A 57,671-nucleotide genomic window follows, 5' to 3' on the forward strand; every position below is an offset into this window, starting at 1 on the left:
TTGCTGCTGACCAATGATGGCGAGCTGACACAGCGCCTGATGCACCCGGACTTTCACCATGAAAAAGGCTATCTCATCACTCTGAATAAAGCGCCAAAGCCCGGGGACATTGCGGCCATTGCGGCGGGTTTGGATTACGGTGAGGGCCCTACCCGCCCCTGCCGGATTGCAGTCGCCACCGATAACAGCCATTCGACGGAAGACAGCAGTACGCACAGGGTAAGAATGTGGCTGACCCAGGGTAAGAAGCGCCAAATCCGCCGGCTGTGGCGGGCACGGGGCTACCTTGTGGTGGATTTGTTGAGGGAGTCGATTCAAAGCCTGACGCTGGGCGAGCTTGGTGAAGGCCAGATACGAGCGCTCAACGAGACAGAGCGCCTCACACTCCTGGCAGCGCTGGGCCAGAAATGAAGGCAGTACTGAACCGCGAATGATGGCAACGCAGGGCCAAAGCTGATTAAGGATATTGCAGCATAAAAAACGGGGCCAAATGGCCCCGTTTTTATTCAGTCACAGACTGTTATTCAACGATTTCCATCTCGGCCAGCAGGTTGTCTGCATTGTCGAGATACTTCATCACCCACAGCATGTAACGGCTGTCGACGTGGATGGAGCGGTTGATGTTGTCGTCGTAGTTCCAGTCACCGATGATGCTCTCGTAAACGCCATCAAACAGCAGACCAACCAGTTCGGCGCGGCCGTTCAGCGTTGGAGAACCTGAGTTGCCGCCAGTGGTATCCACGGTGGACAGGAAGTTAACCGGCACTGAGTCGATGTCTTTCACATAGAAATCACCGTACTGCTTGGCTTCAATCAGCTCCAGCTGCTTCTTGGGGGCATCGAATGGGTCAACGCCAGTGTCTTTCTGGGTGATACCCTCAAGACGGGTGAATGGCACGGCATAGAGGCCATCTTTTGGCGAGTAGCCCTTCACGTTACCGTAGGTCACACGCAGGCTGGAGTTGGCATCGGCGTAAACCGGCTTACCCAGCTCGTTGTTGTAGGCAATGATGGCTTCCATGTAGGCAGGACGCACCTTCATCAGCTCACCGGCCAGTTCCTTCTGAGCCTTTTCACGGGCCATGGTGGTGTCGAAGGTGGCAACGGCCAGCTGAATGAATGGGTCCTTGCTGGCTTTAAAGTCATCAACTGACTTGTCCATCCAGGCCATACGCACGTCTTTGTTGCCGATTTCGGTCTTGTCGTACATTTTGTCGAGCTGCTTCTTAAGCTTCTTCTCGTCAAACTTTTTACCTATACCGAAGAAGGCATCGATGTCAGCACGGCGCTTGTCAGCTGGCAGGGCGGCGTAGTGTTTAAGCATTTCAAACAGCACGACCTTATCCACACTGGCATCATAACGACGGTCGATACGCTCAAGGCCGGCGGTAAAGCGGGTCATATCGCGTTCCTGGAAGCCCGGCTCACGCTCCATGTCCGGCAGCTGCTTTTCATGGGCCAGACGATACAGGCGCGCGGCAGTGCTCATGGGGGTGGAGTAACTCATGTAGCCGAGGATCAAATCCAGCTCCTGGGTCTTGTTGCCTTCTGCAACCAGACGCTCGAGGTCAGCCAGGGTTTGACCATATTTGGCCTGACGCTTGGCATCGGCCTTGATCCAGTTGGCCAGCTCAGCTTCACGGGCCTTGCGGTCTTCCAGCATGGTGGACTTACCGTAAAACTCGATCATGGAGGCGAAGTTTTTCGCGTAGTTGGCGAGGCTTGCCAGGGTGCTTTCGTACTTGATACGGGCATCGCTGCCTTCAGGGGCGCTGGTCTTGATGATGTCGATGATCTGTTCACGCAGCTCGCGGCTCGCCGGGTAGTTCCAGGTGAACTGGTTTTCGACTTCAGAGGCGGTGCGGTAGCGGTTGGTACGGCCGGGATAGCCGGTGACCATCACAAAATCGCCATCCTTCAGCCCCTTGGCAGACACTTTCAGGAAGCTCTTTGGCTCGTAAGGCACGTTGTCCTTGGAGAAATCCGCCGGCTTGCCATCTTTACCCACGTAGGCGCGGTAGAAGGAGTAGTCACCGGTATGACGCGGCCACATCCAGTTGTCGATGTCACCGCCGTATTTGCCCACGCTGCCCGCTGGGTTATGCACCAGACGCACGTCGCGGATTTCCATCTGCTTGATGAGGTAGTATTCCAGACCGCCGTGGAAGCTGTATACGTTACAGCGGTAGCCGTCTTCTTTTTCACACTCAGCAACCAGCGCCTTCTCTTTGGCCTCTACGCCCTTGTAGAAAGCATCGCCCTCAAGGGACTCAAGACCTTCATTGATTTGCGCGGTGACATTGGTTACAGACTCGGTCACGTAAACACGTGAGCCCGGGGCAGCTGGGAGCTCTTCATCGAAGCTCTTGGCCAGAAAACCATCCGCCAGCAGATTCTTTTCGGCAGTGGAGTTGTACTGGATGGAGCCGTAGGCACAGTGATGGTTGGTGACCACCAAGCCTTTGGGAGAAACGAATGATGCAGTACAGCCACCCAGGCTGATAACGGCATTCATCGGGAATTCGGTCAGTTTGGAGATGGACTCAGGGTCGATTTCCAGTCCCTTGGCTTTCAACGTCTCGGCCAGCGCAGGAAGCTGATGTGGCTGCCACATACCTTCGTCTGCCTGGGCACCGAAGGCGGCCGCAATGGCGGCAGTCAGTAACCATTTTTTCATTGTGTTATTCCATTGTTTGTTTTGATGATGTCGAGCGCATTGCCGTGCCCAATTACCCATTTAATCAAGTCATTGATGTTTGGTGTAAAACGTCAGACAACTCAAATGGCGGATACAAAAAAGCCGGGCGCGAAGACCCGACTTTATCACAGGGTTACAGGCTGTCACAGCCTTGGCAAACTTCCGTTACAAAAGGCTTTTTACAGTGCCACCCACAGCTGGGCGGCAATAATGGCCACACCGGCGATACCAATCAGCGACAAGGCCAGCTTACCACCGCTGACCTGATAGCCATCCCGGTACTGCGCACGCTGATTCAGCGCCATGGCAATGGGCAGGAAAATTATCATAAACACCAGCGGAATGGCGGCAAAACCCAGCACAGCCACAAAGCCTTCGGGCACAAAAAGCGCGCACAGCAGCGGCGGTAAAAAGGTGATAACCCAGGTCTGCAAACGGCCACCAATGCCACCCTTTGAACGGGTCATTTCGGCCAGGAAATCAAACAGACTCATGGTTACCCCCAGGAAGGAGGTCACCAGTGCCAAGTCGGCAAACACGGCAATGCTCTGGCCCACCACAGGATGCGCCGCCAGCTCCTGAAGGGCGCTGATAAGCTTGGGCAGGGCGCCATTAAAGGTGGCAATTTCGTCACCACCGACAGTGCCCAGGGTCACCAGCAACCACAGGATGTAACACACCAGTGGTATGGTTGAACCTATCAGCAGCACCTTGCGCAGATTGACCGCATCACCGTCGAGGTAGCGCACCAGGGTCGCAATACACACGTGGAAACCAAAGGAGGTAAAGACCACGGGAATGGCAGCCATCCAGGCATTGGCCGAGACCTTTTCAAAAGCGTCGGCGGCAATCACCGAGGGGCGAACTTCAGGCAATAAGAAGCCCACCACCAGCACCAGGAGCACCACCATTAAACTGAACAGCAGGCGGGAGAGCTTATCTACCCAGCTCACGCCCAAGGCGGCCACACTGCCAAGCACCAGGGTAAAAATCAGTACCGCCAGCTGACCATCGAGGTTGATGGAGAACACCGACTCCATGCGGTGTACCAGCAAGGAAGAGCCACCGGTCAGGTAGGCCGCGGTCAGGGCATACAACAAACTTAAGAAAGACGCCCCCTGAATAAGCTGGCCTCTTTTACCCAGGGTCTTACCGGTAATGGCGTGCACATTGTCACCCACGCCACTGCGCAGGTTAATTTCAAGCATCAGGAGTGAGGTATATGCCGAAATGGCCCACACCACCACCAGTAATGACAGCGCGGGGATCACCCCGAGTGCGGCGGTCGCCAGCGGCAACGCCAACATGCCGGCCCCAATGGCGGTACCCGCCACAATGGCGATAGAGCCAAGTGTTTTCAAATTCACGGAACTGTCCTGTTCAAGTCTGATAAATCATTTGTAGTTATAGGAATGAGCCAATTTTTAGAACTGCCGAAAGGCCAGCGCCTTGAGAGGACGTACCCGCAGAAGGGGTTTACAGGCTTTCATAAAAAAACGACTGCTGCCGACATTAACAGAGCCACACAGGCTCGGCAAGGGCGCGGCCTCTCAGTGTGCAGCATGGCAGCAAAAGCATCCTAACCCGCTACCGGGCGGTAACAAATGTGTCTTCAATCCCCTTGCCCGTGCGTATTGTGCTGTTATAATGCCCGCCTCACTTTCGGGGGAGTAGCCAACCTGAGCCAGGCTCAGGGGTAAGCATCAACACACTTGGCCACATGCCATGGTGCTTACAGCAAACCAGAGTTTGCCCGGCAAGACCTGAGCGCGATAAGCCACAACTATGACTATGGGGTGGCGGGTTTATCGTGCTTGTCGGTCAGCCACCCCGGGAACGCAATCATGTTAGAAGCCTTTACCGCCTCCACCTTAACCGTGGCCATCGCCGAAATTGGCGACAAGACCCAACTGCTGGCACTGCTGCTCGCCGCCAGATTCAAAAACAAAACCGCCATCATCCTCGGCATTTTTATTGCCACCATAGCCAACCATTTTGCCGCCGCCTGGCTTGGCCAATGGGCAACAGACTTTGTCAGCCCGGACACGGCCCGATATCTGGTGGCGCTCAGCTTTTTCGCCATCGCCCTGTGGGTATTGGTGCCGGACAAAGTGGAAGCCGAAGAAAGCAGCCTCTACCGCTTTGGCCCCTTCCTCGCGACCCTGGTGCTCTTTTTCATTGCCGAAATCGGGGATAAAACCCAGGTGGCGACCGTGGTGCTGTCGGCCCGCTACGATGATCTGTGGATGGTGGTGATGGGCACCACAGTGGGCATGCTGCTCGCCAACGTGCCCGTGGTGATTGCCGGGCATTTCAGTGCCGACAAGCTGCCGATGACCTGGATACACCGCGGCACCGCCGTGCTCTTTGCCATCATGGGTATAGCCACCCTGCTGTGGCATTAACTCTGCTCTGGCAGAGCAGTTAACATCCAATTGATTTATTGAAAGAAAAAGGGAAGCGATTGCTTCCCTCTTTTTACCCTGACTAACGACTCACACCCTCTCAGAGCGCGGCGCGAATACGCTGACCGTAGTCGGCATCCGCCTTATCGAAGTGGGCCAACATACGCTGCTGTACTTCTTCTGTTACCTGACGCAGGGTCGAGGCGATGGTCTCGGCGAGGCGATTCTTCTCCCCTTCGCTGAACAGACGGTACAGGTTACCGGCCTGGCTGTAGTCGTCCTTGCCGTAAAGACTGTAACGGGCGGCTTCACCTTCGAGACGCAGCGGCGGCTCAGCAAAGTGGCTGGCATCATTCAGCGCACCCGTCACTGTGCTTGGTCCGTAGTTGGCGCTGGCATCGCCACCGGTCTGGCTTTGATGGCCATTGTCACCATGATAGGGGCACTGAGTTCCGGCCATGGCGCCGCCACGCTGGTGATGATTGGCCACAGTGGCGTGTGGGCAGTTCACCGGCAGCTGGTTGTAGTTGGCTCCGATGCGATAGCGCTGGGCGTCGGCATAGGCAAACAAACGGGCCTGCAGCATCTTGTCAGGTGAGGCGCCAACACCGGGCACCAGGTTACTGGGGGCCAGCGCCGCCTGCTCCACTTCGGCAAAGTAGTTTTGCGGTATGCGGTTAAGCTCCAGTACCCCAATCTCAATCAGCGGGTAATCCTTGTGTGGCCATACCTTGGTCAAATCGAACGGGTCGATGTGATAGGTGTTGGCATCGGCTTCCGGCATGATTTGCACGTTCACAGTCCAGCGGGGGAAGTTACCATCCATGATGGCCACCATCAGATCCCGCTGGGAAGAGTCCGGATCTATGCCTTTGAGCTTGTCGGCCTGCTCGTTGGTCAGGTTCACCACGCCCTGCCGGGACTTGAAGTGGAACTTGACCCAGAAGCGCTCGCCTTTGGCATTCCACAGGCTGAAGGTGTGGGAGCCATAACCGTGCATCTGACGATAGTTGGCCGGAATACCGCGGTCAGACATCAGCACTGTCACCTGATGCAGTGCTTCAGGGTTCAGTGACCAGAAATCCCACATGGCCTGGGGATCTTTCAGGTTGGTCTGGGGGTTACGCATCTGGGTGTGGATGAAGTCCGGGAACTTGATGCCATCACGCAAAAAGAAGGTAGGCGTGTTGTTACCCACCACATCATGGTTACCGCGCTTGGTGTAAAAGCGCACCGCAAAGCCACGGGGGTCACGCTCGGCATCGGCAGAACCCATTTCACCGCCCACGGTGGAGAAACGCACGAAGGTTTCGGTGACCTTGCCTTCGCCGATAAAGTGGTCGGCAATGGTGTACTCAGACAGGTCACGGGTCAGGGTGAAGGTGCCGTAAGCCCCGGTGCCTTTGGCATGCACCACGCGCTCCGGAATACGCTCGCGGTTAAAGTGCGCCAGCTTTTCAATCAGTTGCCAATCTTGCAGTAATACAGGGCCGCGGCTGCCGGCAGTCAGGGAATTCTGGTCATCGGCGATGGGGGCGCCGTTTTGGCTGGTGATGTAATGACTCATCTGTGTTTCCTCTTATTTATCCGTTGATTTGGTTGCTGGCCGGTTACACCAGGCCTCTATCAGGTCAAAAATGGTGGCCATATTGGCTCCTTAAACTTAACGACCCAGTCGATAAGCAAAGACTACGGCAATCGAAAAACAGATAAAACGATTAAATCAGATGATTACAATCTGACATTCCGATGAATTATTCCCGCGCCAATAAAAAAACGCGGCCAGGGCCGCGTTTCAATCATGACATCAGGATCAGCTGTTGGGTTCGGGCTCCCGGTAGAGCTTCACCAGATAGTAAGCATCGATAATCACAATAAAAAAGTTCACCAGCGCCACCGGCAATGCATCGATGGCAAGGCCATAAGCGACAAATAAGGCCGCACCGACCAGGTTCCACCAGCGCAGCTTTTTGATGTTGGCCATCATCAGCGAAATTGCCACCACCACCGAGGCCAGATAGCCGACCCACTCCCAAATCGTTGCCGTCTCCATCGCAACTCCTCTGCAACTGTTTATGATGCCTATATTTTAGTTCAGCGTTCTACAACTGCCGCTGTCATCCGTGAAATGCAGGTCAATTCCCCTGCACTGTTGTGTACCAGAATTTCCCACACGGAACTGCGCTTACCCAGATGCACAGGCCTGGCAGTGGCCGTGAGCATGCCATTGCGGGCGGCGCGCAGGTGATTGGCGTTGATTTCCTGGCCGACACAATAATATTTCTCGAAATCCACCACGAAGTTGGCGGCGTAGCTCGCCACGGTTTCGGCCAAAACCACATTGGCCCCACCGTGCACTATACCAAGGGGATTATGTACCGCCGGGGTGGCAGGCATGGTCGCCTTCATGTAGTCATCGCCAATTTCACTGATTTGGATCCCGAGGGTCTTCATCAGGGTGCCACGTCCATGCAAGCCCTCATCCATTTTGGCGCAATCGTCCAGGGTGATGGGGCGAAACCAGATACTCATTCACTTCTCCCATTGACTGTAATGGCGCCAGTGTACTTGCCGCAGCCGTGCAGGTAAACCAATGCCCTGCAGCCTGAGCCGAAACAAAACCACTTGAAAGCACAATAAAAAAGGGGATGTATGCATCCCCTTTTGCTACTCACTTAAATTAATGACAACGGCGACGGCCAAGACCAATCAGGGTTGCCAATGCCAACAGCAATCCGCCCATGGCACCACCGTCATCCTTTTTCTCTTCCACTTTATCGGGATAGCTCAGGGCCACAATGACAGGGTCATGGTCTGACGCCGAGAAGGCATTGTCGGATTTTTCCAGGCTGCCGGTGTACTTTTTACCGTACTCGAACAGGTTGGATTCAACCGAGTTGATGTGCCAGTCTTCGATGTCCACCACACGCTTGGCCAGGCTGTCGTTGCCCAGGGCATGGTCGAGGTTACCCAGCTCACCGTTGTAGCTGTAGGAATAGGTATCGGCGCCATGTACCTGGGTGTTGAGGTTAATCAGGCCATAGCCCTTCTCAATCACGCTGCCCTCTTGCTCGTAGCTCTGACCACCGAGGGTGGTGTAGCTGGCGGTTTTCACCGCGCGTTCGGACTTGGCTGCATCATAGTCGGTCAGCACACGCACCGGGTCTTCCATGCCGTAGGCGTTCAAGTCGCCAATCACCAGCACATCGCCTTCGATGTCTTTCACGGCTTCACCAATCACCTTGGCAGCCGATACACGGAAGGCATTACACTTGCCCTGCAGATCGGCCGGATCGCGGCTTTCATCGAAGTTGATCCAATCTTCAAGGCAGCCTGAACCCTTGGACTTGAGGTGGTTTACCACCACGGTCAGGTTTTCATCTTTTACCTTGAAAGTTTGACCCAGGCTGTGACGCTGATACTTGTCCTGCGCCGGACTGGTTTCAACCGTGCCCTTGTTATCGCGGCTGGCAACACCGGCCGGAGCGTGCTGCTCAGGGGTTTCAATCACAAAGGCCGTACCTTCCGGGCTCACCTTGGCCGCGCGGTACAGCATGCCCACGGTAATGGCATCATTACCGAAGTATTTGCCATCGGTCTTGTCGGCATCGGCAATTTCCACAAAGCTGTAGGCGTTGTCGGCTGCTTGTTCGGCATTCAGGGCATCCAGCAGGTTCTGAATCGCACTCTTCTCACCAAAGCCGTTGTTGGCAATTTCCATCAGGCCCACGATGTCGGCGTTCATGGCGGTGATGGCATTCACAATCTTGGTGCGCTGCAGCAGCATTTCTTCTTCGGTGAGGGCGCCGCGGTTGGAGCCGGTTGGGTTGGCATCGCCACCCACCACATCGTTGAAGAAGTTCAGCACGTTGAAGCTGGCCACCCGGATATCGCCTTTTTCGGCCACAACAGGGGCATCGGTGCGATCATTACCGCGAACAATGTCGGCCGGGGTAATGGTGTTGGTGGTCACCAAACGGTATTCGTTGTAGCTGTAGCTCACCATGCCTTCGAGGCCCTTGAGCTCATCACCCACGCGGATATAACCGGTTTCGGCGTTGAAGTCAGGCAGGAAAGGCACTACGCCGTCGGCGGCCTTGAAGTCAGACTCCACAAACAGCTCATTGCCACGGTTTTGCTTTTCAAGGGCAATGGCCTCCTCACTCAGCGCAGGATGCACCTGAGTCGGCTTCATCAGCGGCGCCTTGTGGGACAGCATCAGGTTGTTGCGACGACCGGCATAATCAAAGCTGAAAGTACGGCTGACTTTCATCTCGCTGCCGGCATCCAGCACCACTTTCATGCCTTCAAAGCGCTCCAGCGCCTGCTCCAGGGTTTCGCCTTCGGTCACGGCAAATGGCGCGGCACCGGGGACGTCACCCTTGGCGCCCACTTCAAACTTCTTGTCAGCCTTGATATCGATTTGGGTCAGGCCGAAATATTCCTTCACCTTACCCTGAACACAGACTTCCACCCCGGGCTGAATGGCCTCGGGTGCCGCTTCGCCGAGGAAGACAAAAATACCGTCGGAGGTCAGCGGTGAGTTATCACCCTGCACATCCTGCAGGTAAAAGCCCTTAAACAGACTCTCACCACGGGCAGATACCACACCGCGCAGGGTCACTTCAGTGTCGGATTCAAACTTGCCTTCGGGCACCAGTGGGCTCTTATCGCCACTGCCCTGAATGTCATAGATGGGGATCAGCGTAGCGCCGGCGCAGCTGAACACTGGCACTTCGGGCGCTATCGTACCCTCAACACTGCCAAGACCGGAGAAGTTGTCGATGTCCGAGGTATCCCAATCGGCTTCGTTATATACAGCAGCGGCTTTCAGCGCGCTGGTCTTACGGGCGATGGTGACGTTAAGGCCCCAGTCTTTTGGGGTGGGAATGGCACCCACTACATCCACAATGGCGCCGTCTTTCATCAGCGCCACCGCATCGGTGCCGTTAAAGTAGAGATCGCCCGTCATGGTGTCTGTGCCCGCAGGCAGGGTAATGATGGCACTCGGATGGGTAATGACCTTGATGCCTTTGGCGGCCAGGTTTTGACCATCCAGGGCCACCATGTTGATGGGGGTGGTAGCGCCATCTTTATAGCGCGCCAGAGAATAGCCGGTCAGATCAACGGCCGCATCACCGCTGTTGTAAAGCTCAATGGCTTTATTATTGGAACTGCCTTCTACATATTCTGTAATCATTACATCAGCATTTGCCAATAATGGCATTGCCGCCGACACAGCCACGGCAATGGCTGTCAGCTTTTTAACATTTTCCATATTATCAACCCCGTTAATTATAATAATGACGTTATCTTTCGTTAACGCGGGCAGATTGTCCCAGAGTTAATACTCCAAAAGAAGGGGTTATGTCACAGTTCATGTAAGCTAAAGCATGGATATCTAAACACTTTAGCCAACACCATCAGTTCCTTAAAACGAATAAATACAGCGTTCTGATTAAAAAAACAAATAATAACAGACCGATAAAATGAAATTATTTTAGACATAATACGCGGGGGAAAGCTGATAATGACAGAGCAGAACACTGAATAATGAATGTATAGAAAATGATTAATTGCCGATATTTTACCCAATATTATTCGGTACTGCATTCTCAATAATCCGCAATGTACTTTGGCCAAGACAAATAAAAAAACGCGGCCATCATGGCCGCGTAAAACTACTGTTGCGTCTGCTCAGTTAAATACTGAACCGAAATATCCCATCAAGGTCATTACCGGCGGCAAGTTTCCGGATGAGATATTTCAATATCACTTTCGCCCAACAAGGCGTATTTGCCCAGTCCAGACATTGGTTTTTAGACTTACCTACTAGCCTGAAGTAGCTAAAGCCTGCCGGTAAAATGCATCAACAGAAAATAACAACACAAAAATATCAAACACTTAAACGGAAATACTCTGTAAAAGTGGCGACTCCCCCACTCCTGAATAAATAGGCTTTCTTCCGATTGTGACTCAGGTCTCAGAACCTTAACTTGGTGCTGTATTTTTGCCGACCCATCGGCTTTGGAAGTTTACGCATCGCAAAGGAGTGTCGAGTGTCTTACTGCAAATCGCTGGTTTTAAGCGCTTCCCTCCTGCTTTGCTGCCCCGCCTTGCTGGCTGATACGCCAGCACCCGGGGTAAGCGACGAGATGTCGCTTTCCGTTCCCCTGCAAACTCTGCTGGAGTCCAGCGGACGGGACAACCTCATTGACCTGTTTCAGATGGGGGTGCAGAACGAGGCCATGATTGCCCAATCGGGCGAATTCAACAGCCTTATCGTCACCCAAATCGGCGTTGAAAATCAGGCTCAGGTGCGTCAACTGGGCGCTGACAATGAGGTGGATTTGTTTCAGGCGGGAAACCACAACAGCGCTGAGATAACCCAGATAGGAGATAACAATCTGGTGCAGCTCAAGCAGTTGGGCAGTGCGAACTTTTCTATTCAACAAATTGGCGATGGAGCCTCTATCGCCGTGACTCAATACTAACAGGGAGCGTCACATGAAATCACAAGCGAAGAAGTCACTCTTGGCTCTGGCCATCACCGCGGGTATCGGCATGTCAGCGCAGGCATTTGCCAGCGATAGCAGCGAAATCCAGGTGAACCAGTCCGGTTATGCCAACGACACCACAGTTGAGCAATCGGGTATCCTGAACGTCGCGAAGGTTACCCAAATCGGCGATGAAAACAACACCACAGTCGCGCAGGACGGCGTATGGAACGAGGCCTATATTGGCTCTGAGGGCAATCTGAATACCGTATCTGTTGAGCAGGCCGAAGACTGGCACATTGCCGGCGTGAGCCAAACCGGTGACAACAACGTGGATAACGTGGTTCAGACTGGTTTCTTCAACCAGAGCAGCGCTGTCACTGCCGGTAACGGTAACGCCGTTGACGTGATGCAGGCCGGTGAGCTGAACGAAAGCAATGTCGAACTGACCGGCGATAACAACAGTGCCTGGGTTGATCAGGACGGCAGCAGCAACTATGCCGTTTTCCGCGTACAGGGCAATGACAACGACGGTGAAATCACTCAGCTGGGCAACAACAACCAGGGTGGTCTGATTGCACTGGACTTCACTGCCAACGTGGGCAACAACAACGATGTGGCCATCTATCAGGAAGGTGACAACAACGTGGGTGGTGTGCGCGGTGTTGCCGGTGACAACAACGAAGTTGAGATTGAGCAGGTTGGTAACAACAACGTGGGCTTTGTTTACGCCCTGCAAGGCAGCGACAACGATCTGACCATGACTCAGGATGGCGATCGCAACGTGGCGGTTCTGGAATTCACCACCGGTGACAACAACGACGTTGAAATCAACCAGTCTGGCACCGAAAACGCCATCGGTGACACACTGACAGCTGTTATTGAAGGCAGCGACAACATGATAGACATAGAGCAGGAAGGCTTCTCCAACAGCGCTCAGTTTATCGTTGACGGCGACGATAACGATGTGGATCTGGAGCAGGAAGGCGACCTGAACTATGCCGAGTTTGTTGCCATGGGCAATGACAACACCCTGAACCTGAGCTCAGAAGGCAACAGCAACCAACTGCTGGCCGGCGCCTTTGGCGAAGACAACAGCCTGGAAGTGGCTCAGGAAGGCGATGCCAACTATGCATACAGCGTTGCATTTGGTAACGACAACGAAGTGGATATCGCGCAAATGGGCAATGACAACGAAGCCATTGTCACCATCAGCGGCAACAGCAACACCGACATCACAGGCACCCAGTCCGGCGACCTGAACGTGCTGGATCTGCTTATCCAGGGCGATGAAAACCTGGCGCAAATCACCCAAACCGGCAACGGCAACTGGGTAAGCGGCGATGAAGGTGCCTTCGCAGTAGTTGGCGATGGCAACAGCTTCATCGTGGCCCAAAGCGGTAACGACAACCTGGTGACCGGCGCTCAAATGGGCGGCAGCAACGTCATCAACGTGACTCAGGTGGGTAATGAAAACGTCGCCACTGTGATTCAGAACGGCGCGCCACGCTAATAGCTACAACCATTAAAAAAGGAGCCTGTCGGCTCCTTTTTTTATTTGTGTATTGATAACGCTGAGACTCCAGTGACCAGCGCCATCGACACTCTGTTTAACTGACCAAAGCAAAGTGACTCTGGTGAGACTGGGCCCAGCGCAGCAACTCCACCCGATTGCGGGATTGGGTCTTACGAAAAATCGACGAAATATGCGCCTTGACGGTGTGCTCGCTGATGCAGAGTCGGTCAGCAATTTCTTTGTTTCTGGCACCGCTGCCCACCAACTGAATGATTGTGCACTCTCTGCCGGTCAGCGATTGCAACATTGCCATGGCGTCTGGCGATACCTCGCCATTGGTGTCCAACTTATTCACCAGTCGGCGGAACATCTTGCTGATCAGCGTCCGGTCAAACCAAAGTTCATCGGCCACCATTTTACGCAAACCTGTCAGCATCAAATCCATGCGCTGATCGGCAAACAAGAGTCCGCGGATCCCAAGCAGCAGTGCAGCCTCCTGATCCAGAGAATTGCGTTCCACCTGATAAAGGGCGACGGGCACATGGGGGATCAGTCGACTGGCCAGGAGCGGAATGCCCTTATTGTCCAGCGCAGCCCCTTTCTGGGCGACGAGATAAAACGCCTGTGGGTGCTTATCCAATTCCAGTTCACCGGCGTGTTTTACGATGCGGGTTTTTAACCCTATGGACTCTGCCAGAATGGCCAGATGACAGGGTGCGACCAATTGGTGCACAAAAATCAACTCATTTACCGTATTCAACCCTCTTTCTCCTTGTTGACCGCCGTCGTTCAAACTTCCGTGTGCGGCTAAAAAAACGCCAGACTATTGAACAGGGATCCCCAATTTTGCGGACTGGGCCCTATAAAACCATAAGACGTAGGTATGAATCAAAGAACGATTCTCATTAAACAATGTACGGTAAAAACGAGACCCGACGCGCCTCCTGCTGCCATGGGCTTTCCAGCCCTGTGGACCTGCTTGCCAAAAAACCATTAACAAATGTAAATACTCAAAATTAAGTAGTTCAGCACCGTCATAACCCAGCTAACGCTCAACCCCTGCTCACGGGTTATGGCCACCCAAACCACCAACGCAGAGACAGACGCTTAGTGCGGTATCATTTACCTTATGTGATATTGTTCTGGTTTTTGAATAAACACTTTAGCCATCCAGCCCTCCACACTGTGTAAAAAAAATGCTAATTTGGGCGGGCATTGACAGTCAGCAGACAAATAAAACCTATAGGCATTAGAAAGAGGGTATCTACACCATGGCGAAACATTCGCTGGACAAGGATAAGATCAAGTTCCTGCTGCTCGAAGGCGTCCACCAATCTGCGGTAGATGTACTTGAGCGGGCGGGCTACACCAATATCGAATATCACAAGGCGTCCCTCGCCGATGAGGCGCTGATTGCGTCCATCAAAGATGCCCACTTCGTTGGCATTCGCTCCCGCACCCAACTGAGTGCTGACGTGCTGAGCAAGGCCGAAAAACTGGTCGGTATCGGTTGCTTCTGTATTGGCACCAACCAGGTTGACCTCAAGTCTGCCGAACTCGCCGGCATCCCGGTGTTTAACGCGCCCTTCTCCAATACCCGCTCGGTGGCTGAGCTGGTACTGGGCGAAATCATCATGCTGATGCGGGGTATTCCCCAGCGCAACGCCCTGTGCCACCGTGGCGGCTGGCTCAAGAGTGCCAACGGCAGCGTGGAAGTGCGCGGCAAGACCCTGGGCGTGATTGGCTATGGTCACATTGGCACCCAGCTTGGCATTCTGGCCGAGACACTGGGTATGCGGGTGAAGTTTTTCGACATCGAAGACAAGTTGCCGCTGGGTAATGCACAGCAGGTGCATTCCTTTGAAGAACTCTTGGCCTGCGCCGACGTAGTGAGTCTGCACGTGCCTGAAACCCCGCAGACCAAAAACATGATTGGCCACAATGAGCTGGCCACCATGAAGAAGGGCAGCTTCCTCATTAACGCTTCCCGCGGTACTGTGGTCGACATCGACGCCCTGTCAGCCGCACTGAAAGAAGAGCACATTGCCGGCGCCGCCATCGACGTGTTCCCGGTTGAGCCCAAGTCCAACGACGATATATTCCAAAGCCCTCTGCGTGGCCTGGACAACGTCATCCTGACCCCACATGTGGGTGGCTCTACCGAAGAGGCCCAGGAAAACATCGGCATCGAAGTGGCAGGCAAGCTCGCCAAGTACTCAGACAACGGCTCCACCGTGTCTGCGGTGAACTTCCCCGAGGTATCCCTGCCGCTGCACAAGGGCACTTCACGTTTGCTGCACATTCACAAAAACCGTCCCGGTATTCTTATCAAGATTAACCAGGCGTTTTCTGAAAAAGGCATCAACATCTCCGCCCAGTACCTGCAAACCACCGCCGATATCGGTTACGTGGTGATGGAAGTGGACACCCACCAGGCCGAGGAAGCGCTCGAGCAACTGCGCGGCATCGAAGGCACCATCAGAACCCGTTTGCTGCACTGACAGTGACCCATAAAAAGGCGCCCAGGTGGCGCCTTTTTATTTTTGCGTGTCAGGCAAGGACTTGGTCATTCACCCGGCCATTGGGATCCGCTACAATCCCAGACTATCCAAGTTCATTTCAAGGAACAGGCAATGACATTTACCGTCTCACAGGCCGCCTGGGCGCTGGACAGCGAAGGCCCGGCATTGACCCTGAGTTTACTCAATCATCTCGGGCTGGTGTCGGTCACCGGCGAGCAGGGCAACAGCTTTATCCATGGTCAGGTCACCGCCGATATCAGTGCGTTGGAACCCGGTCAATGGCGCTGGGGCGCCCACTGCGATCCCAAGGGCCGCATGCTGGCGACCTTCCGTACCTTTAAACTGGGCGATGCCCTGATGATGCTGGAGCCGCGCAGCGCATTGGAAGTGTCACTGGCTCAGCTGAAAAAATATGCCGTCTTCAGCAAGGCAGAACTCGTTGATGTGAGTGGCGAGCTCACCCTGCTGGGCATCTCAGGTCCAGAGGCCGCCGGTTTTGTTACCCAGCACTTTGGTACGTCTGACGCAGACGTTTACAGCACTGAGCAAGGTACTGTGCTTAAAGACGGAGAGCGTTTTATCCTGATCCTGGACAAGGCCAATGCCTGTGCCCTGATTGAGAAAAGCGGCCAGCCTCTCTATGGCGCTGGCGTGTGGCAAGCGTTGGAAATCCGTGCCGGCTACCCCAATATCGCGGCCGGCCATGCCAGCGAGTACATCCCCCAGATGTGTAATCTGCAGGCCCTCGACGGTATCAGCTTTAACAAAGGCTGCTACATGGGGCAGGAAACCGTGGCACGCACCAAATACCGTGGCGGCAACAAACGCGCGCTCTATATCCTCTTTGGTGAAAGCCAGACACCGGTGCGCCTCGAAAGCACGCTGGAAATCGCCGTGGAAGGTGGCTATCGCAAGGCAGGCAACATCATTGAGGTGGTGAGCCGAGGTAACAAGGTGCTGATGACCGCAGTGCTTGCCAATGATACGGCGCCCGATGCGGTGCTGCGTCTCGCGGACGACCACGAGGCCAGTTTTACTCTGCTGCCTCTGCCCTACTCGCTGGAAGACTGACCGCCCACAATCGATTTGACGCGGATGTGAGCAATAAAAAGAGGCGCAATATGCGCCTCTTTTTTTATTCTGAAAGCCCAATGCCAGAACATCTGGCATAACGGCTGCCGAAAGCCGGGCCGAACTCAGGTTTCAATGTGCTTATCCCGCACGGCAACCACCTCGGGCAAAATCTGCTTGAAGTGCTCAACCAGCTCGGGGTCGAAATGCTTGCCGGCTTCCGACTCCAGCAAGGCCATGGTGTCTTCAATGCTCCATGCCTTTTTGTACGGCCTGATGGAGGTCAGGGCATCGAACACATCGGCAATGGCCACGATGCGCCCCTCAATGGGAATGTCATTGCCACTCAGACCATTGGGATAGCCAGAGCCATCCCATTTCTCGTGGTGAGTCAGGGCAATACGGCGGGACATCTGCAACAAGGGGTCTGGATGTTCACCGATAATTTCGGCGCCTATGCTGGCATGCTGCTGCATTATTTCCCACTCTTGGGCATCCAGTTTGGCTGGCTTTTTAAGCACCGCATCGGGGGTGCCTATTTTGCCTATGTCGTGCATGGGCGCAGCATTGTACAGGAGCTCGCAGAAGGGCTCCGGCAGCCCGGCCTGTCGCGCCAGCAATCTTGCGTAATGGCTCATACGTACCACGTGCAAACCGGTTTCATTATCCTTGTATTCGGCGGCGCGGCCGAGACGGCGGATAATCTCAAAGCGGGTATGTTCGAGCTCTTTGGTCCGTTCCCGAACCTGCTCTTCCAGCAGCCGTTTCTGGTCGTAAAGTGCCAGGTGGTTTTTCACCCGAACCTTCACAATGGGAGCACTCACCGGCTTGGTGATATAGTCCACGGCCCCCAGTTCAAAGCCCTGGGTTTCATCGGCGACCTCGGCAAGGGCGGTCACAAAAATTACCGGGATATGGGCCGTCATGGGTTCCTGCTTGAGGCGGCGACATACCTCATAGCCACTCATCCCCGGCATCATCACGTCCAGCAAAATCAGATCCGGAGGCGACTTTTGCGCCAGCGCCAGCGCCCTTGGGCCATCGATGGCAACCTTGACCTTATAATCCTGCCCCAATATCCCCACCAGAATATCTATGTTCTCCGGGGTGTCATCCACCACCAGCACAGTGGCCTTTTCCATCGCAACCTCCCTTGTTGCCGCTATTGCTGCCGGCAGCTGATTACCCGGGCAATCAGCGCCCACAACGACTTGTTTTTGAGTATAGTCAGGCGGATTCGCCGTCGGTCTCAAGTTCCTGTATCAGTTCCCGCACCAAATCGGCGCCGTCATCAAACTGGTAGCCTGCCACCATTTGGCTGACAGGTTTAAGCCTCTCCCAGAGCCCCGGCGCCACTTGTCCAGAGAGGGACTCCAGCGCCGAAACGGCGCCCGCATCGGCGTCCTCGAGCTGGGCCACCAGGGTATTGAGCGCCTCTTTGAGGTCGTCCGTGGACAACTGCTCACCGCGCTCGCCTGACGGCTCGTCAACCCCTGCGTTCATCCAACTCTCGATGGCGGCCACTATCGGTACAAGGCGGCTTTCCACCGCCACCAATTCGGCTTCACAGGCTTCGCCCGCGGCCAGTTTGGCTTCCAATTGTCTTGCCTCGTCCACTAAGGCTTCGGCGCTGAGGTTGCCAGCCACCCCCTTAAGGGTATGGGCCACACGGACGGCATCCTCCTGCTGCCCCAGCGCCAGGGCCTTACGGATTTTCTTGCCGGCCTGGGCCTGGCTGGCGACAAAGCGCTCCAGAATGCGGCGATAAAGCCGCTCTGAGTTTTGCACCAGTTGCAGTCCGCGGTCGATATCCAGATCTTCATGTTCTGGCCAGCTGGTGAGGGAGTTCACATCCTGCTCTGCGTCTGCGTCAGCGTCTGTCGACACAAGCTCTTTGGCTTCGGGGCACAGGTACTGCAGCAGGGTCTGATAGAGAATTCCCACTTCTATGGGCTTGGCGATATGGTCGTTCATCCCCGCAAGCAAACACATTTCCTTGTCGCCCGCCATGGCATTGGCCGTCATGGCTATCACGGGTAGGTCCGCAAGCCCGGGCAACTTTCTCAGTTCACGGGTGGCCTGATAACCATCCATCACCGGCATCTGACAATCCATCAGCACCAAATCGAAGCGTTGTTGCCCGAGTTTTTCCAGCGCAATCTGACCATTGTCGGCGATGGAGAGCACCACGCCCACCTGCTCCAAAAACTCGCTGGCCACTTCCTGGTTCATCTCATTGTCTTCCACCAGCAGGATGCGCTTGCCCTTAAGTCCGGACAATTGCTGGGCATCCATGGGCTGCGCCTTGCGCCGCACGGGTTTATGGCCCTGACGGCCCAGCGCCGACATGATGCCATCCAGCAACCGGGAGGCGCTGATGGGCTTGGTGATGTAACCATTGATGCCCATCTCCTCCACCTTGTCGATAAATTCACTGTTGGCGTGAGCAGAAACCATCAGGATCAGCGGTGGCTGACTGAGTTCACGCATCCTTGCCGCGGTTTCGGTGCCATCCATCTCTGGCATTTTCCAATCCACCAGGGCGATGCGGTAATCCCGCTGGGCACACTTCTCCAGGGCTTCCATGCCGCTGCGGGCACTGTCAACGGAAAAGCCCATGCTTTGCAGCGTGGTGCGCAGGATGTCCCTGGCGGTACTGTTGTCGTCAACCACCAGCACCGCCATGCCTTCCAGCTCCTGCTCAACATTCAACTGGGCACTTTGGGCCACCTTTACCGACACGGTGAAATAGAAGGTACTGCCGTTACCAAACTGGCTGTCGACCCCTATCTCGCCGCCCATCAGTTCCACCAGCTGTTTGCAAATGGCCAGTCCAAGGCCGGTGCCGCCGTATTTGCGGGTGGTGGAGGTATCGGCCTGACTGAAGGATTTAAACAGCTTGGCCTGCTGCTCGGCGGTGAGGCCTATGCCGCTGTCGCGCACGGCAAACTTGAGCTGCACCTGATCTTCATTGCGGGCCAACTCACTGATAGACAACATGACTTCACCGCGCTCGGTGAACTTGATGGCGTTATTCATCAGGTTAATCAGCACCTGTCCGAGGCGCAGCGGGTCCCCTTCAAGATGGGTCGGCACGCCGGGCGCCACCGAGAACAGCAGCTCCAGCTGCTTATCGGCCGCTTTCACCGAGAACATGTCGCCGAGATCTTCCAATATGGTATCCAGCTGGAAGGGCACCACTTCGATATCCAGTTTTCCGGCTTCAATTTTCGAGAAGTCGAGAATGTCGTTGATGATGCCGAGCAGCGATTTGGACGCCCGCTCGATTTTTTCCACATAGTTGCGCTGCTTTCTGTCGAGCTCTGTCTGCAGGCAAAGCTGCGACATGCCGATGATGGCATTCATGGGGGTGCGGATTTCGTGGGACATGTTGGCAAGGAAATCACTCTTGGCCTGGTTGGCCGCATCGGCCTCTTCCTTGGCGGCCATCAGCTCGTCGGAGAGCAGTTTGAGGCGGGTGATATTGGCGATGCTCATCACCACTGAGCGTTCACCGCCGTCGCCTTCTTCCAGCTCTGAGGCAATCACCGCCATCCACATCAGCTCGCCATCGCCATCGAGCATACGCCACTCGCCGCTCACACTGCCCTGCTCGCTCTCGGCCAGGGCCTGATACAGGCCGGTGGCAAGCTCTCTGTCGTCGGGGTGCATCAAATCCGCCAGCTGCTTGCGCTTTAAGGTGTCGCTGCTTATGCCCAAATCGCTGACGAACTGGCCGTTACAATCCTTGATAGTGCCCCTGTCATCCAGGTTCACAATGCCAATGCCTGCGTTATCGAACAGCGCCCTGAAGTGGGCCTCACTCTGGGCAAGTTCGGTTTCCATGCGTTTACGGCCGCTGATGTCCATCAGGTAGCCGTTCCACACCAGGGCATCCTGCTGCTTGCTGCCCCGGGCGCCCGCCTCTAACCAACGCAGTTCGCCGGAAGGGAAATGGTATCTGAAGGCCTTGGTCCACTGCATGCCCTGGCGGCCAGCGAGCATCTGAATGATATCGCCCCTGTCTTCCTCCACGATGCGCTCTGCCACCAGCTCAAAGTTATCCAGCACCTCATTGCGGTGGAAACCCAGGGTTGCCATGGCCGCGCTTGAGAGGAAGGTAAAGCGTCTGTCCCGCTCGCTGCGCCATACCAGCTGGTAAACCGTGCTGGGCACGGACTCGGTAATGGTTTCCAGCTGCTCCCGGGATTGTTCAATTCGTTCCTGGGCGAGCTTACTTTCGGTGATGTCGTTCAGGCTGCCGTCAAACCACACGGGATTCCCGTCGTCATCGTAGCTGGCCTTGCCCTTTTCATGGACCCAGCGAAGACTGCCATCCCTGTGGCGGATGCGGTATTCCACCTCGAACGCATGCTGCTCGGCGAGGGCGCCGGAAATCGTCTCATCGCAGCGTGCTCTGTCCTCATCGAGGATAAGGGAGCCGAAGCTGCGTTTTTTACTTTCAATAAAGTGCCAGGCGGGATAACCGGTCAGCTCCGTGATGTTGTCGCTGACATACTCCATGGTCCAGGTGCCATTAATGCGGGTGCGATAGACAGCACCGGGAATATTGGACACCAAACCGCGAAAGCGGCTTTCGCTTTCGCGGATTTGGCGCTCGACCGCCAATTGCTCGGTCAGATCGCGAATGGATGCCGCCACCTGACGCTGGCCACGGCTGTCGACGGGCAGCAGGCTCAGGCTAATCTGCACCGGGAAGTGCTGGCCACCACATTTGACTGCATGCAGCGGCTTGCCACTGGCCATCATTTTATCTGTGCCGCCTTCAGTAAAGAGCAGGCGCTTACCCTGATGGCCATGACGCTCATCCTCGGGAATAAGCGCATCGATATTGAGGCTCAGCATCTCTTCGCCGCTGTAACCGAAAAGCTCCTGGCAACGACTGTTACTGAAGATGAGTTGCCCCGACTCGTCCACTATCAACATGGCCTCAGGCGCGGCTTCGAGTACTGCATTGGACCAGGCTGCTGCGGAAAACTGCTCTGTCACATCGTTAAACAGCATCTCCACCGATATCAGCTGGCCTTCATCGTCCAAAAGCGGCTGCATAAAGAGGTCCAGCCGCCTCATACTGCCATCGGCAGCGGCCATTTCCACCTGGTGGGGAGGCACGGCTTCACCCCGCAGTGCCATCTCCATAAATTGCCAGTTTTGCTCGTTAATGGCATTGCTGGAAAACAGCCTCTGATACTTGCGTTTAAGTACGTCCGGCGGGATCCCCAGCACCTTTTCGACCCCCGCGCTGACCTGATCTATGTTGCCTTCGGGTGTCATGGAGCAATAAAAAGACTTGTCGCTCATGCCATCTATCAGGGTGGCAAAACGGTTACCCCGGGAGTCGAGCAGCGCCTGCTCCCGCTCTTCCAGCACCTCGGCCATCTCGTTGAATTTATGGCTTAGGGTGGCAATTTCCCGCACCACGCCTTCGGGTTTCTGCAGGCGTTTAATCAGTCCCTTACTGAAATCCACAATGCCGGTTTCGAGGGCTTCCAGAGGCTCGGTCAGCCGCTTGGCGCTGTAATAGCTGGTCACCAGCAGGAGCAGCGCCAACACCAGGAGGCTAAGGGTTAGCGAACTGAAACCCGCCAAAAACGTCTCAACCAACTGGGTTTGCGGTGTGATAACCAACACCCGCCATGACAGTGGCGACACCCTGGCGATACTGGCGAGATACTGAACGCCGTTTAAGTCCGTCAGTGCAACTTCACTGGCATCGCCCCCAAGTACTTTACTGGCCGCGTCCTCGCTGACATCGTCTTTTATCAGCCAGTCGCCCAGAGTGGCGTTTCGGGCAAGATTGTTGTCAGGATGATAAATAAGTGCGCCATTGGCATCGAGCACCAACAGCTTCTTGGGATCGATGCCAAGACGAATGGGCAGACTCGACAGGGCGAGATCTGTGGTCACCACCCCCAGCGGGGCCTCATTGCCGAAGGGCTGAGAGAAGGTGATCATCTGAATATTGCCGGCACCATCGTCATAGTAGGGGGGAGTCCAGTACCCCTTGGGACGTTTGAGGGCTTCAGTCCACCAATCCCACTGGCCGCTGGTGTAATCGTAAGCCTCTTTGCCTATGTCCAGGGTGGCGACAGTCAGGTCCTGACGAAACACATAGGGGGCAAATCGTTCCTGCCCGGGCAAAAAACCGGGCACAAAGGCAATGGCCGAGCCATAAAAACTGTCATTGCGCGCCAGCCGGTCGGTGAGCAATTGATACAAAAAGGGAGCTTTTTGCAGCTGGGCCTGGGCATCAAGATGCCCAAGGGTAAAGGCGAGGGTTTGAGTGTCCTGTTGGGCCAGGGTCAGCTCAAATTCGAGCCGTTTGGCGGCAAACTCCGCTTTTTCGGCCAAGTCAGCAAAAAAGGCTTTTTCCTCGGCCTTGTAGTTCAGCCAACCTGTAACCCCGGATACCCCGGTCATGATGATGATCAGGGGTACGGCTATCTGGAACAGGATCCGACTGCGAAAGGTTGAAAGTTTTTCGGTATTTTCCTGCATGCGGCTGCCTCTGTGACTATATCCCTGTAAACCGGCGAACCCGGCAATGTCGGTCAGACCCGCACTCTTCCCTTCCCGGAAAGGACTTCAGCGGTTTGGCTCTTTCAGTCACTCAACTGATTGAACTTCGGCGAAAAATCAACTGGTCCATTTAACCATTCAAGATACGAACAGACAAGGGAACCCGATCACCTTTTCACCGGTAACTTACCCTGTTTACCCACCGCTTAAAGTCCTTTAAGTGCCATTACAGCTTAACTCACCAGGCCATCTTCGGCCTCTTTTGAACTGCCCACCGGAGCCGGTTCGGCGGCAGGTATAGCGCCTCCCATGCCGGGGGCCCCAAAGTAACGCCGGCTCTCGGCAAGGATGACGCTGCGCAGTCCAATAAGCGCAATCAGGTTGGGAATAGCCATCAGGCCGTTGACGATATCCGCAAGCAACCAGATAAGGTCGAGTTTGATAAAGGCGCCCCCTGCGATAAGCAGCAAAAACACCGACCGATAGAGACCGGCATAGCGGCCTTTGGACAGGTAACTCCAACAGCGCTCGCCATAGTAGTTCCACCCCAGAATGGTGGTAAAGGCAAAGCACACCAGCGCCACTGTCACCAGGTATTGCCCAAGCAGCGGCCCGGTCGCCGCCGAAAACGCCGCACTGGTCATGGCGGCACCGGCACTGTCACCACTCCAAACGCCGGTAATGATGAGCACCAACCCTGTCATGGTGCAGATAATCAGGGTATCGAAAAAGGTGCCTGTCATGCTCACCAGCCCCTGCTCCACCGGCTCCTTGGTGCGTGCAGTGGCAGCGGCAATGGGTGCACTGCCAAGACCGGACTCATTGGAGAACACCCCGCGGGCAATGCCGGTTTGAATCGCCAGTGCGACAGTCGCCCCCAAAAATCCGCCGCCGGCGGCAACCGGGGTAAAGGCTGAGTTCAGCACCAAAGACAGGGCCGGCACTATGGCGTCGTGGAGGCTTACCAGTACCCAAAGGCAGGCCAGCACATAGCCAATGGCCATGGCGGGCACCAGGGTTTGGGCAACCGATGCGATACGCTTAACGCCGCCCAGGGTCACTGCCGCCACCAGCAGGGTCAGGACACAGGCTGTGACCCAGGCGGGCACGGCAAAGGCCACCGTCATGGCATCGCTGATGGCATTGACCTGGGCGAAGGTGCCTATACCGAAAAAGGCCACCCCTACCCCGAAAATGGCAAAGACCCTGGCGAGCCAACCAAGACCCAGACCTTGTTCGATGTAATACATGGGGCCACCGGCGATATTGCCCTTAGCGTCGGTGGTGCGGTATTTGAGCGCCAGCAGGCACTCGGCATATTTTGTGGCCATGCCGAAAAAGGCCGCTACCCACATCCAAAAGAGCGCCCCCGGCCCACCCAGTTTGATGGCGGTGGCTACCCCGACTATGTTACCCGTGCCTATGGTGGCCGAGAGTGCGGTGCAAAGCGCCCCAAAAGACGACAACTCCCCCTTCCCGGAGGCGGGTTTAAAGAGCAGTGACAGGGCAAGGGGTAATTTGACAAGCTGCAACAGCTTTAAGCGAACGGTGAAGTACACGCCAGTACCCACCAATAAACACAGGGTTACAGGACCCCAGACGATAGCGTTCAACTGCGTCAGCAGTGCGTGAAAATCCATAGCATCCTCGGTTATTAAACAAACGACATTAATAAACGGAGGAGGAAAAGAAATGGCTGCGAACCAAGGTGAAATAGACCTGTGGCAAAAGGCCACCCAGGGAGGGCGGTGCAATCATCCTCTCCTCTGTCCTTTTGCCTGAGCGTTTCACCCCAGAGGGGCTTTCGCCTTCGGCGCCCGGTGCTGATTACCATTGGCATCTCTGATGCCAGGGAGTACCTGACCGGATCTCTCCAGAGGCTCGTCCAGTAGCAGTCCACACCAGGTCAATTCCTGGCACCTGAAAGAGTCCTTCGACTTACATCGAAGTTGGCCTCGTCGGTGTGGGGCACGCCCCAACTCTCCTGCTACCTTCATCCGAACGGAACCCGCAGCTTGGCTGCGGGGGAAGCAAGATTGCCAGAAGGATTGGGCACTGGCAACAGGCCACTTGGGAAGCGTGACGCCCATCAAGCTTGTCCACGGCCGTTACCCGTAACTTTTGTTAGTGTTCTGCAATGCCATCCGCCGGCAAATCATCAATCCAAACCTTTAGCATCAATCACTTACAAAAGGCCTCAAGCCGGTTACGACCACAACAAAATCCTTACCCCAAAGTGTGAGCCACTGCCCGGTGAGAAAAGGCCCAATCATTAGAATCTGCGCCCCCTTATTGGAATCAGGTACAAACCACATTGAAAACACCACGGCTCAATCACATCACCTTAGCGCTGGCCCTGGTTGCCAGCACCCAACTCACTGGCTGTATGGGCCAGATGGGGCTCAGCGGCATGCTGACCCAGGGTAACCTCTCGGCAGTGGACAACCGCTATGGCCGCGCCGGCCTGTACATGCTGTTGGCGCCGGTTTATGGTCTCACCGCCACCGCCGACCTATTTATCTTCAACAGCATCGAATTCTGGACCGGCAAAAACCCCATCACCGGCAAGTCACCGGCCCTGGTGGACATGCCCGCCAAAACCATCATCAAGGTCAACGACAAGCTGGATAAGGAACTGACCGATGCGCCGCTCAAGGGCGCCCTGGGGGCCAACAACAGTCAGCAGGTTGAGGATGCACAGTTTGTTGCCATCGATGACAACACCCTGGCCATGTTGGTGCGCCTCGGTGACGGCAGCGAGCACACCATGACCGGCAAGCGCAGCGGTGATGCGGTGGACTTCTTCGTCGATAATCGCTTTGTGACCCGCGTAAGTATCGACGAGCTGAGCGCCTATGCCGCCAACCGCTGAGTCATGGGTTTACCAATAAAAAAGGGCGCCTCGCGCCCTTTTTTATTGTGAGATCAATAGTCGCCGTTCAGCGAATCGCCAGCAGCAGGGCCCCCGGCAATACAAAGAAGCTGCCGACCACATAGGCCATGGCCGCGCTCTTGTTACGGGCGCAGGCACGGGCAAGCGCCTCGGCGCAGCGAACCGGAATATCACGCAGCATTGGCAGGCCGTAAATCAGCACCACGGCAAACACGTTAAAGAGCACGTGCACCAAAGCAACGGTCAGTGCCACCTCGGCAGCACTGCCGGAAATGGCGGTGGCCGCCAGCAGCGCCGTGATGGTAGTGCCAATGTTGGCGCCCAGGGTGAAAGGATAAATCTGCCGGGTACTGAACACACCACTGCCCGCCAGTGGCACCATCAAGCTGGTGGTGGTCGACGATGACTGCACCATCACAGTCACTGCGGTGCCCGACAGAATGCCCGCCACAGGCCCCTTGCCAATGGCACCGTGAAGCATGGCTTTTGCCTTGCCCACCATCACCTGTTTAAGCAGTTTGCCAAGGAAGGTCACGGCAAACAAAATCAGGCTTATCCCCAAGACAATCATGGCAATACCGGCCAACTTACCATCCAGTACCGAGGTAATTTGTTTAATCAGATCCAGCGCCGGCGCGGTCAGGCTCTTCATAAAGTTGTAATCTTTCATGGAGAGGTTGGCATCCAGGGTGAAGAGTTCGGCCAGATAGCGCGCCGCCTTTTCAAGGACACCAAAAGCAATCTCCAGGGGCAGGAAAATCAGCACCGCCATCAGATTAAAGAAGTCATGCACCGTGGATGCGGCAAAGGCGCGCTGAAATTCGTCCTTCGAGCGGATATGGCCAACAGACACCAGGGTGTTGGTAATGGTGGTACCTATGTTGGCGCCCATCACCATGGGAATGGCCACCGACAGTGGCAGGCCACCGGCCACCAGCCCCACAATCACAGAGGTCACGGTGGAAGAACTTTGCACCAGGGCGGTTGCAAACACGCCCAGCAGCAGGGCTACCAGGGGATTATCGGCAAAGGCGAAGATGGCTTTGGCGCCGTCGCTGCCACCGGAAACCAGTTTAAATCCATCGCCGACTGTGCCTACAGCCACCAATACAAGGTAAATCAGGGCAGTGATGGCTATCCATTTCATCACCTTGGTTTGGATTGAAACACGCTCAGCAATTTGATTCATGGCTTTCTCTTGGATTAGGGGAAATCGCGGGCAGTTAACCAGAGTTTTATGACAGAAATGTGTCAGAACGCAGTTTAGTGCCAACTAAAGACCACCTTTTTACAAAGCGATGAACCTTAACCGGCAAGTTATAAAACACCATTAAAATTCACGCTCCTTTACCACAAAGTTCATCAGCAATGGAGCCACAGCACGGGCCCTTCGAGGCGGCGCTCCGGTCGAAGCACGCCATGGCCTGTTAGCACGACCGGTAAATGATGACAGTAACACCTGGGCTTTCCTGATCTTTCCTGCTTGTTTTAGCGTAGTTTTTCCCATAGCAGCAGGTTATCCTTTGACCAGCACATGCCAGCAACACCTGGTAGTGACGGCCGAATTAAGGAGAGGTAATGACGCCGATAGTCGCCATGCAGGAGATAAGCAAGAGTTTTCAGGACGGTGCCGAGCGTCACCGGGTACTGGACAGGCTCACACTGGAAATCCACCCCGGTGAAACCGTGGCCCTCACCGGCCCCAGCGGCAGCGGTAAAAGCACCCTGCTTAACCTGATTGCGGGTTTCGACCATCCGGACGACGGCCAGATCCGGCTCCTTGGCAGGGCCACCGATGCGTTCAGCGCCAAAGACTGGGATAGGTTTCGCCGCCGTGAGCTTGGCATGGTATTTCAGCAGTTTAACCTGCTGGAGCCTTTACATGTGCAGGCCAATATTCACTTTCCCCTCGCCCTTAACGGTAAGCCCTGGGATGACTGGTGCGATACCCTCGCACACCGTTTGGGGCTGACTGAGCTTCTGTCCCGCCAAGTGGACAGCCTCTCCGGCGGTCAGCAGCAAAGAGTCGCCATCGCCCGGGCTCTCGCCCAGCGCCCACCGCTGCTCCTTGCCGATGAACCCACAGGCAACCTTGATGAACACTCGGGCGATGAGGTGATGGCGCTGCTCACCAGCCTCGCCCGTGAGAGCAATACCGCCATCCTGATGGTGACCCACAGCGAGCGCTGCGCCGCCTTTATGCAAAGGCGCTGGCACCTGAGCAGTGGCCAGATAGCCGAGCACCTGATTGACGAACACCAGATTGATAAAGTCCAGATTGATAAAGTCCAAAGTACCGTCAACCCCGGCCAGGGGACGCCACACAACCCGCCGGGTCAGGAATAGGCATGGAGACGCAAGCAGCAAGTACCCACCATGGCCTGTGGCTTAGCCTCAAGGTGTTTGTGGGCCATTACCGCCGGGCGCCACTGCAGGCCGGGGCCATTTTGCTGGGCATTATCCTCTCTGTGGTGCTGCTCACGGCGGTAAAAAGCATCAATGAAAATGCCCGGGCCAGTTACCGGGAAGCCACGGCCCCTCTCTCGGGCCGCGCCGCCTTTAGCCTGCTGCCTGCAGGCGGCGCGGCCTTTCTCAGCGATGACATTTATTTTAGCCTCAGTCGTCAGGGACTTAAGTTGATTCCAAGGTTAAATGGGGTCATCACCGATGATAGTGGCAGACGCTTTTATATCGACGGCATCGACATCATTGCCGCCACGTCGGCGGCCAGGGTGGCCGCATCCGGCGCAGATACCCACACGGCATCGGCCGCACCGGTAAGCCCCCTGTCTTCCGAACTTGACCTGGCGAGCCTGCTCACCGGCGAGCCGGTGTTGCTGCTAAGCCAAAGCCACCTTGAGAAGATTCAGGCCCGGGGCGGAATAACCATTAACGGCGAGGCCATCACCCTGATTGGCCTTGATGACAGCTACGGCCTCGGCAGCACCCTGGTGGCCGACTTGTCCTTTGCCAAGGATGCGCTGCAGGCGTACCACGACTTAAGCACCATAGAAGTGCTGGATAACCTGAGCCTTGCGGCACTGCAGCAGCATTTGCACAATGCCGGCATCGATGCCTCCAGGATTGAAATCGTCGCCGAAGATAACGGTGCGGCGCTCACCGAACTGACCGGCAGCTTCCACCTGAGCCTCAAGGCCATGGGGCTGCTCGCCTTTGTCGTTGGGCTCTTTATCGCCTACAACGGCGTGCGCTACAGCCTGATGAAGCGCACCCGGCTTTTATTGCAGCTGCGCCAGCTGGGTGTGGGGCAGCGGGAACTGCTTGGCGCCCTGACGCTGGAGCTCATGCTGATGGTTAGCCTCGGCGCCGCAGCGGGTTTTATACTTGGCCTCTGGCTTGGTCAGGTGCTTATGCCACTGGTGGCCATGACGCTGGAGCAAATCTATGGCGCGCGCCTCTTGCCCGGCCACTGGCAGCCCGGCTGGTTTATTGAGGCCTTCGGTTTGACCGCAGCGGCGAGCCTCTTTGCCTGCATCCCCCTGATGGCAAGGTTGGTGGCCACGCCGCTCGCCAGCAGTCGTCATCAGGCAGCGAGTCAGGGGTTTGATACCCGAATGCAGCGGCTGCAACTCAAGGTCGCCGCGGCGCTGTTACTGCTTGCGCTGGCAATTACCCTGATGGAACCCGAAGTCAGCCGCTATCTTCGCGAGCAGCAGCTGCCGCGACTCCTGCCGATGTATAGCCTGGGACTTATCGCACTGGTGACGCTGTCAGCGCCACTGCTGTTACCCAGCCTGCTTGCCAGGCTACCCGCGCTGCTCACAGGATTTGGCCTCTTCAGACCGGGGCTGTCCCACTATTTGGTTGCCGAGCTTAAAGTGCTGGCGCCCCCCATGTCGCTGGCCATGATGGCCATGCTGCTGGCGCTGTCGGCCAATATCGCCATGACCACCCTGGTGGGCAGCTTCGAAGGCACCCTGAAGGTTTGGCTCAACCAACGGCTGCATGCCGATATTTACGTGAGGCCCGGTGACAGTCGCATGCAGGAGGTGATGACAAGGCTTGAAGGCGACCGCCGCATCAGCGCCAGCTACCGCCAGTATTCCAGCCCTGCGGTGCTCACAGGCCCGGGTAACAGCGAGACCCGCTTTCGGCTGCTGGCCCGGGACAGCATTTCAGTGCGGGAAACCAGCACCCTAAAGACATTCGATTCGGCACTGTGGCAAGCCATGCAGCAGGGTGGCAACCACATTCTGGTCAATGAACCCATGGCACTGCGGCTCAATATTCAGCTTGGGGATACCCTGGATGTCGCGGTTGGCGGCCAACGCCTGAACCTGATGGTTGCCGGTATTTTTTACGATCACGGTAATCAGCAGTTTGAAACCATTATCGAGGAAGACTTATGGCTTGGGCTTGGGCTATCCCCCATTCCCATGAGTCTGGCGCTGAGCTGCGGCAAATGCGACGCCGAGCTTTTGGCCAATGACCTTGCCAGCGAGCTTGAGCTGTCCCGCTCACTGATTTTCAGTCAGCAGAACATCAAAAAAATTGCCATCACCATGTTTGGCCGCACCTTTGAAATCACCGCAAGCCTGGGCACCCTCACCCTGCTCGTGGCCTCCATCGGCCTCTTTTCGGCGCTGTCCATGCTCTCCGCCAGCCGCGAAAATACGCTGGCGCGGCTGCACGCCCTCGGGGTGAGCCGCCGCGAGCTGCTTTTTATGAGCGCCGCGCAAATGTTGCTGATGGTGCTTGCCACGGCTCTGCTCGCCGTGCCGGTGGCCTGGATACTCGCCTGGCTCTTGATCCACAAGGTGATTTTGCTCTCCTTCGGCTGGAGCCTCACCATGGACTGGCAGTGGCTGCCTGTGCTTACCGCCATTGGTGCAGCCCTCTTATCCGCCTCACTGGCACTCGCCTGGCCCCTGTGGCGCCAAAGCCGCCGCCCGCTAATCCGCAGTTTGCAGCAGGAGGCGAACTGACATGACCTTAGCCATAAAAATCAAACTCTTGCCCCTGATGGCACTGGTGTTATTGCTCGCAGCGGGCTGTGACAAAACCGGTGACAATCAGCGGCATCCTGCCGCTGCCACCTCAGACACAGCGGCCCCCGGCATGGGTGAGCTGATGGCGGGGGATCTTGCAGGCTTCGACAAGGTCATCAGGGGCAAGGCGCTCACTTTCCCTGCCGACCACGGCCCCCACAATCATTTTCGCCAGGAGTGGTGGTATCTCACCGCCAACCTTAAAACCGCCGGCGGCGAGCCTTTGGGGCTGCAGTGGACCCAGTTTCGGGTGGCGCTTAAGCCGGAACCAGAGGCTGCGGAACAGGCCGGCGCCAGCAATAGCGAGGCCACAGGTCAAAACGCATCAGAGGGCAGCTGGCAAAGCAGGCAGCTGTGGTTTGCCCACGCCGCCGTTACCCGACAGCACAGCCATGTGGCTACCGAGCAGTGGTCCCGAGGCCACAGGCAACTTGCAGCTGCCGGGGGCAAGCCCTTCTCGGTGCACCTCGCCAACTGGCGCTGGCAATCCCAAACCGATGCCCTCTTTCCCGCAAGCCTCACGGTGGAAGCGGTGAAAGGCGAAGCGTCGCCCGCTTATCGCCTCACGCTGTCCAGCCAGTCGCCACTGCAATTACAGGGAGATAGGGGCTACAGCGCCAAGAGCTTCGATGCGGGGCTGGCATCCTATTACTACTCGGCACCTTTTATCGATATCGAGGGCGAGGTGTTGCTCGATGGGGTGTGGCAAAAGGTCAGCGGCCAGGGCTGGCTCGACCGCGAATGGAGCAGTGCCTTTTTGGGGCTGGCACAGCAAGGCTGGGACTGGTTTGCCCTGCGTCTCGACGACGGCTCGGCGCTGATGCTGTTTCAGCTTAGGGAGCAAAACGCCACATCCTTCACCCATGCCAATCGCATGTGGCCCGATGGCCGCAGCCAGCAGCTCGAGGTGATCTCAATAACGCCAAACGAATATCGACAAGGCTATCCGGTTACGTGGCAGCTGAGCCTGAAAGACAGCCTGGCGGGCAACCCCGAGGCAAGCGGCCAGATTAATCTTAAGGTTGAAGCCCTCAACGGCGACGCCCGCATGCAGCTCAGCATGCCATATTGGGAAGGCCCGGTAGAGGTCAGCGGCAGCTTCAGTGGCGAAGGCTATATGGAGCTGACGGGGTACTAACGAAAACCTTCTGCAGAATGAAGCGCCTATCATGTTTGGGAGGCGGCGCAGCTATTTGCCATACTATCGCGCTATTCTGTGATTCAGTCGGCTGTCCCTTAAGCGGTAAATACTTTAGGGTAAGGGCAACAACAAACAGGGCGGGTTCTTGCCTTTGGCTTTGGCCTACAGGAACTGGCCCTCAACACAGGAATACCCAATGTCTGAAGAAACATCTGCTACCGAGTCTGCAACCGCCTCCGATAGCCAAAACGCCTTTTACGCCCGCGCCACCGAGATGATTAAGCTCGCCAATCAGCAAAACCAGGATCCCGCTATCAAAACCGGCGAGATCAGCGCTTCTTTCATGTGGGCAGTCGCCCGCTACAACGCCTGGTTTGGCTCCACCAGTTTTGAGACCCAGGAGCAAATGCAGGCCAAGAAGCAGGAAATGCTCGACTACTACATGGAGCGATATAAAGAGATGCTCGAAGCCAACCTCGATGACTATATCGAGAACTTCGACCACTACAGGGCAACCCAGAAGTAGGGAGGCTGATGCCCCAGCCGGCTCTGGTCTTATTTTGGCTTTGGTGCCATATGTCGGCCTGGGCTTCGAAGCCTTCCAGGCTTCACCGGGGCAAGGGGCTTTGCTCGTCCAAAGCCCCTTGCAACCCAAAGGACGCCCCGACGAAGCCGAGCACTTTGGATTTTTGGGCTGAAAACGGACACCGCGACCGATTCGCTCCCAGCTCAACGGTCGCTGCCTCGATATCCCTATCTCTGCTTGCCCGTTTCACTCAGCCCAACATCCAAAGCGGCTTCGAAGGGGATAGAGAAGTGAACCCTTTGGGCACCATGTTTAGTGTGAGAGTTGTGGGTGTCCATACTCTTTAGCGAAAGTGCTTTGGGTGTCCGGACACTTTGCGCTCTCTAATTTAGAGAGTACGCATAATTATATAATTTTCTTGATTTTTAGATGTACGTAGATGTAATGTTGATTTGCTTGAGTGATTCGCTCAATAGTAATGCTCAGGGGAAAATGTGTTGCTTCGGGTGCCTCGTGTTTTTGAGGTGACATTTTTATGTCTACTGAAGTGGGGGGGACACCGGCGCTTAACATGCCGCCTATGACACCGTAGCAGCTTCGCCGCTACGATGTCGCGACATCTACGCTTGTGCCTTCGGCACTTATGGTTACTGGCCCAAGAAGGTAAGATGCGATTGAAGCAATGCTCCTGAGCAAAGCTAATCTTACCGACTCAGTGCGGAATGCCAGGCTTATGCTGGGCTGGTTTACCTATAATTTATGGACAATATAAAACCAATCTTTCAAGCGGGACCAATTAAAAGCATATCTAGGCTTGTTACAGCATTAGGTATAACCCTTTCCGAACTTGAACACGTGCTACATCTATCACCAAATGAACGTTACTCCGATTTAAAAAATCCAATTTATAAAAAAGATGGGAGTGTTAGGGTAATTAAAAACCCTAACAGAGATATTCGTAAGATTCAATTTAGACTGAATCAACGGATAAGTAAGGCATGTGTGCGGTGGCCTGATTATTTATTTGGTTCCATTCCTAAAACAGATCAAAGTGGCAATCGAGATTATGTAGCTTGTGCTCAAGTACATTGTGGAGCAAAAAGTATCTTAAAGTTGGATGTGTCTTCTTTTTTCGATAGTATCCATAAAGATCATGTATATTCGCTGTTTCACGGGCTTTTTAGATATAGTGAAGAAGTATCGTTATGTTTGGCTAATATATGCTGTTACGAAGATCACTTGGTTCAAGGTGCTCTGACCTCTAGCTATATAGCAACCTTAATTTTATGGGATGTTGAACAAGAACTGGTAAGGAAGCTACGGCGAGCTGGCTTGAAATATACTCGTTTGGTTGATGATATTACTATTTCATCAACCTGCCATGGATATGATTTCTCAATGGCTGAAAAACTAGTTTTTGATATGTTGGCCGCCAAAAGCTTATCTTTGAATGTAAAAAAATCTGTTGTTTATAGAACCGGTACTGAAAGTTTAAAAGTACATGGTTTAGAAGTATCTTTTTCCAAACCTAACCTGCCCAAGTCAGAAGTAAAAAAAATTAGAGCCGCTGTACATCAAATTTCATTATTAGCTAAGAATAAATCAGTAAGAAGAACTTATAAATATAGAGCAAATTATCATAGAACTTTAGGGCGGGTTAATAAATTGGCTAGATTAGAAAATGACAAAAGAGATCGTTTTTTAAAAGTTCTTTTGTCAACTTCTGTGAGGCCACTTCCTTCTGGCAGAGACACAGGGCGGGATTCCACTTTGTGCATAATTTAGCCAAAGAGCAGCTCTGAACGAAATACAGGGCTCCAAGCTGCACGCCGGCGCTTACCTGCAAGGCTGTCTTTCTTGCCATTGTGCTGTTTTATTGCACTTAGTGCCGCACGGTTGAATAGGGCCAAATGTTTAGCACCCTCTGGATCTGACACTTTCAAAGCATCCTCGCGAAAAACAACGTCCAGCACCCAGTGCAGTTGGTTCTCAACGGCCCAGTGGTCGCGGATTGTGCGAGCTGCTTCCTCAGCGTCCACTGGCAGGGAGCTGACGTACCAACGTGACGAACATGATGTGCTACCATTAACAGTCCGCTCGCTGGCGACCTCTATCAGTGACTTTATATGGGGCCATTTCTTTTTCAGGTCTGGTGACAACTCGGCTTCAGTTTGCATCACGGTCCTGCACTCCTTGCGGCCATGACCGGTGTTGGACTGTTCATACGTTTCCAGTTCCTTTGAGTCATAAAGGTTACGGAATGACGCCTGCACTTCCTCAAGCAGCGCTTTTTGATTGGACTTCACCTGGATCACGAAATCGCCTTTGCGCTGTGTAATTGTGCTCATGGTGGCGACCTGGCAGTGCAACGCGTCGAGCGTGACAATTGCGTTATCCAGTGCCAAGGCATCAATCACGTTTCGGGCAATCTCGGCTTCTTTGCCTTTGGTATTCGAACTGTCCTGATAAAGCGTGACACCGTTGCTGACATCGAACGCACTGACGACATGAAGTGCATTTTTAACGTCGTCACTCCACGCACCGCGCATCGTTTTACCGTCAAGAGCGATGACCGACTTACCTTCGCTCTGCCGTTTCTCGTTGATCCAGCTGAACACCGTTTGCAGCAGAAGCTCACTATCCAAGGCTTTGATAATGTTGGCGATACAGTGTCGTCTGGGGATACCATACTCAAACTGGCGGTACTGCCGTAACCAGTCGAGTTGTTCTTCACCGAACTCCTGGATCGACTTCCAGCCGGTTGCACCGCTGAGTACGGCAGAGAGTGTCAGGAAGACTACGTCAACCAAGTTGTGTTTAAGATTGATTTCCTTACGAGGATCGGGCAGTGTTTCAAGGTGTTCCAAAAGATTCATGTCTGTCAGCTGGTTATGACTAATGCTGATCTGATCATAAGGCTGTGTAAAAGTTCAACTCAAAGTGGGATCCTGCCCTGGGCAGAGACATTATAAGGGCAACTAGGTTGATTAAGTGGATTCAAACTAGGAAAGTTACAGATAGAGAATATCATTTCTATTTTAAGCGATATAACTACCTTAAGTACATAATGGGATTTATATCATCATCTAAAGAAAAAAAATTCATTGATTTTTTCATATCCAATAAATCATTTCTAAGTAATGACATCTATTTTCCATTATTTTCCGAGTGATTAATATATGCTTGCTCAAGAATTTATAGAGACCAATAGAGATATATTTTTAAAATGGATTATTTATGTCTATCTGGGTGTGATGTTCGTATTAATTCTCTCATTACTCGCTGGTGTGCATAATGATAACTCTTTAGTTTTTGAACCTTGCTTTACCGAGAAGTGTTTCAAGATTTTTGGAGAAAAATTTAAAGTAACATTAAGCTTGATTCAGTTAACAACTCAATTTTTTCTAGGGGTTTTAACAGCATTTGGAGTTATTCTAGCTATATTTAGCTACTTCAACTCAAAAGAAAGTTCAAACTTTAATATACATCTAGCAAACATGGCCTTTTTCGGGAATTCCTTGGAACAGTTGGTTTCTCAAAGAGAATATATATCCTATAGTTCTGTGAATAAAAATGTGTTGTATAATTTAATTTTTCCAAACTCGAAAAAAAGGAAATGTTGCAGATTTTGAAAGATATAACTCTGAACTAGTTAGATTTAGAAGTTATCTGATCGAAAAATCAAACAGCTTTCGTATTCGAGCTGGTAGTTCTGATGTTAACTCCAGAGATTTTTTTGTTTCACACAGAGAAAGTGTTATACGTCTCGCAGCCATTTTTGGTGTAACTATCTCGCCTGTAAGTAAAGTAGACTTCTATAACATTGAAGATGATTTGATTTTTTTAATCGACTCAATAACAGATATGTATACTAATCTTAATTCTAAAAGGTATAAACTTTCTTCGGTAAACAGATATTATCGGTGACCTCGTAGTGGTCTAACAAGAAAAAGAATGGGGCAGGTATAAAACTTTTCTAGCAGATTGCACCTGTATTTTCCCGGTTCGGTGCGGCTGAAGGTGTTGGGATTGGGCGCGTAGCCGAGATAGGAAAGAGAAAGAGTGGGGACAGCCACAACACTTTTGCAGAAGGAAACGCCATCCCCCGCGTGGTGGCAAGAGTCCTTATGCCTTGCTTCCTGGCAAGGCCCCCTTCGGGCCAGCTATCACTGTTAATAACTGTTCTTGACAGTTATTTTCGGGAAACGCTAGTGAGATGAAACTGTTCATCTCACTGTCGGACGACAGGCTTATCCCCCATCGAAGCGGCCGAGGGTGTTGCTGAAAATTGCGTAGCGAGGCATGGACGCCGAAGCAGCGCCAGTCGAATCAGGGATGAGCGTCTGGCGCGTTAGCCAATTTTCAGCTTAAACCTGAAGGGGCTTTCCGCTTCGTCTGGGGTCGCAGGGGGATTGGACAAGGGGGCAAGTCGATACTGCCCCCTTTCCCCGGGTGTGGGTTGGAGACCCACGACTTTCGCCAAACAGCTCTTGGCATCTATCCCAAAGAGTGAGGACAGCCATAACACCTCACTCGCAGATTGCACCTGAGATTTTCCCCTTTCACTAGCGCTTAAGGTGTTGGATTGGGAGCATACCGAGGTAGGAAAAATCGAAAGGCCTGTCCATCGAGGACAGGCCTTAAACTGACCGGGGTTGTATCAGCTTCGTCAGTGTTTTGGCATTAAAAGTAATGCACGTATTCCACGGCGACCCGGTACAGGGTGTCTTCAAAGCCCAGTAAATCCACCTCATAATCGCGGCTGATGTATTGGGTCATGAAATGCAGAAGGTTATTGTGATCCCCCAAGGGCGTCACCACCTCCAGGGTTAACCTGTCCATGGTATAAAATTTGTCGGCGTCGTAGGCCCATTGGCCATCAAAACGGCTCCACATAGCCGCGAGTTGGACACCGGACTGAGCAAAGGTATACCTGTTATTCCACTCGAAGAAATACCCCAAGCCAGCTCGATTAAGCGCCTCTTCACCGTGCCCCATTTCCTCTCTGGGCCAGTCATCGTCTTTTTCTTCTTCGCTGTAGCCCAGCCCCAATGTCAGGCCCAAGTCATAATGGTTTTGCCCACCAAAGCGGCGATGTATGCTCAATCCGGCCACGGCCAACTGCTCAAATTCCTCCAGTTGCTGACTGTTATAGTGACCTTCATAGCGGCCATGGAAACTGAGCAGGTAGTCGTCATGACTGCCGAGGGTCATAAAGGGACGTTGGTAGTTGAAGCGAAAATCCATGGAATTACGGTATCTGTCTTCGTCGTACTTCTCAGGGTCGCGCTCGTAATAATAGGTCGCCCGCACCCGAAAATAGTTTTTATCCAACTGATAAACATTGTTGTAGCGCAGGTCATCCCAAATAAACGAAATCCCCCCACCCCGGGACATGGAGCTGTATTCAGAGTCGGGGTATGCCTCAAGCCCTGCAATCAGCGACATGGCATAGGGGGAGTCTTCGGCGGCGCCACAGACCGGAAAACCCAGGGCAAAAAACAGCAGTGGCAAGGTGGAATATTTGTTCACAGGCAGGTGTCCGGTCAGGGTGTGATTAAGGCCAAAGTTAACATAAATCAAACAAATATTCGGGATAGAGGGCACACTTTTGCGAATAAACAGGCGAAACGCCCAACCCCAGGCCATGACAGTCTTGCCAAAACAAGAGTACCAAGCGACATGCTTCTGAATTAAAAAGCAGAAAGATAATACGCAGAGTCGAAAAACATTCAAAACACGCTGTATCCAACCGCGCAAACCAAGTAAAAAGGCCCGTCAGTCTGACAGGCCTTTTCAATCCTATGACGATGGCTTCAGTCTAAGCCATCACCACACCTTTACCACACCCGGGCAACCAATCCCTTGAGGTAGAAACCTTCCGGGAAGGCGGCGCCGATGGGGTGGTCCGAGGCCTGGCTCAGGCGCTCGATAAACTGGGCATCGCGGCCGGCATCCAGGGCGGCGTCGGCAACGATTTTCTGGAACAGGTCGGCGGGCATCAGGCCGGAGCAGGAGAAGGTCAGCAGGGTGCCACCGGGCTTGAGCAGCTGCATGGCAATCATGTTGATGTCCTTGTAGCCACGGCAGGCGCCATTGAGCTGGGCCTTGTTGTCGGCAAACTTGGGCGGGTCGAGCACTATCACATCGAAGGTTTTACCTTCGTCGCGGTACTGGCGCAGTAGCTTGAAGACATCGGCTTCGCTGTAGGTCACATGGTCGTCGTTAAGGTCATTGATGGCCATATTGTGGCGGGCGGTGTCCAGTGCCAGCGTGGATACGTCCACGTTTTCGATGCTGGCGGCGCCGGCCTTGGCGGCATACAGGCCAAAGGTGCCTGTGTAGCAGAAGCAGTTGAGTACCGACTTGCCTTCCACAAAGCGGGCGGCCATGGCACGGTTATCGCGCTGGTCGAGGTAAAAGCCGGTCTTGTGGCCCTTTTCCACATCCACGGCAATCTTGATGCCGTTCTCTTCGATAATCAGCGGCATGGCAGGCAGCTCGCCATGGAGCAAACCTGTTACCAGTGGCAGGCCTTCTTTCTTACGGGAGTCCACATCGGAGCGCTCATAAATGGCGCACTCGGGGAACTGCTCGGCGAGCACAGACACCAGGGTCTCGCGCCAGTAATCGGCACCGGCGGACAACAGCTGACACACAAGCACATTGGCGTAGCGGTCAATGGTGATGCCGGGCAGACCGTCGGACTCGGCGCCTACGAGACGATAACCGGTGAGGCCCTTTTCGCGGATAAGCGCGTCGCGGCCCGCCTGGGCGCGGGCGATACGGCGGGCGAAAAAGTCGCGGTCGATGGCTTCTTCTTTATCGAAGGTCCAGACACGCACCTGAATTTGCGAGGCATCAGACCAGGCACCACGGCCAAGCCAGCGGCCATCGTGGGCCACTACATCCACGGTTTCACCGCGCAGGGGCTTGCCCTTGATGTTGTGTACGCCGCTGGAAAACACCCAGGGGTGACGACGGTCGAGGGACTTTTCACGTCCCGGCTTGAGTTTGATGCGAATGCTCATGAAGGTGTCTCGATAACGCCAAGGGCGGCGTGTTACAGATTGGAAGCGGCGCATACCTTGTTGCTCATGACTGCTTTAGATGCGCTGCTGCCGTGAAATGCGGCCTATTTTACCTTGTTTGCGCAGGCTTGGCAGGCATTCCCTTAAAAAAGCTCCAGCCCAATGATTAACGGCGCATGATCCGGGGCCTTTGTTAACCCTTGGCAGAATGGCTTTGCGCTACAGAAGCTCAAGCCCAACCGCTCCATTAAGGGCACAGGTTCAAAACCTTTGCTTAACTCCTTGGCCGAACAGCTTCGCGCTACAGAAGCTCAAGCCCGACAACCAAAGCCGCGTGATCCGAGCTTTCACTGTCGCGCTCATAGACCGGGCTTCTCAGGTGTTCATCGAACACCGAGAAGTGGCATACCCGGCCACGGGCGGGGGCGAGCGCGCCATCGAAGTCCTGACTCAGGAGAATATGATCAAGCAGGCTGCCGCGGGAGCCCAGATAGTGGGTCGGTCGCCGTGCCCAGCTCAAATCCTCCATGGAATCAGCCCCAAGAACACCGCCACCCTGCCTTTCAAACAGCTGGCTCTCCAGAAACAGCACCGAGGCATCCTTAAGTGCGAAGTGGCCAATGGCGCGGGAAAAGGCCTGCTCACTCAAGCCCCCAAGGCCAGCCACTTGTCTGTCGTTGCCATGAATGGCATCGGCCCCCAGCCAGAAGCCGCGAAACTCGGCGGCATCCAAACCGCTGTTAAAGTCGCCCATGATCACCATGGGATTGGCCGTCTCATCCCGACGATTGATGAGCGCCTGATACAAGAGCATGGCCTCAAACCCCCGGCGGGCGCTGCTGGCAAAGCTACCGAGCGCCCGGTGGGCCAAGAGTCTTGGCGCGGCCTTCATATCACCCAAAGCCTCTGGCTCAAACAGTGGTCGCTGGGATTTAAAGTGCAGCACATAGATATCCAGCATGCCCCAATCATCAAGGCTTACCGTGGCTCTCAGCACCCTGCGGCCAAAGCGAAAATCCGCATTAAGGTCCATGGCGGCAAGTGCGGCAGGGTCTGGCTCCACCGCAGCCACCTCTGCCAGCGGCAAACGGCTGGCAATGGCCACCACAGGAGAGCGGCAGACATAGTCTTCACAGCCTGGCGTGTCCACCACGGCAAAGTGCGGGTAACCCAGCTCCTGCATCAAGGCCTTAAGTTCATCGACGCTGAACACCTCCTGAAACCCGATGATATCGGCCTCAAGACTGGTGACGCAGTGGCGCAGCCAATTGCACTTTTTCTGCCACTGCTCATTGCTGTAGATGCGATCGAACTCATAGGCGGCAGCGGGGGGCGCTAAAAAGTTAAACAGGTTCAGGGTGGCAATATCCACCCTCGCAAGTTGTGGCTTGGATAAAGGCACTGTGTCATTGCCTGCAGATTTACGCTTGCCCAAAGATAGGTCTTCTCAGTCAACATCCAATGGCTACAGCCTAGCGTTACAGGTTCTATCCGGCAACGGGCCTGTGACGACAGCCCCATCCCCACATCAATCAATAATCAATCGACATACTGCCGCTACAGGAACGAAGCCACCTGCTCCAGGGATTTCTTTTTCAGGGCATGGTCGGGGACTGTGGCGTCTTTATCGGGATACCCGGCCACAATCAGCATATAGGGCCGGTCCACGTCGTTGTCACGACCACAAATTTTGCTCAGAAAGCTCATGGGTTTGGGGGTATGGGTCAGGGTGCCAAGACCCGCATGGTGCAGTGCCTGAATCAAAAATCCGGTAGCAATACCTACAGATTCATGGACATAGTAGTTTGTCTTGTTATCGCCCTCCTCCACGCCGCCGCGCTTTTGGCTGAACACCACAATCAACCAGGGGGCGCGCTCCAGGTAGGCCTTATTGGCATTGGTACCCAGGGGTTTCAGGGCATCCAGCCACTCCTCCCCCGCCCGTCCCTGATAAAAACTCTGCTCCAGCGCCTCGGCCTCGCGGCGAATGGCGGCCTTCACCTCGGGGCTGGAAATGGCCACAAAATGCCACGGCTGATGATTGGCACCGCTTGGCGCCGAGGCCGCCGCCAGTATGCATTGCTCAATAATCTCTTTGGCCACCGGCCGGTCTGAAAACATGCGAATGGAATGACGTCGGCGAAGCTCGGTTAAATTTGCCTGTGCGCGGCGGCGCATCTCTTCGGGTGGGTATTCAATAAAATCATTCAGGGGATGATGCAGTTCCGTCATGGGCCAGGCTCCTGTTGCCATATTTTTCAACAATCCACCTTAGCAGGAAGCCTGGGCAGTAACAGCAAAACATTTACCGAACATGGGCAGGTAAAATTATACAAACTACCTAGAAATCATTACTATCATTAACCTGATGTCACCACCCAAGGCGAATAGATGAGTTTGAGGCAAGCGCTGGAGTTGTTGGCGCTGGTGCTGTTTTCTCTGTTTGCCCACGCCCAGCCACTCTCCACGGATGAGTTGCCCGGGGACCCATTGTCCCGGGAGTGGATGTATTTTATTGAATCCGGGCAGCCCCTCAGCCCCTATGATGCCAAAGCCGCCTTCGAGCAAGGTCGATTTGCACCACACGGCAAGAAGATCCCCAGTCTGGGCATAGGCGCCCCGCCGCTGTGGCTGGCGTTGACACTGCAAAATCCCTCCGATGACGACGTTCAGCTTATTTTCGAGCTCGCCAATGCCTGGCAGGATGACGTCGCCCTGTATTTATTTGACCAAAAGGATGGCATCCAGAGGTGGTACGGTGGCGATCTGACTGACAGCCCCCGGGGCAGCCGGTTTATGCAGCAGCCTCTGCAACTGCCAAAGGGCAATCACCTGCTGCTGCTCAGGGTGGCAGGCCCCGATCCCAGATTAATCCCCGTCTACCTGACAAGCCCACAAGAAGCCCAGCAACGTAACCACATAGAACTGCTCAGCTATGGATTTCTCTATGGCGGCCTTTTTGCGTTGCTGGGGTATAACTTTATCCTCTTTCTGGGCATAGGCAGACGCAGCTACTTTTATTATTCCCTGTTTTTATTCAGTTTTATCCTGCTCAACCTGAGCTATACCGGCCATGGCCAGTTTTGGTTCTGGCCCGGGCTGTCCCATTGGCGCCAATGGTCACACCCCATGTTGATGACGCTTTACTGTGTGTCCGGGCTCATGTTTGCGCTGCGGTTTTTGGGCATCGACAAGCTGCGCCCCCATTTGAGCTACATAGTGCTCGGATTGGCTGTGGTGATGATGGCCGCTCAGGGCGTGGCCATTGCCACCGACGATCGGGAGCTTGGACTCATCTTCGCCTTCGATTTTGTGTACATCTTTACCCTGCTGATGCCCCTTTTGGGCATGCTCGCCTGGTCCCACGGGCTGCCAACCGCCAAGCTCTTTTTACTGGCGTCCCTGTCGACCATGGTAGGCAGCTGTACCACAGGTCTGGCGGTTGAGGGCTATATCAACTTTAACCAGTGGACTTACCGGGCAGCTGAAATAGGCATGTTTATCGACGCCATGTTACTGGCACTGGCACTGGCGGCTCAGTTCCGCCAATCAGAGCAGGAGCGCGTCATCGCCCAGCAGTTGGCGGCCACGGACCCTCTTACCGGCATCGCCAACCGCCGCGCCTTCAACGAACAGTTACAGCAACTGTGGCACCTCGACAGCCAGCGTCGCTGCCGGGCGCTTATCATGATAGACATAGACAGGTTCAAATCCATCAACGATACCCTGGGCCATGAGGTGGGTGACAAGGTGCTGACCGATATCGCCCGGGTCATACGCTACTCGATACGCAACCGCGACCAGTGTGGCCGCTGGGGCGGCGAGGAGTTTGTGGTCCTGCTGTCCTCTGCCAGCGAAGAGGAAGCGGGCACCATTGCCGAACGTATCCGCCACAATATCGAAAGCCTCTGTTTCCCGGCGCCGGCCAACAAGCTTAAGGTCACCGCCAGTTTGGGGGTGTGTCTGGATGAAGGACACAGCCGCCATGAAGATATTCTGAGGCGCGCCGACGAGGCCATGTATCAGGCCAAAGAGGCCGGGGGTAACCGGGTTAAACTCGCCTGAGTCCATGTATCCTGATAAACAAAAAGCCCGGCGATGCCGGGCTTTTTAGTCAGTCTCAGATAGCCTATCCAGGCTTAGCCACCGATGATTTTTTGCCACCAGGACAAGGGCTTGCCGCAATTTTGCGCCGGCTTCCAGCTGCCCGCTTTGGCAGGCAGTGCCACCGCTCCCGGGCAGCCTTTCTCCAGCGCATTGCCCTGCAAATCAAAATAACCCTGCACCACATCGCCTGGCGGCGCCATCCTCAGTGCCACTGGAGGACGGGCCTCCAAAAAGGCCTGATAAATGGCCATGGCGCCGCTGGCGCCCACCAGCTTGGTCTTGCCGTTATCGTCGCGGCCCACCCATATTGCGGCCACGTTCCGCTCATCAAAACCGGCAAACCAGGAATCGCGGCTGTCGTTACTGGTGCCCGTCTTACCGGCCAGGGTCACGTTGGGGAAGGCGCGACCAAGGCGAGCCCCTGTGCCCTCCGACACCACCCGCGTCATTGCGTACTGGGCAAGATAGGCCGCCGCCGGCTCAAGGGATTGCTCCGAGGGCAAACGACTTGCCAGTATGGCTTCGTTATTCATATCCAGCACATCGGTCACGCTGGACAGCTGACGATAACGGCCATTATCCGCCAGGGTCTGGTAAATCTGCGCCACCATCAGCGGTGAACCATCCACGGCACCGAGCAGCATCGACGGATAGGGGTTTATCGCCTCACCTCGCCAACCGGCGTCGTCGAGGGTGTTAATTACCGCATCCACCCCCACTGCCAGACCCAGGTTTACCGTGGGCACGTTGAGCGACTTGTACATGGCGCGCATCAAAGGCACCTGACCACTGAACGTCTTGTCGTAGTTCATGGGTGACCAGCTCTGGCCATGCTTGTTGGTCACGGTTAAGGGCTCGTCCTTCAAGGGCGTCATCAGGTTGTAGTTGCTGTCTTCAAGGGCCGTGAGGTACACGAAGGGCTTAACCAGCGAGCCAATGGGACGGCGCATTTCGGCAACCCGGTTGTAGCCTTCAAAGCTGGGGTTTCTGTCGCCCACCATGGCCGCAATGCCACCGCCAAACTTGTCGGTCACCACCATGGCTGCCTGCAGCTCCCTGGTGTCTTTGCCGATACGGGCCATCACGTCTTTCACGGCCTTCTCGGCGGCTTCCTGAGCTATGGGGTCGAGGGTGGTGTACACCTTGATGCCCGACTCATTGAGCAGGCTGTCCCCCCAACGCAGCGCCAGCTCCTTTTTCACCTGAGCATAGAACGCCGGCATCTTTTGATGCACAGGGCGGCCTTCGGGTCTTAAACCCAAGGGCGATTCCGCCGCAATCTGGAAGTCGTTAACACTGATTTTGCCCGACTCCATCAAGAGTCTGAGCACCAAATCGCGCCGCTCCTGCGCCCGGGCCGGATAACGCCAGGGGTTGTAGTAGGAAGGCCCCTTAATGACTGCGATCAAAAAGGCCTGCTGGGCGGTGGTAAGCTCGGTGAGCGGACGACCAAAGTAAAACTGCGATGCCAGCCCCATACCGTGTACCCCACGGGACTTGTCCTGCCCCATGTACACTTCGTTGAGGTATGCCTCGAGGATCTCATCCTTGCTGTAGCGGAAGTCGATGATGATGGCCATCAGGGCTTCGCGGATCTTCCGGATAAGGGAGCGCTCGCTGGAGAGGAAGAAGTTTTTCGCCAGCTGCTGGGTCAGGGTCGAGCCCCCCTGCACTGTGCGCCCGGCGCTGATGTTGACAAAGGCGGCACGCAAAATGGCGAAGGGGTTCACCCCGTGATGCTCGTAAAAGCTGCGGTCTTCCACCAGGAGGAGCGCTTCGACCATGGTGTCAGGCACTTCCTTGCGCGGTACAAACAACCTGTCTTCGCCATCGTCGGCAATCAGGCGGTCCAGCAGCATGGGTTCGAGGTGAAACACCGCCAGCTCGCGTTTATCGCCATGGCGTGAAACCGTTGAAACCCCCTGGGAATCAAAGGTAATCATCACACGTGCCGCATCCTGGCTGCCCAGGGGATGCAGGAAGGGTCGGCGCCACAAATCAATACGGGTCGCGGAGGCTGAAAACTCTCCCACCTGACGGGGGTTGGCCACCTTGCGGTATCCCAGCAACTGGAGTTCGGCCAGGAGCTGATGATGGCTCACGGCCGCGCCCGGATAGAGTGCCATGGAGCGGCTGTAAATCTGCGCCGGCAGGTGCCACTTCTGCCCTTCAAATTTGCGGGCAATTTGCTGGTCGAGATAAATACCATAGGCGGCACAAAGTACCAGTATTACCAGGGTCAGCTTCCACAGGAATGACCAAATACGCCAAAGGATACCGGGCTTATTACGCGCCCTGGCTGACGTTCTGGTCTTTGCCGACGCGCCCTTGGCGGGCGCCCTTTTGCCTGAATTCCGTTTATCTGCAGTCATACTTTCTCTGCCTCAGGCCTGGCCCAAGGTCTTTTTCTTGGTAAATTTGGTCGGTAAGGTGCTCGCCGGGTAGTCCGGCCACAAATGTTTGGGATAACGGCCCCGCATTTCCTTTTTCACTTCCTGGTAAGGGCCTTGCCAGAAACTGGCCAGATCCGCCGTCAACGCCAGGGGGCGCTGTGCCGGAGACAGAAGCTCCATGGTGAGCTTAAGCCGTCCGCCAGCCAATAATGGCGTTGCCGCCATGCCATAGGCCTCCTGCAATCGCACCCTGAGCATGGCGCGGCCATCGGCTTCGTAGCGAATGGGCGCCTGGGTGCCGGTTGCCATAGGGTAATGGGTCGGCAGGGCTTCGTCGAGGGTTCTGCGCAGCTGCCAGTCGAGGCTGTCGCGCAGCAGTCGCCCGGCATCCAGCTTGTTGAACTCATTCAGGCTGTTGATGTTGCCAAGATAAGGCCCAAGCCAGTCTTCGAGGCCATCGAGCAGCGCCTCATCGTCCATGGCGGGCCAGTCGCCCCCAAGCAGACTGGCCGCCAGCGAGACCCTGCATCTTAGCTGCATGGCATCCTCATCAAACCCAAGACAGCCAATGCCTTTTTGGCGAATACGGGCCATCCAGGCGCTGGCTTTGAGGGCCGCGGGTACCTGACTCACGCTCTCGCGCCCCAGCACCAGACTGCCCACCACCCGCTGTTTTTCGGCCACAAAGCGGCCTCGGCCCTCATCAAACCCACTGACCTCGCGCTCACTTTGCAAAAAGGCCAGTGGACCATCAAAGAGGCGCGCATCCAGGGGCGCCCCCAGCCACAGACGCCCCGCGCTGCGGCCTTCGATTTCACCAAAATCTGCCGCCACCAACATGGGCTCCAGCGCCATGGCGTCGCTCTCATCCACGGTAATGCCGGTACCATTGGCCAGCACAAAGCCATCCTTGCCGCGGGCCATGGCGATGCGGTCAGGATACGCCAGCGCCAACAGCAGGCCGCAATCCCGTGGATGAGCGGCTTTGGCCACCGCCGCAAAATCAGCCTTGATGCCGAGTTTTGCCGACCACTGTTTGGCCTGCTGACCGGCCTGACCCGACGTTGCCCACATCAGGTAATGGCTGATGTCACAGCCCCTGCGCGGCAATCCACGGCCTTCCAGAATGGCCGCCAACAAACATGCCAATGGCGCCAGCGCAGTGTCGTTTTCAGCCTCACCGAGCGCCTTGGCTTTCAGCAGCATATGCCCCAGACGGGGATGGCAACCCAGACGATGGGCATCCCGGCCAAGGGCGGTGAGCCTGTGGCTGTCGTCCACCAGTTCCAGGTCTTTGAGCAGCGCCCAGGCGAGGGATTCGTTCACTTTGGGTGGTTGGGACAGCAGCTTGAGCGAGGCGAAATCCCGCGCGCCCCACACAGCGGCTTCCTGGGCCAGCGACACCAATTCGCTGCGTAAGATTTCAGGTTCTTCGGCCTTCATCTGCCGGTCAAACTCATCCTGACTCCAGAGCCGGATACACAGCCCCGGCGCCAGTCGTCCGGCCCGGCCGGCGCGCTGAATGGCAGAGGCCTGACTGATGCGTTTAAGCCCCAGGCGGGTAACGCCGGTGCGGGGATTGAAACTGGCCTGTCGGACAAAGCCGCAGTCCACCACCAGAGTCACCCCGTCTATGGTCAGGCTGGACTCGGCCACATTGGTGGCCAGCACCAGTTTGCGGCGGCCATGGGGATCGGCACTGAGGGCCCTGTCCTGGGCGTTGGCATCAAGCTCACCGTAAAGTGGGCAGATGGCAAATTCAGACTCGCTGAGGCGCTCGGCCAGAAACGTTGTCAGCCGCTCGATCTCGGCCTTGCCCGGCAAGAATGCCAGCACAGTCCCCGGCGTAACGCCCTGGGGCAGCGCGCGTTTTTCCGTGACAAGCTCCATCAGGGTTTTGCCCATGTGCGCCTGCCAATCGGCGCCCGAGGGCACAGTGGCATATTCCACAGCCACCGGAAAACTGCGGCCTTCACTCCTGAGCAGCGCCGCTTCCGGCATCAGGGCTTGCAGCGGCATGCCGCTTAAGGTCGCTGACATGGCCAGTATTTTAAGATCATCCCGAAGGCCAGCCTGCACCTCAAGGGCCAGCGCCAGACCAAGGTCGGTGCTCAGGTGCCGCTCGTGGATTTCATCGAAAATGATGAGGCCTACCCCATCGAGTTCGGGATCGTCCTGGATCATCCGGGTCAAAATGCCTTCGGTGACCACTTCGAGCCGGGTCTCTTTGGAGACCTTGCTGTCGCCGCGCACCCGATAGCCGACCTCCGCACCCAGTTGGCAGCCACGCTGTTTGGCAATAAAGCGCGCCACGCTGCGGGCCGCTACCCGGCGAGGCTCAAGCATGATGATGCGACCGGAGATCTCTGGCCAATCCAGCAGCGCCAGCGGCAGCGCCGTGGACTTACCGGCACCGGTAGGGGCTTCAAGGATCATTTGCTGATGCAAGGCGAGCGCACATTTCAGCTCGTCAAAAAGGTCGCAGACAGGCAGAGCGTTCAAGGGGATTCCGGCGGGTGAAAACAGTGGCGGCCATTGTACAGGAAAGGGGCCCACAAGTGCAGTCGGGGCAGAGAGACGTTTCCGTCAGTCAGTCAGCCAGGGGACACGTTTGCCGCTGCTGAGGTTATCAAGGGGGGCTGGCTTGCCGATGGCATAGCCCTGGGCATAATCCACTTCCAGCTCACGCAGGCGCAGCCCCACCGCCTCGGATTCCACAAACTCGGCTATCACATCAAAGTTCATGTCCCGGCCCAGCTGACAGATGGCGTTGACGATGGCCTGATCGGACTTGTTGTCACAGAGGTTCACCACGAATTGACCATCAATTTTGACAAAGTCCACATCCAGCAGCTTCAGGTACGCAAAGCTTGAAAAGCCCGAGCCAAAGTCATCCAGCGCCAGTTTACAGCCCAGAGGCCGCAATAACTCAATCAGGGCCTGCGCCTGTTCAAGCTGGCTGACTGCGGCAGTTTCGGTGATTTCAAAACACAATTTACTCACAAGCTCAGGCTCAGCCATCAGCCGTATCTCGAGCCATTCCATAAACTCCTGATCGCCGAGGGAATTGGCCGACAGGTTAACTGATACCATGTCCAGTTCCTGCCAGAGTTCCAGATGGTTACCACCCCAGCGCAGCAAGTTGTCTATCACCCAACGGTCCACCCGGGAGGCGAGACTGTAACGCTCGGCGGCGGGTAAAAAAATCGCCGGCGACAGCATCTTGCCATCGGGGCGCTCCAGGCGAAGCAGTATTTCCATATGAATACCGGCCTGCTTGTCCAAAAGCGGCTCAATAACTTGATAGTAAAGCTGAAACTGGTTTTGCGACAGGGCATCTATGATGTCTACCGAGGCGGTCATCTCACTGTAAAGCCGGTTCATTTTGGGGTCACTGGCACAATAGATATGCCAGCCATTGCGCCCCTGTTCCTTGGCGAGCCGGCAGGCCGCATCGGCACGGCTCATCAGCACATAGATATCGCTGACCTCGGCATCGAAGGGAGCTATCCCCATGGAGACAGACACATTGTGTCGCCTGTGCTCCCAATAAAACTCGTGTTCAAACAACTGGGTACAAATACGCTGGGCAATGACTTTGGCGGTATCCTCGTTGCAGTAGTGCATCAGGATGGCAAATTCATCGCCGCCGAGGCGGGCCACAGTGTCCCCTTTACGCACCAGCTGCTTGAGCCTGAGTGCCACCTGACAGAGCAGCTTGTCACCGGCCTGATGGCCACTGACATTGTTAATCACCTGAAACTGGTCCAGATCGAGAAAGGCCACACAGATGGGCTCTTCCGGTGCCTGCTGCAGGAGTTTGTCCAGGACGGCCTCGAAATGGGAGCGGTTTGGCAGGCCTGTCAGGGTATCGTAATTGGCATGGAATGAGAGTTCGTCGGCAAGCCGGTGGCGCTCACTCACGTCTTCTGCCAGCATCAGCAGGGTGCCGGGGTCGTCGGACATGGGGCTGAAACTCAGTTTTATCCATTGCAGATTGAGCAGCTGTCCCTTAATGGAAATCTCACACCAGGCCTGCCTCAGTACCCCATCGCGCACCACCTGCAAGGTGTCCTGCAACATGGGTTCCTCTTCGGGGCGCACCAGGGCCAGCAGGTCCTGACCATCACTCACGGGCAAATTCTGGCGGGCAATGCTGTTTAACAGCTTCACCCTGTTACGTCTATCCACCAGCCCGCAGGCCAGTGGCAACTGATTAAACAGCTCCTGATAACGGCGCTCACTCACGGTAAGTGCCTGAGCGATGCGGGTCAGCTCCATCACGGCACAGATAAGGGTTGCCGCTATGCCAAGCTCATCCATAAAGGCCTGTGACCAGTCGCGGGCACGCTCGCAGTTAACCGCCCCCAGGGCAATCTGGGTTTCGCCAAAATGAACCGGCGTAAGCACCAACAGGCTCTTTACCCGCCACTCCCGTAAAAAACGTTTTTCTTCGGCGGCCTCGGAGGGCAGCCTGGCGATGTCGGGAACATTAAGCAGCCTGGGGTGGCGCATTAAGCGCCTGAAATAAGGCATACGCGCCAGCGGCCAGTGGCGCACCTGATTGTTGGGCACAGCGCTGGGTTTGAGATAGATATTGCGGGGGGCGACACCCGGTTGACGGGTAGATGCAGAGAGCACAAACACGCCATCACAGTCGAGCTGCGCTGTCATGGTTTGCAGCGCACGGTCGACGTTCTGTTCCAGCGTGACCAGCGGGACATCCGTGAATATCCCTGCCAGCGCAGCATGCAGCGGGTTTAACTCAGGCAATGACATAATTCCGCTTTCCTTCCCGGAAGAGCTGTTACTTGCATTTAACCAAGAGTATAGGCAAGGTTTTGACTACTAACTTGGACTGAAAAAGGTGCGAATAAGTCCCGCGCTGACTCAGCGTGAACCTGCAACCTCTGGATGCATGGCCCAGCATTTGTGAATGGCCGTCGCTATCGGCACCTCAGCGGTGCAATGACGTATTTGCACTTCTCCTAAGGTAAGACCTTATGTCTGATTTACAAAGACTCTTTTTAGGATTCGCACTTTCTGACCAGGAGTGCGAGTCCATGCTCAAGCTGCAAAAACGCCTCGGCGAGCCCGGAAAAGCCGTGGCAAAAGCCAACCTGCATATGACCCTGGCCTTTTTGGGGCCAACCAGCCAAGCACAGCGCCATGCCCTGGAAACGGCGCTGACCACAGTGTCCCTGCCGATATTCGAGCAGCGGCTCGACACCCTGGTGCACTGGCGCGGCGCCGGAGTGCTGTGCCTGTGTGGCGAGGCCAGGGATCCCGGCCTGATTGACCTTTACCATGAATGCCAATCCCTTTGCCAAACCCTGGGACTACATCAAAGCGAACACAGCTTTAACCCCCACATCACGCTGTTTCGCAAAGCCAAACATTATCGAATGCCAGAGTGGCAACCCGAGCCTGTGATACTGCGCCCCCAAACCCTGCAGCTTTACCGCTCCAACAGCGGCCCAGCCGGCGTCCGCTACGAGGTGCTAAAATCCTGGCCCCTCGGCCGGGCTTGAACCATCAGGGCCGGGCGGTCAGGTTCTTGTACATCAGGCAGCAGTCCAGGGTAAATCCCCGGGGGCTGTGGTAGAGCGAGGGTGTTTCTTCTCCGTAGCCGCAGGCACGATAAAAAGGCACGGCATTGAGCGTAGACGCCAGCCGTAAACGGGCAATCCCCCGTGACAAGGCCATTTGTTCAATAAAGGTCATCAGCCGCTTGCCAATGCCACGTCCCATCATGTCAGGGTCGACGAACACCGCCTCAAGCTGGCCTTCGCCGCGCTTAAGCCCGGGATGAGTTAAGTCCAGCATGATGCTGCCCACCACCCTTTGCCCGTCTTTCATCACATAAAAGTCCCGCGCCACCACAGCAGTAAAGCTTTCCGTCAGCTCACCTTCGGTCCAGCGTGCGAGACTCTTACCGTCGTAAAAACCCTTGCAACCCGCAAGAATGGCACTGTTGCGTAAATCCCATATCGCCTGTGCATCCTCTGCCGTCGCCTTACAAAGCTCCATTGCCACTCCTGCCCTGGCCGGTTTCTCACTAACATATCATGGTCAATCGCTTGAAAAAACGTAAAAAAATCCCCACCGGCCGGTGGGGATTGGTAGAGGATTTACGCCTTGATGTCAGCCACCAAAGTCATCCAGCAGTATGTTGTCGCGCTCAACGCCCATGCCTTCCAGCATGGCTATCACAGAGCTGTTCATGATGGGTGGGCCACACATGTAAAACTCGCAATCTTCCGGCGCCTTATGCTGCTTTAAGTAGTTCTCATACAGCACGTTATGAATGTAGCCGGTGTAACCGGTCCAGTTATCTTCCGGCAGCGGGTCAGACAGGGCGATATGCCACTCGAAGTTGGGGTTCTCGGCCGCCAGACCATCGAAGTCTTCCTGATAGAACACCTCGCGCAGGGAGCGGGCGCCATACCAGAAGCTCATCTTGCGCGACGTTTTCACCCGCTTGAGCTGGTCGAAGATATGGCTTCGCATCGGCGCCATACCGGCACCACCACCGATAAACACCATCTCTGCATCTGTCTCTTTCACGAAGAACTCACCGAAGGGACCGGAAATGGTCACCTTGTCGCCGGGCTTTAAGTTAAAGATGAAAGATGACATCTGTCCCGGTGGCAGCTCAGGGCTTGGCGGCGTGGCAATACGCACGTTCAGCATGATGCGGCCCTTTTCTTCGGGATAGTTGGCCATGGAGTAGGCGCGCATCACCTCGGTATCCACCCTGGATACCAGATTGAACAGGCCATATTTTTCCCAGTCGTCGCGGAAGATGTCTGGAATATCAAAATCTTTGTAATGCACTTCGTGGGCTGGGGCTTCAATCTGAATGTAACCACCGGCCTTGAAGTCCACCTCTTCGCCTTCGGGCACCTTGAGCAGCAGCTCCTTGATGTAGGTGGCGGTGGAGCGATTGGAAATCACCTCACACTCCCACTTCTTCACCCCGAAGATCTCTTCATCAAGCTCCAGATCCATATCGGATTTCACCGCCACCTGACAGGCCAGACGGCAACCCTCTTTGGCTTCTTTCTTGGTGATATGGTCAAGCTCCGTGGGCAGAATATCGCCGCCACCGGATTTCACCTTTACCCGGCACTGGCCGCAGGTACCGCCGCCACCGCAGGCAGACGGCACGAAGATGTTTTTACCGGCCAGGGCGCCCAAAAGCTTGCCACCGGCAGGCACGGCCACGCTCTTGTCGCTGTCGTCGTTGATGCGAAGCTGCACATCGCCGCTTGCCACCAACTTGCTGCGGGCAATCAAAATGACCGCCACCAGGATGCACACCACCACGGTGAACATGCCCATTCCAATCGTCATTTCCATGGATGTTCCTCCGTTACAGGCTGATACCGGCAAAGGACATAAAGCCCAGCGCCATCAGCCCAGTGGTGATAAAGGTGATACCAATGCCCTGCAGCCCCTCGGGGATGGCATTGAACTTAAGCCGCTCACGGATGCCGGCCAAGAGCACAATGGCCACCGCCCAGCCGGTACCGGCACCGGCGGCAAACACCGCTGACTCGGTCAGGGTATAGTCGCGGTTGGCCATAAAAATCACCCCGGCGAAGATGGCGCAGTTAACGGTCAAAAGCGGCAGGAAGATCCCGAGCGTTTGGTACAGCACCGGCATAAAGCGGTCGAGCACCATTTCCAGAATTTGCACCAGCGCCGCAATCACCCCGATAAAGGTGATGAGCTGCAGGTAGGACAAATCCAGCTCAGGAAACCCGGCCCACGCCAGGGCGCCCGGCTTGAGCACGGCGACGTAAATCAGCTGATTGAGCGGCACCGCCAGCACCATCACCACAATCACGGCGATACCAAGACCGAAGGAAGTGGACACCTTCTTCGACACCGCGAGGAAGGTACACATGCCCAGGAAGAAAGACAGCGCCATGTTGTCGATAAATGACGCCTGGATAAACAGATTAATGTAGTGTTCCATGACGTTATCCTCAGGCCTTGGCGCGCTTGCGCTGGGCTATGTTAACCACCCAGATGATGACGCCTATCAGGAAGAAGGCGCTTGGGGGCAGCTTGAACATCTCGTTGGGCAGATACCAGCCGCCCTGCTCTATGGTCTTCAGCATGCTGTGACCAAACAGGGTGCCTGAGCCCAAAAGCTCACGTACAAAGGCCACACTCATCAGGATAAAACCGTAACCGGCGGCATTGCCGATGGCATCCATCACCGACAGGTGTGGTGGCGCCTTCATGGCAAAGGCTTCGGCACGGCCCATCACGATACAGTTGGTGATAATCAGACTCACAAACACCGACAGCTGCTTGGATAGGTCCGGCGCCACGTCCTGAAGCACCATATCCACCACAATCACCAGCGAGGCGATAATGGTCATCTGGGCGATGATACGCACGCTGTTGGGGATAAAGGCGCGAATAAGCGAGATAAAGAAGTTGGAGCACACCAACACAAAGGTCACGGCCAGTGTCATCACCAGCGCGGTTTGCATGGAATTACTCACCGCCAGGGCCGAACAGACCCCCAGCACCTGCATGGCCACCGGGTTATTGGCAAACACCGGGCGCATCAGGAGTTCACGATTGGATAATACAGCGCTCATCTCACACCCCCGCCGCTTTCAGTTTGCCCAGAACGGCTTCAAAGCCTTCTGGACCGAACCAGAATTGCACCGCCTTGGCCACACCCGCACCTGTGCGGGTAGCACCGCTCACACCATCCACTGCGCTCTTGTCACCGGCCTTGGCTTCGCCCTTCACAATCTTGAAGGCCACATCGCCCTTGGCGTTGAAGATTTGCTTGCCCTGCCACTTGGCGAGCCAGTCGTCGTGATTGATGAAGTCGCCGATACCCGGGGTTTCACCGTGCTCGTAGAACACAGCCCCCGTGATGGTGTTGAAGTCGGCCTGTACGCCCACAAAACCGTAGATAATCGACCACAGGCCCTTGCCGTACACCGGCAGCACCAGCGCCTGCAGCTCGCCCTTATCGTCCAGCACTTTGAAGATGCGGATTTCATTGGCGCGGGTCTTGATGCGTGCTGTGTCTTTGGCAATCTTGCTGGAGGTATCCGGGTTGATGGCCGCCATGCGCTCGTCATAGTCGAGGATGTTGTCGCGATCATGCATCTCGCCGGTGGCCAGATTCACCATCACAGGACGCACCCGCGCCTGGAAGGTGGCTTGCACATCGCTGACATCCTTGATGTCGGCGGCAATCAGCACGTTTTGCATCAACTCGTTGCGCTTTTTCACCAACTTGCGCTCCTTGAGCACATCGGCGGTGCCGGTGATCATAAAGGAGCACACCAGGCACAGGACGACCGTGAAGGTCATGGTGCCGAGAACACTGTCTTTGTTAAAGGCCATTGCGCTTCAGCCTCCGTTTGATATTGAATCTTGCCACCAGCGAATCCAACACCGGCGCCCACAGGTTAGCGAACAGGATCGCCAGCATAATGCCCTCGGGCTGCTTGACGTTGGCCACGCGGATAAGGATGGTCATGGCGCCCACCAGGATGCCGAACATCAGCTTGCCGGGGCGGGTGTAGGCAGTGGTCACAGGGTCGGTGGCCATAAACATCATCCCCAGCGCAAAACCGCCGGTCACCAGATGCCAGGTCCAGGGCATGGCCGCCATGGCGTTTTTACCATCACCAACCACATTGAACAGCAGCGAGGTGGCAATCATGCCCAGCAGCACGCCTACCACAATGCGCCAGTCGGCGAGACGGGTGAGGATAAGCAGCAGGCCACCGGCCAGAATGGCCAGGGTGGAGGTTTCACCAATGGCGCCTACTTCGAAGCCGAGGAAAGCATCCCACCAGGCGGTATCGTTAAAGGCCTGATACCAGGGGTACTCGGCAAACTTCATCTTGTTGGCTGCCACCTGAGTCAGGGTAGTGGCCGAACTGTAGCCATCCACTGCCACCAGCTGTGCAGAGGTAGTGACTTCGCTTGGGTAGGCAAAGTAGATAAAGGCGAGACCTGCCAGCGCGGGGTTCAAGAAGTTGTAACCCATGCCACCGAAGAGCTCTTTGGCAACCACCACGCCGAAGCTGATGCCCATCACCACCAGCCACAGGCTGATATTGGCGGGCAAACACAGGCTGAACAGTAAGGCAGTCACAAAGAAGCCTTCCTGCATTTCCTGACGCCGCGCACGGGCAAACACCATTTCCCAGAAAATGGTAGTGATGAGTGCCGCCAGATAAATGGGCAGGTAGTAAATCAGGCCGTAAGCCATCAGCCCGAACACACCTGTGCTTTCAGTCAGGCCACCGAAGATGGCGCTGTAAAAGCTCTGATGCCAATTATCCAGTGAGGCGCTGCCCGCCAGAATGGCGATTTGTGCCTGCAAGCCGGTGTTGTAGATGCCAAACAGGATGGCAGGCAGCAGACACAGGCCCACCAGGGTCATGGTGCGCTTCACCTCGATGGCGTCGCGCACGTGCACCGTATCCTGGGTGCTGGCACCATGGCCGATAAACAGCGAGCGGAAATAGTCTTTAATCGTGTGTCCGGGAGCGTAGTAGGCGTCCTGGGCACTGGGTTTCTTCATGGGCTTGCTCATTAGCCTTCCCTCTCGATAATCGTCAGGCAGGCGCGAAGCTCCTGGCCAAAATCGTACTTACTGGGGCAGACGAAGGTGCACAGGGCCAGATCTTCTTCATCCAGCTCCAGTGCGCCCAAAAGCTGCGCCTCATCGGTGTCACGCACCACCAGGTCCCGCACCAGCAGTGTGGGCAGAATGTCCAGTGGCATCACCCTGTCCAGCTGGCCAAAGGCCATCATGGCGCGCTTGGCGCCGCCGGTGTGGGTAGTCATGTCGTAGAGCTTCCGGGGCAGGAAGCGCGACAGCACGGTGCGGGTAATGGAGAACTTGTCCCGGCCCAGGCGTACCCAGGGCAGGAAGTGCTCGCTGTCGTCTTCGGTGACAACCGAAATTTGCGGGTGGAAGCGGCCGAGGAAGTCAAACGCGCCTTCGGCGGTGTGGCCAGAGAGCACAGAGCCGGATACCACCCGGGAATGCACCTCGTCCTTGATTTCGCCTTTGACGATATCGCTGACCTTGGCACCCAGCACGGTGGCTATCAGCCTTGGCTTGAGCACATTGGGGCCACCAAGCGCCACAATGCGGCGGTTATCCAGCTGTCCCGTGGTAAAGAGGCGGCCAACCGCCATCACATCCTGATAGCCAATGTGCCATACCTGACGCTCCATACTCACAGGCATCAGCATATGAATGTGAGTGCCCACCAACCCGGCAGGGTGCACACCCTGGAACCTGTGGGTTTGCACCCG

Annotated in this window: 41 protein-coding genes and 2 riboswitches (2 of these 43 running past the window's edge); of the genes, 15 read left to right on the forward strand and 26 right to left on the reverse strand. The window is 55.4% G+C overall.

Annotation, left to right across the window (positions count from 1 at the left end):
* Positions 1 to 411, forward strand: the 3' portion of a protein-coding gene (locus JQC75_RS15115) for a pseudouridine synthase (protein WP_203324863.1). It extends 342 nt beyond the left edge of the window; only the last 411 of its 753 coding nucleotides appear in the window; its start codon lies off the left edge, out of view; it ends in the stop codon at positions 409 to 411.
* Positions 412 to 520: 109 nt separating this feature from the next.
* Here the strand turns inward: JQC75_RS15115 and JQC75_RS15120 are convergent, their stop codons facing one another.
* Both JQC75_RS15120 and JQC75_RS15125 read right to left on the reverse strand, forming a co-directional pair.
* A complete protein-coding gene (locus JQC75_RS15120; RefSeq protein ID WP_203324864.1) occupies positions 521 to 2,677 on the reverse strand; it encodes a S46 family peptidase in 2,157 nt (718 codons plus the stop codon).
* A gap of 200 nt (positions 2,678 to 2,877) precedes the next feature.
* Positions 2,878 to 4,065 (reverse strand): amino acid permease, encoded by a 1,188-nt coding sequence (locus JQC75_RS15125; protein ID WP_203324865.1) that lies wholly within the window; start codon positions 4,063 to 4,065, stop codon positions 2,878 to 2,880.
* A gap of 298 nt (positions 4,066 to 4,363) precedes the next feature.
* Positions 4,364 to 4,453: riboswitch (yybP-ykoY riboswitch) on the forward strand.
* Positions 4,454 to 4,542: 89 nt separating this feature from the next.
* Here JQC75_RS15125 and JQC75_RS15130 point away from each other — a divergent pair.
* The gene (locus JQC75_RS15130; protein WP_203324866.1) at positions 4,543 to 5,103 is read left to right on the forward strand and encodes a TMEM165/GDT1 family protein; all 561 of its coding nucleotides are present in this window, start codon (positions 4,543 to 4,545) and stop codon (positions 5,101 to 5,103) included.
* Between the two features lie 100 nt (positions 5,104 to 5,203).
* On the opposite strand, the gene katB is transcribed toward JQC75_RS15130, so the two are convergent.
* From katB to exeM, 4 genes are all read right to left on the reverse strand, one after another.
* On the reverse strand, positions 5,204 to 6,670 hold the full coding sequence (katB, locus tag JQC75_RS15135; RefSeq protein WP_203324867.1) for a catalase KatB: 1,467 nt from the start codon (positions 6,668 to 6,670) through the stop codon (positions 5,204 to 5,206).
* Positions 6,671 to 6,916: 246 nt separating this feature from the next.
* A complete protein-coding gene (locus tag JQC75_RS15140; RefSeq protein WP_203324868.1) occupies positions 6,917 to 7,156 on the reverse strand; it encodes a YgjV family protein in 240 nt (79 codons plus the stop codon).
* 41 nt (positions 7,157 to 7,197) lie between these two features.
* Entirely contained in the window at positions 7,198 to 7,635 is a 438-nt protein-coding gene (locus JQC75_RS15145) for a PaaI family thioesterase (protein WP_203324869.1), read from the reverse strand.
* 148 nt (positions 7,636 to 7,783) lie between these two features.
* The gene (gene exeM, locus JQC75_RS15150; protein WP_203324870.1) at positions 7,784 to 10,381 is read right to left on the reverse strand and encodes an extracellular exonuclease ExeM; all 2,598 of its coding nucleotides are present in this window, start codon (positions 10,379 to 10,381) and stop codon (positions 7,784 to 7,786) included.
* Positions 10,382 to 11,162: 781 nt separating this feature from the next.
* Between exeM and JQC75_RS15155 the strand changes: the two genes are divergently transcribed.
* On the forward strand, positions 11,163 to 11,597 hold the full coding sequence (locus JQC75_RS15155; protein ID WP_203324871.1) for a curlin: 435 nt from the start codon (positions 11,163 to 11,165) through the stop codon (positions 11,595 to 11,597).
* A 13-nt stretch (positions 11,598 to 11,610) separates the two neighbouring features.
* On the forward strand, positions 11,611 to 13,113 hold the full coding sequence (locus tag JQC75_RS15160; RefSeq protein WP_203324872.1) for a curlin: 1,503 nt from the start codon (positions 11,611 to 11,613) through the stop codon (positions 13,111 to 13,113).
* Positions 13,114 to 13,210: 97 nt separating this feature from the next.
* On the opposite strand, the gene JQC75_RS15165 is transcribed toward JQC75_RS15160, so the two are convergent.
* Positions 13,211 to 13,876: a helix-turn-helix transcriptional regulator gene (locus JQC75_RS15165; protein ID WP_203324873.1), complete on the reverse strand. Its 666-nt coding sequence runs from the start codon at positions 13,874 to 13,876 to the stop codon at positions 13,211 to 13,213.
* A gap of 511 nt (positions 13,877 to 14,387) precedes the next feature.
* Between JQC75_RS15165 and serA the strand changes: the two genes are divergently transcribed.
* Both serA and ygfZ read left to right on the forward strand, forming a co-directional pair.
* Positions 14,388 to 15,617 (forward strand): phosphoglycerate dehydrogenase, encoded by a 1,230-nt coding sequence (serA, locus tag JQC75_RS15170; RefSeq protein WP_203324874.1) that lies wholly within the window; start codon positions 14,388 to 14,390, stop codon positions 15,615 to 15,617.
* A gap of 132 nt (positions 15,618 to 15,749) precedes the next feature.
* Positions 15,750 to 16,709 carry a tRNA-modifying protein YgfZ gene (ygfZ, locus tag JQC75_RS15175; protein WP_203324875.1) on the forward strand — a complete coding sequence of 320 codons (960 nt, stop codon included), beginning with the start codon at positions 15,750 to 15,752 and terminating at the stop codon, positions 16,707 to 16,709.
* 125 nt (positions 16,710 to 16,834) lie between these two features.
* Here ygfZ and JQC75_RS15180 read toward each other — a convergent pair whose 3' ends face one another.
* The 3 genes from JQC75_RS15180 to JQC75_RS15190 form a co-directional block, all read right to left on the reverse strand.
* On the reverse strand, positions 16,835 to 17,851 hold the full coding sequence (locus JQC75_RS15180; RefSeq protein ID WP_203324876.1) for a response regulator: 1,017 nt from the start codon (positions 17,849 to 17,851) through the stop codon (positions 16,835 to 16,837).
* Positions 17,852 to 17,936: 85 nt separating this feature from the next.
* A complete protein-coding gene (locus JQC75_RS15185) occupies positions 17,937 to 23,228 on the reverse strand; it encodes a PAS domain S-box protein (protein WP_203324877.1) in 5,292 nt (1,763 codons plus the stop codon).
* A gap of 254 nt (positions 23,229 to 23,482) precedes the next feature.
* Positions 23,483 to 24,889, reverse strand: coding sequence for an alanine/glycine:cation symporter family protein (locus tag JQC75_RS15190; RefSeq protein WP_203324878.1), 1,407 nt, complete (start codon positions 24,887 to 24,889; stop codon positions 23,483 to 23,485).
* A gap of 116 nt (positions 24,890 to 25,005) precedes the next feature.
* A riboswitch (glycine riboswitch) is annotated at positions 25,006 to 25,136 on the reverse strand.
* 499 nt (positions 25,137 to 25,635) lie between these two features.
* Between JQC75_RS15190 and JQC75_RS15195 the strand changes: the two genes are divergently transcribed.
* Positions 25,636 to 26,121 (forward strand): DUF3332 domain-containing protein, encoded by a 486-nt coding sequence (locus JQC75_RS15195; RefSeq protein WP_203327244.1) that lies wholly within the window; start codon positions 25,636 to 25,638, stop codon positions 26,119 to 26,121.
* A gap of 67 nt (positions 26,122 to 26,188) precedes the next feature.
* On the opposite strand, the gene JQC75_RS15200 is transcribed toward JQC75_RS15195, so the two are convergent.
* Entirely contained in the window at positions 26,189 to 27,331 is a 1,143-nt protein-coding gene (locus JQC75_RS15200) for a Na/Pi symporter (RefSeq protein ID WP_203324879.1), read from the reverse strand.
* Positions 27,332 to 27,720: 389 nt separating this feature from the next.
* Here JQC75_RS15200 and JQC75_RS15205 point away from each other — a divergent pair, with 389 nt between their 5' ends.
* The 5 genes from JQC75_RS15205 to JQC75_RS15225 all read left to right on the forward strand — a co-directional run bounded on the left by JQC75_RS15205 (position 27,721) and on the right by JQC75_RS15225 (position 34,603).
* Entirely contained in the window at positions 27,721 to 28,488 is a 768-nt protein-coding gene (locus tag JQC75_RS15205; RefSeq protein WP_239002024.1) for an ABC transporter ATP-binding protein, read from the forward strand.
* A gap of 2 nt (positions 28,489 to 28,490) precedes the next feature.
* Positions 28,491 to 31,088 (forward strand): ABC transporter permease, encoded by a 2,598-nt coding sequence (locus JQC75_RS15210; protein ID WP_203324880.1) that lies wholly within the window; start codon positions 28,491 to 28,493, stop codon positions 31,086 to 31,088.
* Between the two features lies 1 nt (position 31,089).
* Positions 31,090 to 32,289 (forward strand): lipocalin-like domain-containing protein, encoded by a 1,200-nt coding sequence (locus JQC75_RS15215; protein ID WP_203324881.1) that lies wholly within the window; start codon positions 31,090 to 31,092, stop codon positions 32,287 to 32,289.
* 199 nt (positions 32,290 to 32,488) lie between these two features.
* Positions 32,489 to 32,818, forward strand: a complete 330-nt coding sequence (locus tag JQC75_RS15220) for a DUF3144 domain-containing protein (RefSeq protein WP_203324882.1) — start codon at positions 32,489 to 32,491, stop codon at positions 32,816 to 32,818.
* 759 nt (positions 32,819 to 33,577) lie between these two features.
* Positions 33,578 to 34,603 carry a reverse transcriptase family protein gene (locus tag JQC75_RS15225; RefSeq protein ID WP_203324883.1) on the forward strand — a complete coding sequence of 342 codons (1,026 nt, stop codon included), beginning with the start codon at positions 33,578 to 33,580 and terminating at the stop codon, positions 34,601 to 34,603.
* Here JQC75_RS15225 and JQC75_RS15230 read toward each other — a convergent pair.
* Positions 34,600 to 35,694: an ISAs1 family transposase gene (locus tag JQC75_RS15230; protein WP_203324635.1), complete on the reverse strand. Its 1,095-nt coding sequence runs from the start codon at positions 35,692 to 35,694 to the stop codon at positions 34,600 to 34,602. The two genes, JQC75_RS15225 and JQC75_RS15230, sit on opposite strands and share 4 nt — an antisense overlap.
* Positions 35,695 to 35,997: 303 nt before the next feature.
* Between JQC75_RS15230 and JQC75_RS15235 the strand changes: the two genes are divergently transcribed.
* A complete protein-coding gene (locus JQC75_RS15235) occupies positions 35,998 to 36,450 on the forward strand; it encodes a retron Ec48 family effector membrane protein (protein ID WP_203324884.1) in 453 nt (150 codons plus the stop codon).
* Positions 36,451 to 37,501: 1,051 nt separating this feature from the next.
* Here the strand turns inward: JQC75_RS15235 and JQC75_RS15240 are convergent.
* From JQC75_RS15240 to JQC75_RS15255, 4 genes are all read right to left on the reverse strand, one after another.
* Entirely contained in the window at positions 37,502 to 38,467 is a 966-nt protein-coding gene (locus tag JQC75_RS15240; RefSeq protein WP_239002025.1) for a hypothetical protein, read from the reverse strand.
* Between the two features lie 191 nt (positions 38,468 to 38,658).
* Positions 38,659 to 39,849 (reverse strand): class I SAM-dependent methyltransferase, encoded by a 1,191-nt coding sequence (locus tag JQC75_RS15245; RefSeq protein ID WP_203324885.1) that lies wholly within the window; start codon positions 39,847 to 39,849, stop codon positions 38,659 to 38,661.
* Between the two features lie 301 nt (positions 39,850 to 40,150).
* Positions 40,151 to 41,284 carry an endonuclease/exonuclease/phosphatase family protein gene (locus JQC75_RS15250; protein WP_203324886.1) on the reverse strand — a complete coding sequence of 378 codons (1,134 nt, stop codon included), beginning with the start codon at positions 41,282 to 41,284 and terminating at the stop codon, positions 40,151 to 40,153.
* A gap of 122 nt (positions 41,285 to 41,406) precedes the next feature.
* Complete coding sequence (locus JQC75_RS15255; RefSeq protein WP_203324887.1) at positions 41,407 to 42,081, reverse strand: nitroreductase family protein; 675 nt, start codon at positions 42,079 to 42,081, stop codon at positions 41,407 to 41,409.
* Between the two features lie 159 nt (positions 42,082 to 42,240).
* Here JQC75_RS15255 and JQC75_RS15260 point away from each other — a divergent pair, with 159 nt between their 5' ends.
* Positions 42,241 to 43,914 carry a sensor domain-containing diguanylate cyclase gene (locus JQC75_RS15260; protein WP_203324888.1) on the forward strand — a complete coding sequence of 558 codons (1,674 nt, stop codon included), beginning with the start codon at positions 42,241 to 42,243 and terminating at the stop codon, positions 43,912 to 43,914.
* Positions 43,915 to 43,988: 74 nt separating this feature from the next.
* Here the strand turns inward: JQC75_RS15260 and mrcB are convergent, their stop codons facing one another.
* The 3 genes from mrcB to JQC75_RS15275 all read right to left on the reverse strand — a co-directional run bounded on the left by mrcB (position 43,989) and on the right by JQC75_RS15275 (position 51,128).
* Positions 43,989 to 46,328 carry a penicillin-binding protein 1B gene (gene mrcB / locus JQC75_RS15265; RefSeq protein WP_203324889.1) on the reverse strand — a complete coding sequence of 780 codons (2,340 nt, stop codon included), beginning with the start codon at positions 46,326 to 46,328 and terminating at the stop codon, positions 43,989 to 43,991.
* Positions 46,329 to 46,340: 12 nt separating this feature from the next.
* Positions 46,341 to 48,851 carry an ATP-dependent helicase HrpB gene (gene hrpB, locus JQC75_RS15270; protein ID WP_283165515.1) on the reverse strand — a complete coding sequence of 837 codons (2,511 nt, stop codon included), beginning with the start codon at positions 48,849 to 48,851 and terminating at the stop codon, positions 46,341 to 46,343.
* An 84-nt stretch (positions 48,852 to 48,935) separates the two neighbouring features.
* A complete protein-coding gene (locus JQC75_RS15275; protein WP_203324890.1) occupies positions 48,936 to 51,128 on the reverse strand; it encodes a putative bifunctional diguanylate cyclase/phosphodiesterase in 2,193 nt (730 codons plus the stop codon).
* 224 nt (positions 51,129 to 51,352) lie between these two features.
* Between JQC75_RS15275 and thpR the strand changes: the two genes are divergently transcribed.
* Complete coding sequence (gene thpR / locus JQC75_RS15280) at positions 51,353 to 51,880, forward strand: RNA 2',3'-cyclic phosphodiesterase (protein ID WP_203324891.1); 528 nt, start codon at positions 51,353 to 51,355, stop codon at positions 51,878 to 51,880.
* A 4-nt stretch (positions 51,881 to 51,884) separates the two neighbouring features.
* On the opposite strand, the gene JQC75_RS15285 is transcribed toward thpR, so the two are convergent.
* The 7 genes from JQC75_RS15285 to JQC75_RS15315 all read right to left on the reverse strand — a co-directional run.
* On the reverse strand, positions 51,885 to 52,379 hold the full coding sequence (locus JQC75_RS15285; protein ID WP_203324892.1) for a GNAT family N-acetyltransferase: 495 nt from the start codon (positions 52,377 to 52,379) through the stop codon (positions 51,885 to 51,887).
* 114 nt (positions 52,380 to 52,493) lie between these two features.
* Entirely contained in the window at positions 52,494 to 53,711 is a 1,218-nt protein-coding gene (gene nqrF, locus JQC75_RS15290; protein WP_203324893.1) for an NADH:ubiquinone reductase (Na(+)-transporting) subunit F, read from the reverse strand.
* A gap of 13 nt (positions 53,712 to 53,724) precedes the next feature.
* Positions 53,725 to 54,333 carry an NADH:ubiquinone reductase (Na(+)-transporting) subunit E gene (gene nqrE, locus JQC75_RS15295; protein WP_203324894.1) on the reverse strand — a complete coding sequence of 203 codons (609 nt, stop codon included), beginning with the start codon at positions 54,331 to 54,333 and terminating at the stop codon, positions 53,725 to 53,727.
* A 10-nt stretch (positions 54,334 to 54,343) separates the two neighbouring features.
* Positions 54,344 to 54,970, reverse strand: a complete 627-nt coding sequence (locus tag JQC75_RS15300) for an NADH:ubiquinone reductase (Na(+)-transporting) subunit D (protein ID WP_203324895.1) — start codon at positions 54,968 to 54,970, stop codon at positions 54,344 to 54,346.
* A 1-nt stretch (position 54,971) separates the two neighbouring features.
* Positions 54,972 to 55,736 (reverse strand): Na(+)-translocating NADH-quinone reductase subunit C, encoded by a 765-nt coding sequence (locus JQC75_RS15305; protein WP_203324896.1) that lies wholly within the window; start codon positions 55,734 to 55,736, stop codon positions 54,972 to 54,974.
* Positions 55,726 to 56,940: an NADH:ubiquinone reductase (Na(+)-transporting) subunit B gene (locus JQC75_RS15310; RefSeq protein WP_203324897.1), complete on the reverse strand. Its 1,215-nt coding sequence runs from the start codon at positions 56,938 to 56,940 to the stop codon at positions 55,726 to 55,728. The genes JQC75_RS15305 and JQC75_RS15310 overlap by 11 nt, the downstream gene beginning before the upstream one ends.
* Positions 56,940 to 57,671 carry the 3' portion of a Na(+)-translocating NADH-quinone reductase subunit A gene (locus JQC75_RS15315; protein WP_203324898.1) on the reverse strand. 636 nt of this gene lie beyond the right edge of the window, so 732 of the gene's 1,368 nt are visible here — the last part of the coding sequence; its start codon lies beyond the right edge, outside the window; it ends in the stop codon at positions 56,940 to 56,942. Before JQC75_RS15315 ends, JQC75_RS15310 begins: the two co-directional genes overlap by 1 nt.

This window comes from Shewanella litorisediminis (assembly GCF_016834455.1).
GTDB classification, from domain to species: Bacteria; Pseudomonadota; Gammaproteobacteria; order Enterobacterales; family Shewanellaceae; genus Shewanella; species Shewanella litorisediminis.

Coding starts and splice junctions, on each gene's coding strand:
- JQC75_RS15120 (WP_203324864.1), bottom strand. CDS start 2,677: ATGAAAAAATGGTTACTGACTGCCGCCATTGCGGCCGCCTTCGGTGCC.
- JQC75_RS15130 (WP_203324866.1), top strand. CDS start 4,543: ATGTTAGAAGCCTTTACCGCCTCCACCTTAACCGTGGCCATCGCCGAA.
- katB (WP_203324867.1), bottom strand. CDS start 6,670: ATGAGTCATTACATCACCAGCCAAAACGGCGCCCCCATCGCCGATGAC.
- JQC75_RS15140 (WP_203324868.1), bottom strand. CDS start 7,156: ATGGAGACGGCAACGATTTGGGAGTGGGTCGGCTATCTGGCCTCGGTG.
- JQC75_RS15145 (WP_203324869.1), bottom strand. CDS start 7,635: ATGAGTATCTGGTTTCGCCCCATCACCCTGGACGATTGCGCCAAAATG.
- exeM (WP_203324870.1), bottom strand. CDS start 10,381: ATGGAAAATGTTAAAAAGCTGACAGCCATTGCCGTGGCTGTGTCGGCG.
- JQC75_RS15160 (WP_203324872.1), top strand. CDS start 11,611: ATGAAATCACAAGCGAAGAAGTCACTCTTGGCTCTGGCCATCACCGCG.
- serA (WP_203324874.1), top strand. CDS start 14,388: ATGGCGAAACATTCGCTGGACAAGGATAAGATCAAGTTCCTGCTGCTC.
- ygfZ (WP_203324875.1), top strand. CDS start 15,750: ATGACATTTACCGTCTCACAGGCCGCCTGGGCGCTGGACAGCGAAGGC.
- JQC75_RS15180 (WP_203324876.1), bottom strand. CDS start 17,851: ATGGAAAAGGCCACTGTGCTGGTGGTGGATGACACCCCGGAGAACATA.
- JQC75_RS15185 (WP_203324877.1), bottom strand. CDS start 23,228: ATGCAGGAAAATACCGAAAAACTTTCAACCTTTCGCAGTCGGATCCTG.
- JQC75_RS15190 (WP_203324878.1), bottom strand. CDS start 24,889: ATGGATTTTCACGCACTGCTGACGCAGTTGAACGCTATCGTCTGGGGT.
- JQC75_RS15195 (WP_203327244.1), top strand. CDS start 25,636: ATGGGCCAGATGGGGCTCAGCGGCATGCTGACCCAGGGTAACCTCTCG.
- JQC75_RS15200 (WP_203324879.1), bottom strand. CDS start 27,331: ATGAATCAAATTGCTGAGCGTGTTTCAATCCAAACCAAGGTGATGAAA.
- JQC75_RS15205 (WP_239002024.1), top strand. CDS start 27,721: ATGACGCCGATAGTCGCCATGCAGGAGATAAGCAAGAGTTTTCAGGAC.
- JQC75_RS15210 (WP_203324880.1), top strand. CDS start 28,491: ATGGAGACGCAAGCAGCAAGTACCCACCATGGCCTGTGGCTTAGCCTC.
- JQC75_RS15215 (WP_203324881.1), top strand. CDS start 31,090: ATGACCTTAGCCATAAAAATCAAACTCTTGCCCCTGATGGCACTGGTG.
- JQC75_RS15220 (WP_203324882.1), top strand. CDS start 32,489: ATGTCTGAAGAAACATCTGCTACCGAGTCTGCAACCGCCTCCGATAGC.
- JQC75_RS15225 (WP_203324883.1), top strand. CDS start 33,578: ATGGACAATATAAAACCAATCTTTCAAGCGGGACCAATTAAAAGCATA.
- JQC75_RS15230 (WP_203324635.1), bottom strand. CDS start 35,694: ATGAATCTTTTGGAACACCTTGAAACACTGCCCGATCCTCGTAAGGAA.
- JQC75_RS15235 (WP_203324884.1), top strand. CDS start 35,998: ATGCTTGCTCAAGAATTTATAGAGACCAATAGAGATATATTTTTAAAA.
- JQC75_RS15240 (WP_239002025.1), bottom strand. CDS start 38,467: ATGGCCTGGGGTTGGGCGTTTCGCCTGTTTATTCGCAAAAGTGTGCCC.
- JQC75_RS15245 (WP_203324885.1), bottom strand. CDS start 39,849: ATGAGCATTCGCATCAAACTCAAGCCGGGACGTGAAAAGTCCCTCGAC.
- JQC75_RS15255 (WP_203324887.1), bottom strand. CDS start 42,081: ATGACGGAACTGCATCATCCCCTGAATGATTTTATTGAATACCCACCC.
- JQC75_RS15260 (WP_203324888.1), top strand. CDS start 42,241: ATGAGTTTGAGGCAAGCGCTGGAGTTGTTGGCGCTGGTGCTGTTTTCT.
- mrcB (WP_203324889.1), bottom strand. CDS start 46,328: ATGACTGCAGATAAACGGAATTCAGGCAAAAGGGCGCCCGCCAAGGGC.
- JQC75_RS15275 (WP_203324890.1), bottom strand. CDS start 51,128: ATGTCATTGCCTGAGTTAAACCCGCTGCATGCTGCGCTGGCAGGGATA.
- thpR (WP_203324891.1), top strand. CDS start 51,353: ATGTCTGATTTACAAAGACTCTTTTTAGGATTCGCACTTTCTGACCAG.
- JQC75_RS15285 (WP_203324892.1), bottom strand. CDS start 52,379: ATGGAGCTTTGTAAGGCGACGGCAGAGGATGCACAGGCGATATGGGAT.
- nqrF (WP_203324893.1), bottom strand. CDS start 53,711: ATGGAAATGACGATTGGAATGGGCATGTTCACCGTGGTGGTGTGCATC.
- nqrE (WP_203324894.1), bottom strand. CDS start 54,333: ATGGAACACTACATTAATCTGTTTATCCAGGCGTCATTTATCGACAAC.
- JQC75_RS15300 (WP_203324895.1), bottom strand. CDS start 54,970: ATGAGCGCTGTATTATCCAATCGTGAACTCCTGATGCGCCCGGTGTTT.
- JQC75_RS15305 (WP_203324896.1), bottom strand. CDS start 55,736: ATGGCCTTTAACAAAGACAGTGTTCTCGGCACCATGACCTTCACGGTC.
- JQC75_RS15310 (WP_203324897.1), bottom strand. CDS start 56,940: ATGAGCAAGCCCATGAAGAAACCCAGTGCCCAGGACGCCTACTACGCT.